A 57,671-nucleotide genomic window follows, 5' to 3' on the forward strand; every position below is an offset into this window, starting at 1 on the left:
TTGATCAGTTTCATTCGCGATATGTTCAAAAGAAGCATTTACACTTTGACTATGCTGGATGCCGATTTCCGCTCGCTCCATTAATTTTGCAGACATATCCTTTAGGTCTTCTACTACCTGCTTCATTGTGTTTTCTCTCTCCGTAATATCTGTTGCCACTTTGACGACAGCCACTACATTCCCCTCTTCATCGAGCACTGGTGTATAAGTCGCTTCAAGCCATAAGGTGTCACCGTACTTCGTGATCCGCTGCACCTTTTCTTGAAACACTTGACCATTCTTCAAACGCTTCCAAAACATTTGATAACTTGCGTCTTCTGCAATATGCGGAGGACAAAACTGTCTATGCTTTAAACCAATCATTTCTTCCTTTGAATATTTCATGGCTTTTGCAAAAATATCATTGACCCATAGGACCTTACCTGTGACATCAAATTCAATCATCGCCAGTGAGTGCTCTAGCGCACGAAGCACAGCTGATTGCTCTAATACTTGTGTTGATAAAGTATTTGTTGTTTGAATCATTGCTTTCATTCCCCCAATTTGCCTCTCTCTAATAGTACATACTTACCCATACTTTCGTACTATCTAAACGTATCATTTGCGCAAATGGATCACTAGTGGAGAATTTTTTTCCATAAGAAAAAAGCCAGCAACCTCAATAGATGAGATCACTGACTGTTTCGTTCGCCTTCATTATTTTTTTGCTTCTGCGACTGCATGTTTCACAAAAGCTTCGAGGTCCATTGTTTCTGAATCTTGTTCCCCATATTTTCTTACATTGACCGCGCCATTTTCTGCTTCTTGATCACCGACAACCAGCATGTACGGGATCTTTTGCATTTGCGCTTCTCTAATTTTGTATCCTATTTTTTCATCACGACTGTCTAGTTCTACACGCAGTCCTTCAAGCTGCAAACGTTCTTGCACTTTTTTCGCGTAATCTAGATGGACAGATGGTGAAACCGGGATGACTTGGAATTGTACAGGTGCCAGCCATGTTGGAAGAGCTCCTTTGTATTCTTCAATTAAGAAGGCAACGAAGCGTTCCATTGTGGACACAACTCCTCTATGAATGACAACTGGACGATGGTGTTTTCCATCTTCTCCGATATATGTGAGATCGAAACGCTCTGGAAGTAAGAAGTCTAGCTGTACAGTAGACAAAGTCTCTTCTTTTCCAAGAGCTGTCTTTACTTGGACGTCAAGCTTCGGACCATAAAATGCCGCTTCGCCTTCTGCTTCATAGTAGTCATGTCCAAGCTCGTCCATTGCATCTTTCAGCATAGACTGTGCTTTATTCCACATTGCATCATCGTCAAAATACTTCTCAGTATCTTCTGGATCACGATAAGATAAGCGGAATGTGTAGTCATTCAAGCCAAAGTCTTGATACACTTCTTCAATTAGGCGAACTGTCCGGATGAATTCGTCTTTGATTTGATCTGGACGAACAAAGATATGGGCATCGTTTAATGTCATCCCGCGAACACGCTGAAGGCCGGATAAAGCACCTGACATTTCATAACGGTGCATTGTACCAAGCTCTGCAATCCGAATTGGTAGTTCACGATAGCTATGCGGCTCATTTTTATAAATCATCATATGGTGCGGGCAGTTCATTGGACGGAGAACAAGATCTTCATTGTCCATTTCCATCACAGGGAACATGTCTTCTTGATAATGCGCCCAGTGGCCTGATGTTTTATACAATTCTACACTCGCAAGAACGGGTGTATACACATGCTCATAACCAAGGCGTACTTCTTTATCAACAATATAACGCTCAATGACGCGGCGAATTGTGGCCCCTTTTGGCAGCCAGAGCGGAAGACCTTGGCCCACCTTTTGAGAGTTCGCAAACAGTTTCAATTCTTTGCCTAGTTTACGGTGATCACGCTCTTTTGCTTCTTCAAGCAGACGTAAATGCTCGTTTAATTCTTCTTTGCTGAAGAAAGCTGTTCCGTAAATACGCTGTAGCATTTGGTTGTTACTGTCGCCTCTCCAGTAAGCACCTGCAAGGCTTAATAGCTTGAATTCTTTGATTTTCCCTGTAGATGGCAAGTGAATACCGCGGCATAGATCGAAGAATTCACCTTGCTCATAAATTGTGACGGCTTCGCCTTCTGGGATTGCTTCTAACAGCTCTAGCTTCAATTCATCGCCAATTGCTTCAAAGCGTGCTTTCGCTTCTTCTCTTGAAACTTCAATGCGCTCAATCGGCAAATTGCTGTTAATGATTTTTTTCATTTCTTTTTCAATCTTTGGTAAATCTTCAGGTGTAATCGCTACATCGATGTCGACATCATAGTAAAAGCCATTTTCGATGACAGGGCCTACGCCAAACTGGACGTGATGCTCTTTTCCATAAATGCGTTTGATTGCCTGTGCAAGCAAATGCGCTGTGCTGTGGCGCATAATATCGAGCGCTTCTTCACTCTTATCTGTGATGATCTCGATTGTTCCACTTTCTAACAGCGGCGTACGCAGATCTATTTCTTTGCCGTTCAATTTACCGGCAAGCGCTTTTTTCTTTAGGCCTGGGCTAATTGATGCCGCGATGTCTTCTGTTGTAGCTGTTTTGTCAAACTCCTTGACTGCTCCATCTGGAAATGTAAGTTGAATTTGTTCTGACATCTCTAGTCACTCCTTTTTTTGGCAATATAAAAACCCCGCCCCCTGGAAAGGGACGAGGTTGAATAAACGGAATCGTGGTTCCACCCTTTTTCCCGTATTTGCAGCTTGCTTTGTCAAAAGCAAATACGGCTTGTGGTTCAATAACGGGAATTCCCGTCAGCTATTACTAAACAGTTCACAGCTGATGTTCAAAGGTGGTAAAGCAAATGGTCCTCTGCTAGGAAGCTTTCAGCCACGGCTTCCCTCTCTTTAAGCGGGTGTTCATTTGTTCATGTCCTTATCAATACGGTCTCTGTATGAAGTTACACCGTATTATAAAACGTTTTTTCGTGAAAATCAAGAAAGCTTTTCACTTTTCTTTTCCAAATGACTAGGAACAAATTGAACATGCTGTTCCTGAAACGAATGAAGAGGGAATACCTCAACTCTTTCTTGAAAAATATTTTGAATGGTTTGCACCATCGAGTGACCTGTATCATCTGTAAATAGGTCAATCTTTTGTGGCGCAATGGATACAAGCGGTGCAATCAACTGCGAATCAATATACATTGGATGCTCTCTTACAAACTGTCTGTCTATGTATTGTTTTTGATCACGCTCAGAAGCGTACCGAAATTCCCAAATCATCAGGCGGTCCTGATGCACAACATGTACTTTTTCAAGCTTAGGTTCTCTTGACATCACATAGTCTCGAAGGGATTGAATAAAGTTTTGATATTCTTGTTCCATTTTATATTCTTCGATGGATACTTCAACATAGTTCTTCAGCCTTCTGTCATACGCTGAGAGCCTAAATGTCATAAATGAACCAATGGAAAAAACACCTTTCTGTAAAGAAATCGTCTCAAGCTCTTTTTTTAACAGATCCTCCCTCGATGGGTCTTGATGAATTCCTGGGATATCATCTAGATCCCCTTTCATGATACTATGGGCGATTGAAAGAATTTGGTGTTGCTCTTCTGGATCTTTAAATAAGTATGTGTTTTCAAGGATGCTGCGCATGCGTTCATTTTCTTTGCATTCCAAAAAAAAGTGAATCAGCAATGTCCGCACAATGTGCTCTATGGCTTCTCCTGATTTCTTCGCTTCTATGAGAAGCCGGTCTTTCCCTTGTTGAATCGAAATGTGATGCCGACTGTCCAAGTGTTCAGCAAGATGTAAAAAAGCGGCGGTATCATATTCATCTTCAAAGATTATTTCAAGCATGTTTGTCCCCCCTAACGACATCTGTTACATATATATGGGGAGAACATAAAAAATAGACGCCTAAAATAAATCAGGCATCTTTCTTTTTAAAATCAGTGGCACTGAGATAAAGATCAAATAAATCAAACAAACAATCGCTAAGGCGGCATAATTTCCGCTCACAAAGCTTGATCCAAGGACATTTAACGCCACAGTACCAGGTATTAATCCTAAAAAAGTCGCTGCCGTAAATGCACGATAATTCGCACGTGAAGCTGCTGCGGCATAACTGACAAAATCAAAGTGAATGGGCGCAATGCGTAATAAGAGGATATAAAGAAATCCATGCTCTTGAATACGGGACGTCACCGCTTTTAGCTTCCGATTGCTTGATTCGGTTTCCTGCTTGTTTGAACGGAAGGTTGAGGCAAGCAGGAAAGATCCTGTTGCACCTGCTGTCGCGCCAGCTAAGGCATAAATGGTCCCAAGGACACTGCCGAATGCCAAACCTGCTGCTAGCGAAAAGACGGTGAGAGGGACAAGCACAAATGGACGAAAAAGTGATAAGAAAAGAAAGACAAAGGGAGCTAGCATCCCAAATTGAAGAATCCAATTCTTCACATCTTTCGGCGACAGTTGAAGATGCTGTTTGTTGAGCCACCATAGCACAGCAGCTAGGACGCCAATCACGAGGAAAAGCAGCCATTTTCTTTTATTCATTTTATCCGCTCCCCTTCACGTGACCTATCTTTTTATAAATGACGGCGATTTTCCCCTTCAAGCAGAACTGGTTCAGCTAGGTAGAGAATACGTTCCATTAATCGAGCTGCCTTCACCTCTTCTTTTTCCCCGCGCTGTGAGTACGTAAAGTGATGCTTTAACTCATTCGGTGAGAAATTAGAAGAGAAAAAAGTCGGCAGCTGCTCTGCCATGCGGTATTGCAAGATTGTTCCTAAAAGTTCATCTCGTACCCAGCTTGTCATCGACTCTGCTCCAATATCATCAAGCATTAAAATCGGTGTTGACTTGACCATATTCAGCTTCTCTTCGAGTGTATGATCGGCTAACGAATTTTTTAACTCTCTCACAAATTCAGGCACGTATACAAGGAGAGATGGATACTCTTTTACCGCTAGCTGCTGCGCAATCGCTGCCAGAATAAATGTTTTTCCGACCCCAAACTTTCCATGTAAATAGAGGCCTTTGCCCTTACCTGTTTCATCATAACTTTGCAAGAATTGACCTACTTTTTGAATGACTTCTTGTCTTCCAACCACATTTAAATCAGCAAACGTCGCTTGAAGAACATTCTGCGGAATATACATACTTTTCATAAGTTCTTGCTGTTTTTTCTGTCTATCAAGCCGCAGTTTGACAGGACAAGGGGAATATTCAATATCAATGCTCTGACCTTTGATCACAAGCTTCGGGTGATACCCGTCTAAAATGACATTTACATTCTCTTCCTCTAAGCAGTAAGAACAGCCCTTTGATTGTTGTACATATTCAAAGAGCCTGTTCAAGCTGCGATTGATCATGTCTTCTTGGATGTCCTCTTGATGCTCCTTTAAAAAAGCTTTTACATCTTCATCAGCTAGGACACTTTCTTTAATCTGATTGTATCTCACGCGAAAATCTACCCGCCCTTTTAGCTGATCAAATGAACGACCGATCGGTTTCATCTCCATCTCACCTCACATTAATGTGCATTGTACTTTTTCATATTATTAAACTGATCTAACAATTTTTCTTTTTCTCGTTCGAGGTCCTCTGTAGACAAGTTATCTGTCTGTTCCTTTGGCTGTTCTTTCGTTTCAGCTTCCTTCATCCAGTCAGGCAGTTTCTCCTCGCGGATCACTTTTCCTGCCCCATATGATTGACGCTTATTTTTTTGCTGCGCCCATTCTGTCATTTGCCTATTCTCTTCTTTGGCAATTTTCATAGCAGCTGCCACTGTTTTGATTTTCTTTCGCACCCAGTGGGCGGCGATTTTCTGCATATATGTTTTGGACAGTTTCATATCGGTTTTTAGCAGTGTATAGTAGATCAGGACATTCATGACCCCAGGCTCTAGCTGCTGCTCAAGCATAATATCTTCAACAATTCTTAAGTCTGCATACGTCGGCTCAATGCCATCTGCCATATCTTTTAGAAGCTCTCTAGGCGAAATATGATCAAGCTTTTCAATCAATTTCGCATCAGGCGCATCTGCACCTGAATTTTGCGTGACATTGTGACGTAAATGCCTTGGCTGTTTTTGATCAATCAGCTTCGGCTGTTCACCTCTGTATTCAATTTGATACCAGTCTCTCGCTGCTTTTCGCAGATCCTCAGTTGATATCATCTGATCTGAACCACAGGCACCTGCGACAATATTTTGCATTTGCAGCGGGGTGATGCCATAGACGACCGCTAACTTCTTAATTGTCTCTTTCACTTGCTTTGTCAAAGCTTTTCTCGGAATCATCATATCCGACATGCCTGCTAACAATAGATCAAAATCAAAAGATTCATCTGAAAGCGGTGCAGGCTGACTTGAGCCAACTGTCACATATTCGTAGCCCTCGTCAAGCGATGACGCCTGATTGATTTCCTCTGTCATCTTGCGCTCTCCTGGCTGCAAGACGTGAAACACTTCTTCAAACGATCGGGAGATGTTCTTTGCATCAGCAGGAACTCCTGGATAAGAAAAATAATCACGAAGCTGCATATATTTTGCTTTCTCTACCCGATGATACAAAAGGACATTCAGCATACCGTCTTGGAAAAATTCATCCGGTCTCAGCGGCGGCACGAGCTCATATGTAAACAGTCTGCCTTCTTCCGTTTCCTGTTCATATGTGCGGAGTAATCCGATCGCTTCAAGCTTTAAGCGCTCCTCAAAAATATCATTTAAGTTCGTTTGCAGCATCACCATCAGCTGACGGTGAGGTGCGGGTTTCCCCCACATTCGATTTTGTTCCAGCTCTCCCCACAGCGTCATGTATAAACTGAAAGCGGACATGCCAATAAGCGGCTGATATAAAAGAGTAATAAGCTGTCTATCGATGTCACCGAGCAATGAAGCGCTTTTGACGACATACGGATCGACGGCTAGCACTTCCTTCCAATGCTCTGTCATATGCTGATCCTCCCTTAATACGGTTGTCTTCATTGTACACTCTTTTTGCGTTTTACGCTTTACGCAGGAAAAAGAGCATGAAGAATCTTCAGCTCTTTTTTAGCGTTCTTTCTTTAATAAATCTTTTAATTCATCAATAAATACATTGATATCTTTAAATTGACGGTATACCGAGGCAAACCTGACGTAAGACACTTCATCAATTTTCGCCAGCTCGTCCATCACCATTTCCCCTACAAGCTCGCTTTTCACCTCTGACATGCCTTGGTTACGCAATTCCTTCTCGATGTTAAAGCAGACATCCTCGAGCTGTTTTAAAGCGACAGGACGTTTTTCACATGCTTTGATGAGGCCTCTCAGCATCTTTTCCCGGCTGAATTCTTCTCGAATTCCTTCTTTTTTCACCACAATCAATGGCAATTCTTCTAATTTTTCAAACGTCGTGAAGCGATATTGACAGCTTTCACACTCTCTTCTCCGACGGATGGACTTCCCTTCATCTACTGGTCTTGAATCAAGCACCCTTGTGCCAAGGTGCTGACATGTGGGACATTTCATTTCATCAGCTCCGATCTCTTCTTGGAAGTTGTTTGTCTAGTTCTTTATAGAGGGACAAAACAGCCTTTTGACTGTAGCCAAAGTCTGTTGGCAGTGCTGTTTCTGTTGTCACATTAAAATCGACAGCTGTTTCAAAAGGACGAATTGAAATGACAGTCGCCACGAGAAAAGCTTTTTTCGGCGTTCGTATGTTTGCGCTGATTTCACCTCGTTCTGCTGAAACAGATGTCACTTGATAGGAATCGTTTCTTGAAAGAACGGCTTCTACCGCTTGGAAAACTTGAGTTTGTGTCGATTTGTAGTAATGGCTTTTCAGCTCTGACACTGGATGATGGTCAGATGTTTCTGTATGATTTGAAATGAATCGTTTTAGCTTTTGTCCTAAAGTCATACACGTATCCCCTTTGTCATAAACCCTCTTCTTTATTTTATAAAAAAAACCTTTGTTTTCCTAGAACAAAAGTATAGACAGGTTGGATCATGCTGGATGCCCGTGTATGGAACAAATATAAAAAGGAGCATAACACAAAGGCATTTAATGCTTTTGGCCAGCTCCCATTGCAATCTTTTTTATGTTTACAGTGCTTTGGCTTGCGCCTGTTTCACTTGTACAGGTCCCATGCCTCGAGGAATTTCGATGTTTTCTCTTGTTTCAGCACCTAGTTCATCTCCGATATGATCTGCTGCAATATTCGGATCTAGATCGCCGCAAGTATAAACATCTATGCTCGCATAACCATGTTCAGGAAAGCTGTGAATTGTCAGATGAGATTCAGAAATGATGACAACTCCACTTACTCCTTGAGGTGCAAATTTGTGAAAAGCAACCTCTCTTACTTCAGCTCCTGATTTCAAAGCTGCATTTACAAACGTTTTTTCAATAAAATCCATGTCGTTCAGTTTATCACAGTCGCATCCCCATAACTCGGAGATAACGTGACGTCCGATTGTTTCCATCATGGACCCCCCTTAAACAAGAATGAAAGAGTGAAGTTCTAAGCAGCCGGACCGGACATATACCACGGGGGAAAGTTAGTCCAAAGAGGTCCTAACCCTTTAAGTATACCCGAATGAGTCTGCGAACAAGAAGTTCACGAAAAATAGTATACTTTGTTTAGACCCATTTTGCAAGCTGTGTTTTTAGTGGGATTTTCTCTCATTTCTTGAAAAGGGACGTTCAGTCTTCTTCATTTCAAACAGCTGAAAGCTCTTTCATCTGGGAACCAACAAACTTTACAAGATCAACCACTCTGCAAGAATAGCCCCATTCATTGTCATACCATGCAAGAACTTTTACTTTTCTGCCTTCCATCACCATCGTTGTAAGTCCATCAACGACAGCAGAATAAGGGTTTGTGTTAAAGTCTGTGGAGACAAGTGGTTCATCGGTGTAGTCTAATATGCCAGCAAGAGATGTTTTTGAAGCCGTTGCAAAGGCAGCATTGACTTCTTCTGCTGTGACATCTTTTTTCAAGTCGACCACAAGATCAACCATCGATACATTAGAAACTGGCACTCGAAGTGCAAGTCCATGTAATTTCCCTTTCATGTGCGGCAACACTAAAGAAAGCGCTTTAGCGGCACCCGTCGTCGTTGGAATGATGGACTGGGCACATGCTCTTGCCCGGCGCAAATCCTTGTGGGGGTTGTCGATATTTTTTTGATCATTTGTATAAGCATGAACCGTTGTCATTAAGCCGTTGTCGATGCCAAATTCATCATCTAACAATTTGACAACTGGTGCTAAACAGTTTGTTGTACATGATGCGTTTGAAATAACGACGTGCTTTTCAGGATCAAGATCATCCTCATTGACACCCATTACAATTGTAACGTCTTCATTTTTACCTGGAGCTGTAAGTACGACCTTTTTCGCTCCGGCATCTATATGGCCCATCGCTTGATCTTTTGAATTAAATTTCCCTGTTGCTTCGATCACGATATCAATCCCAAGCTCTCCCCATGGAAGCTGCTTTGGGTCTCTATTATTGAGCAAAAGCACTCTTTTGCCATTGACAATCAACGCGTCATCTTCTGCTGTCACATCGCATTCGTAACGTCCATGATTTGTGTCATATTTAATTAAATGTGCTAGCGTTTCGGCAGGATAGCTTGCGTTCACCGCTACAATTTGAATTTGATCATCAAGCATTGCTTTTCTGAAGACCATGCGTCCAATTCTGCCAAACCCATTGATCGCTGCTTTTACCTTCATGAACAGGTCACTCCTCTATTATGTGTTATACTCAATAAATTTATTTATGAAATTAGTATATCACATTAGAATGTAATTGCCAGTATATAAACGTATATTTTCAAAAAAGGGCTGTTCTTTGCAATGAAATTGACGAAAAAAGCATAAAAAAAGAAGAGTACTGTATGTACTCTTACTTATCTGTATGTTCCCATTCGTTTAATATGTTCTCTAATTGCTTTCTAATAAAAGCAAGATCTTTTGTGTTTTCTATCACGCGGTCTGCTTTTTGGCATTTTTCCTCAAGAGGCTGCTGGGAGTGAATGCGATTCAGTGCTTCTTCCTCGCTCAGGTCGTTTCGATTCATGAGCCGCGACAGCTGCAATTCAGGCGTCGTGTACACAACGATGATGCGGTCGACTAGACCTTCCAGCTTGCTCTCGAATAGGAGCGGGATATCAAGCACAACAAATGTTTCATTGTTGCTCACCCCTTCATCACGCTGCTCGAGCATTTCCTTTCTGACTTCAGGATGAACGATGGCATTGAGCTTTTTTCTTTTCTCTTCATCAGAAAAAATGATCGCTCCAAGCTGCTGCCGGTTCAGTTCACCATTTGACAGAAGAACCTCTTCACCAAAAGTTTGAACGATTTGATGAAGGGCAGCCGATCCTTTAGAAACCGCTTCTTTTGCAATGATATCAGCATCCACCACCCGAATGCCTTTCTCTTTTATCATCTGCGAGACTGTGCTTTTTCCGCTAGCAATCCCGCCTGTTAATCCAATGACGAGCGTCAATTCGTTTCCTCCTTTACAGCTTCCACATCCCAATTAAAATGAGCAACAGCCCTGGTAAGCATGCGAGTTTATCGATCCAGCGCCAATTGGCCAAATAATGACCTGCACGCAGTCCGATGCATACAAAAAGAGAACTCATCACAGCGACCGTGATGCTCATGACAATTGGAGAAAAACCAAGAATCGCTGCACCAATCCCTGCACCAAATGCATCGATGGATAAAGCAATTCCAAGAAGCACCGCTTCCATTCCATTAATGGTGCCAGAGCGGTCAATATCTGCACTTGTAGGCTTTCGTAAAATATGAATCACAAGCCCAAGAGACTGCACTTCTATATTGAGAAGTGTTTTTTCATGAAGGAGCAAATCACGCTCTTTCGCGGGTTTATAAAATTGATACAGAACCCAAAGTCCGATGGCAATTAAGATGCCTCCACCCAGTTTATCTGTCACTGAGACAGGGAGGAATGTCGTGAGCAGGCTGCCAATCAGCATGGAAATGAGCAACACAATTCCTGAACAGCAAGCAATAATAACGATGGCTTTAAATGGAATCCTCATCTTGCGAAGACCATACGTAAAACCTACAGAAAAGCTGTCAATGCTGACGGCAATAGCTAAAAACAGAAGCGAAAACGAAATCATACCTGTACTCTTCCTTTCTGTTCATGCAACGATGATCAAGAGTCTCTAGGCGTCCTTAGACTCTTCTTCACTATATGAAGAGCAGGTGGGCTGTGTGTCAGTCTACACCTTGCTGAAAAAAGAATGTTTTTTATCGTATGCATGGCAAAAAGGAAGCATGCTGACGGCTTACCTTTATGAAGGGCGTTTTTGGCAGGTCACACAAAAATGAGTGCCACGCCCTCCCACCACTGTTTTCTCTATGATACTGCCGCACGTCTGACAAGGTTCTCCCCGCCGGTCATATACAAGAAGCTGTAATTGAAAAGTCCCAATATCACCTTGTGAATTGATGTAGGAGCGAATCGTGCTGCCTCCTGCATCAACAGCCACTTGAAGCGTGTCAATAATATGTTTGTGGAGCACCTTGCAAGATGCAAGACTTAGCTGATTCGCTTTTGTTTCTGGATGAATGCCTGATTTAAACAGCACTTCATCTACATAAATATTACCGAGGCCAACCACGATTTTTTGATCAAGTAAAGCCGTTTTGACTACGCGGGAGGTTTTCTTTAATTGCTCCCATAAATAGTCTGGTGTAAATGAATCTGAAAAAGGTTCATACCCCAGCTGTGATAGCGGAAGTTCTTTTTCTTCTTCGCCTGGCTGAAATAGATGCATCGTCCCAAATTTACGGACATCCTGGTACCGAAGTTCGGTACCATCTGTGAACGTAAAGACGACGTGTACATGTTTATCATAAGGCTCACCAGTTTCATGTACACGGTATTTCCCTTCCATTCTTAAATGGGAGACCATCACATAGTGGTCTAAATGAAAGAGTAGAAACTTCCCTCTTCTTTCAATGGTTTGAATGGTTTCTCCTACCATCCTTCTAGCGAACTCTTCCGGTTCCCCAGGACGTTTGATGATATTTGGCCATTTGATATCGACCGTTTCAATCGTTTTTCCTTTGACTAACCGCTGAAGAGTGCGCCGGACGGTCTCAACCTCTGGTAATTCCGGCATGCTCCTCGCTCCTTTTTCTCTCTCTTTATTTTGCGTCGTACCAAGATGGGCCTGAAGCGAAATCGACTTTTAGCGGCACATCAAGCTGAAGTGCGCTTTCCATGACTTCAGGGACGATTTTTTCTAATATGGCGATTTCTTCTTTTGGCGCTTCAAAGATCAGTTCATCGTGCACTTGCAATAACAGATTTGCCTGCAGATTCTCTTCTTTTAACTTTCGTGCCATATCAATCATCGCTTTTTTGATGATATCGGCGGCACTGCCTTGGATCGGTGTGTTCATTGCCGTTCTTTCAGCAAAGCTTTTCACATTAAAATTACGGCTTGTGATATCTGGGATATATCGTCTGCGTTTAAGAAGCGTGGTCACATATCCTTTTTGTTTTGCTTCCTGCACGATGTCCTCCATATAGGTTTTCACGCCTTTAAAGCTTGTTAAATAACGGTCAATGAAGGCCGCTGCTTCTTTTCTTGTAATCCCAAGGTTTTGAGACAGTCCATAATCACTAATTCCATATACGATTCCGAAGTTGACAGCTTTGGCCTGTCTTCTCATAGAGGAAGTCACTTCTTCTTCTGAGACATGGAACACATCCATGGCAGTCTTCGTGTGAATATCCATATCTTGCGTAAAGGCTTCAATCAAGTTCTCATCTTGAGAAATGTGCGCGAGTACACGCAGCTCAATTTGAGAATAGTCAGCTGCAAACATGAGCCAGCCTTCTTTTGACGGAACGAACGCTTGACGAATTTTTCGGCCTTCTTCTAAACGAATCGGGATGTTTTGAAGGTTTGGGTCTGTTGAGCTTAGTCTTCCTGTTTGTGTAAGTGCCTGATTAAATCTTGTGTGCACTTTATGCGTATCTTTGCGCGTCACTTTCATTAAGCCTTCCACATAAGTGGATTGCAGCTTTCCTATTTGACGGTAATGCAGAATGGACCGAATAATTTCGTGCTTGTCTTCAAGCTTTTCAAGGACATCCGCAGACGTAGAGTAGCCTGTTTTGGTCTTTTTGATAACCGGCAGTCCTAATTTTTCAAATAAAATCACACCAAGTTGCTTCGGTGAATTGATGTTAAATGTTTCTCCTGCTAACCGATGAATGGTTTCTTCATATTCCTTCAGCTTCTTCGTGAGTTCTTCACCCATTTTCTGAAGGCGTTCAACATCCACTTTTACCCCAAGAGATTCCATTTCACCTAAGATGAGGGCAAGTGGCAGCTCTAAATCTTCATACAGCTCATGCTGATCATTTTTTTCTAACGCTTCACGGGTCAAATCATGCAGCGCAGAGATCGCTGCTGCTTTTCTTCCAAGATGGTCTTTTAGCTCTTCTTCCGGTGGAATCGCCTGTTTCGCTCCTTTTCCGTATACTTTTTCATCGGAAAGGGCTATGTTCAGGCCATATTCCTTCGCCACACTTGCAACGTCCTCATAGGATTTCTGCGGATTGACCACATAGGAAGCGAGCAGGACATCGTTATCGACACCTTTAAGATCAACATCATGCCATCTGAGCGCAACAACCGCTCTTTTGGAATCAAAGACCCATTTCTTCTTCGTTTCATCCTGTACCCATTGTTTAAACGCTTCAGATTGCAGAGCATCTTCTTTTGTCATAAAAAATGCACCGTTCTCATTATGGATCGCAAACCCTATCAAATCGGCTTCGTGATAATTGTCTCCTAGCTGTTCTACCACAAGTGCAGCGTGATCTGTCAGCATGTCCTCCGTGACATCTGTCATTTTCTTCACGTCTAGTTCGTCTATTTCTACTGGTTCATCTGATTCTGGCGCTTCTCCTAAACGCTCTAGCAGCGTTTGAAAGCCCAGTTCTTTATAAAGCGAGATGACCTGCTCCATGTGAGGACCTTCATAGGCGAGCTCTTTGCTTGACACATCTATTGGTGCTTCTACGAGAATCGTCGCCAGCTTTTTACTCATCACCGCTTGTTCTTTATATTCTTCAAGCTTTTCTTTTAGCTTTTTCCCGCTGACTTCGTCAATATGATCAAGCAGATTTTCAACCGTTTCAAACTGCTTTAGTAATTTGATCGCTGTTTTTTCACCGACACCAGGCACGCCAGGGATATTGTCTGATGAGTCTCCCATCAGCCCTTTCATGTCGATGATTTGATCTGGTCTGAGGCCGTATTTCTCTTCAATATGGGCCGGCGTGTAATATTCTACTTCTGTGATCCCTTTTTTCGTAATGGCTACTGTTGTATGGTCTGTTGAAAGCTGCGTTAAGTCTTTATCTCCTGAGAAGATTTTGACCTCAAAGCCGTCCTTTTCTGCCTCTACAGCCAGTGTGCCGATAATGTCATCTGCCTCGTATTGCGGAAGCTCGTACCTTTTCACTTGATAAGCATCTAATAGCTCACGGATGAACGGCATTTGTTCTGATAGTTCTGGCGGAGTTTTTTGTCTTCCGCCTTTATATTCCTTAAAGGTCTCGTGACGGAAGGTGGTTTTACCCGCATCAAATGCTACGAGCATATGAGTCGGCTTCTCGTCTTCCAGCATCTTCATTAAGATCATCGCAAAGCCATAAATGGCATTTGTATGTACGCCTTTATCATTGGATAATAGCGGCAAAGCAAAAAAGGCTCGATAAGCGAGACTGTTTCCATCCACAAGTACTAATTTCTTTTGATCTGTCATCTTTTAATCCTCCATCGACTGAGCCGGCTCAGCCGTCTCTTTCGCACATTGTATGTTCATTTTATCAAAGTTTATTTTGAAAAGAAAATAGACGAGCCTGCATAAAAAAGGGACGAAAACAACAAGTGTTTTCGTCCTTCCAAAATTGGCTCCTTGGATGAAGGGGTTCCTATTCATCCTACCAATGATTGATTAACAAAACATGAATTCATTGTAAAGATCATGTAAATTTTAACGCCACTTTCCATTCTTCTCTATTTTGACTTTAAACTCACGGTAAACGTCGTCCCTTTGCCTTGTTTGCTATGAACAGAAATCGTTCCTTCATGTGCTTCGACAAGGTGTTTGACAATGGCAAGACCAAGCCCTGTACCGCCTGAGTTTCTACTTCGATCTTTATCAATTCGATAAAATCTCTCGAATATTCTTGGAATCTCACTCTTTTTCATACCGATCCCTGTATCTGCTACATCAAATTCATAGCTGTCTTTCCTCTGTCTTGCTGTGATCGTGACACTTCCTCCCTCTGGTGTATAGGTGAGGGCATTATTGATCAGGTTGAGGAAAATTTGTTTTAATCTCAGCGGATCTGCCATGACATAGACCGGCTCTTTCGGGACACGCACTTGTAGGTCAATGCCTTTTTCAGCAGCCTTTTGTTTTAGCAGCACTTCAATCTCTTGAATGATTTCTGTCGCATTGGCTTCTTGAATATTCAGCTTAAAATGCTGCTGTTCAATTTTCGAGAGATCAAGTAAGTCTTGGATGAGCGTTTCTAAACGAATACTCTCTTTTAGGATGATGGACAAAAATTGTGTCAGCGCTTCTTTGTCGTCAATGGCACCATCCAGAAGTGTTTCAGAAAAGCCTTTAATTGACGTGATCGGTGTCTTTAATTCATGTGACACGTTAGCGACAAAGTCTTTTCGCATCTGTTCTAGCTGCTTTGTTTCTGTCACATCATGAAAGACAAGAACAATCCCTTTCCATTCATCGTCTGTACTTAAGATCGGGACACCATCGACTTGGAAATAACGGCGCTCGATGTCAACAGCGAGACGTAAAAACTTTCGGACCTTGGTTTCTGTCATGAAAATTTCGTCTATTAACTCAATAATCTCTTCATGGGTAATGGCTTCATGATACAGCTTGTGCATGTAAATATGTTTTTGCACTTTGAATTGCTTGCGGAATGTTCGATTGACTAAGTGAATATAGCCCATTTTATCAATCAAAATAATCCCCGCTCCAATGTTTTCAATGACTGTTTGCAGACGATCTCGCTGCATTTCGCCAGCGCTTGTCATGTCTTGAAGACTTTCTGCCAGACGCTTCATTGATGTATTGAGTTCACTTGTTTCAATGATCAGCTCTTCATAGTTATTTGTATCATAGTTCCCTCGTTCAAGCTGTTTGGCCACCTTTGTGGCATAATCAATCGGCTTTACATACTTCATCGACATGCGATAGCCAAAAAAGACGATGATAATAATGGCTGAACCAAGACAAAAGGCTAATGCAAGCCAGAGCTGACCATCAATCTCATTCAAAGGCTGGAATGAAGCATGAAGAAATAAATATCCCGCCGGTTCGTTTTGTTTCATCATTGGGACTGCATAATGAAACAGCGAATCCTTCTCATCCTCAATGAACGTTCCTTTTGTTTGGAGCTGCTCACTTTTCAGTGTGTTTAAAATGACAGCCCTTTGTTCTGCTTGACCCGTTGTATGTATGATATTCCCCTTCACGTCCACAATCGACGCATTCATATCGAGATGTTGCTTTGCTTGATTGAGAATCTTCTTGTTTTGCTCCGCATTCAAATCTTCAACATTCATAGAAGAAAGGAGAAAACTCGATTCCTTTTCCATTCGTTCGGTTAATTTTGTTTCATAGAAAATATGAAACATATGATCCAAGAAAAGACCAAGCGCAACAAACACAATAAACAGGAGAAAAATGAGCCCAGAAAAAAGGCGGGTTCTCACTTTACTCATTTGGCTTTGGCTCCTCCAATTTGTAGCCTAAGCCTCGAATGGTTTTAATATATGTTGGTTTTTTCGTGTTCTTTTCAATTTTGTCCCGCAAGTGGCTGATATGCACATCCACAATACGAGTATCACCTGCAAAGTCATAATTCCAAACCGCACTTAACAATAGATCACGCGTCAGGACACGGCCTTTATGCTTAGCCAAATAAAGAAGCAGTTCAAATTCCTTTGGCGTGAGCTCTAGACGTTCTTCTTGGAAATAGACTTCGTAATGTTCAGGTAAAATGCGCAGGTCTCCAATTTTAATTTGGTCTGCAATGATCTCTTCCTTCTCTTCTTGCACGGGAGCCGGCTGAGATTGCTGTGCTCTTCTCAAAATGGCTTTTACCCGAGCACCCACTTCTCTAGGACTGAAAGGTTTTGTCATGTAATCATCGGCTCCAAGTTCAAGACCGAGCACCTTATCAAATTCATCGTCCTTTGCTGTCAGCATTAAAATAGGGAACATCATTTTTTGAATTCTCAGTTGTTTGCACACTTCAATGCCGTCCATTTTCGGAAGCATTAAATCAAGCACAATCAGATCAGGCTGTTCACTTGCTGCTTTTTCAAGCGCTTCTTCTCCGTCTCTTGCTGTGACGACATCGTAGCCCGCCCTTTCAAGGTTATAGCTTAGAAGTGTTACAATTGATTCTTCATCATCCACAACTAATATTTTTTTATTCATGTTGTGCCTCCAATTAGTGATTTCCCCTGCATCCGGTTTTTTGTATCTTATGTGAAAAGCGAGAAGTCATGCTTTCTCTTTCATTTTAACGAAAGCTTAACAAGAGAACAATTTAAAATTTCGACAAGATTGGCTTTGTAAACAAAAAGAAGACTCCTCATACGAGAAGCCTTCTTTTTTATTCATATTAAGACAATACTTTCATGACGTTCTTTACAGATTCAACAGAACGGTCAAGCTGACTTCTTTCTTCTTCTGTCAGCTCAAGCTCGATGATCTGCTCAAGGCCGTTTCCACCTACGATTGTTGGAACTCCAAGGTAAATGCCTTCGTAGCCATATTCACCTTCAAGGTATGCAATCGTCGGCATGACGCGGCGTTGATCTTTTAAGATCGCCTCAACCATTTCAACGAGTGAAGCAGCAGGTGCATAATACGCACTACCGTTACCTAATAGGTTGACGATTTCACCGCCGCCTTTTCTTGTTCTTTCAACAATTGCATCAATTCGCTCTTTAGGAATTAATGTTTCCAGCGGGATACCGCCTGCATAAGAGTAACGTACAAGAGGAACCATGTCGTCCCCATGTCCGCCAAGAACAAAGCCCGTCACATCTTTCACAGATAGGTTTAATTCTTGAGCAACGAACGTACGGAAACGTGCTGTATCAAGAATTCCTGATTGTCCGATGACTTTTTCTTTTGGTAATCCTGATTCTTTATAAACTGCATATGTCATTGCATCAACAGGGTTTGTTAACACAACAATGATCGCTTCTGGAGAATATTTAACGATTTCACGTGTCACACTGCGCATGATTTTTTCATTTGTTGACACGAGGTCGTCACGGCTCATTCCCGGCTTTCTTGCAATTCCTGCCGTAATGACCACGACATCAGAACCGGCTGTATCTTCGTAGTTAGAAGTTCCTGTAATATTCGCATCGAAGCCTTGAACAGGGCTTGCTTCCAGCATGTCAAGTGCTTTCCCTTTTGTCGGGTTCTCAAGCTGAGGGATATCCACTAATACGACATCCGCTAATTCTTTTTGAGCTGTTAGAAATGCTGTAGTTGCTCCAGTAAAGCCTGCTCCGATGACAGATACTTTTTTACGCTTGTTTGCCATTTCCTTTTTCCCCTTTAACTTTAAAGTTTAAGAATCAAGACAAGTTTTTGATGAGCTCGTCAGCAAACTCAGAACATTTCACTTCTGTTGCACCGTCCATTAATCTAGCAAAATCGTACGTGACGACTTTAGATGCAATTGTTTTTTCAACAGATTGAATCACTAAATCAGCAGCTTCTTGCCATCCAAGGTGCTCAAGTAAAAGCACGCCTGATAGAAGAACAGAAGATGGATTCACTTTATCAAGACCAGCATATTTCGGTGCTGTTCCGTGAGTCGCTTCAAAAATAGCGTGTCCTGTTTCGTAGTTGATATTTGCACCAGGTGCGATACCAATTCCACCAACTTGTGCTGCAAGTGCATCAGAGATGTAGTCTCCGTTTAAGTTCATTGTTGCGACAACATCGAACTCAGCTGGACGAGTTAAAATTTGTTGAAGGAAAATATCTGCAATGCTGTCTTTGACAATGATTTTGCCAGCAGCTTCTGCTTCACTTTGCGCTTTGTTTGCCGCATCTTTTCCATCTTGTTCTACAATACGATCATATTGTGCCCATGTAAAGACTTTGTCGCCAAACTCTTTTTCAGCCACTTCGTAGCCCCAGTTTTTGAAGGCTCCCTCTGTAAATTTCATGATGTTTCCTTTGTGAACAAGTGTCACAGATTTACGGCCTTGGTCAATCGCATATTGGATCGCTGCTCTGACAAGACGAGATGTTCCTTCTTCAGAAACTGGTTTGATTCCGATACCTGATGTTTCTGGGAAACGGATTTTATTCACACCTAATTCGTTTTTCAAGAAGTCGATTAACTTCTTCACTTCGTCTGATCCTTTTGCATACTCGATTCCTGCATAGATATCTTCAGTGTTTTCACGGAAGATGACCATGTCTGTGTCTTCTGGACGTTTCACAGGAGATGGTACACCTTTGAACCAGCGAACTGGACGTAAGCATGTGAATAAATCAAGCTCTTGTCTTAGTGCCACGTTCAATGAACGGATTCCTCCGCCAATTGGTGTTGTCAGTGGTCCTTTGATCGCGATTAAATATTCACGAATGTCTTCAAGTGTTTGCTCTGGAAGCCACTCGCCAGTTTTATTGTAAGCTTTTTCACCTGCATATACTTCTTTCCAAGTGATTTGCTTTTCACCTTTATATGCTTTTTCTACAGCTGCTTCAAGAACTCTTGATGCTGCTTTCCAAATGTCAGGACCGATTCCGTCCCCTTCGATAAACGGGATAATTGGATTATTTGGTACATTCAATACGCCGCCAGTAACTGTAATTTTTTCGCCTTGTGACAATGATATTACCTCCCAGGTTATGTAGTGAATATTTGAAACTTCCAAGCTTGATGTCTGCAAGCCAAGAAGTTTTTCACGTGATTCGTGTTTTGTTGATATGGAGGCTGATTGGTTTAGATGGATCAGCCTCCGCTATTCTATAAACATTAGTCTCTTTCACTGATCGGAACAAACGTTTGAAGATCAGGTCCAATATAGTCAGCTCTTGGACGGATCAGACGGTTGTTGTCATATTGCTCTAAAATGTGAGCAATCCATCCAGAGAATCGGCTGATCACGAAAATTGGTGTAAACAAGTCATGATCAATCCCAAGACTGTGATAGACAGAAGCAGAATAAAAATCAACATTTGGTGGAAGATTTTTCTCTGATGTCACGATTTCCTCTGCGCGTACAGACATTTCATACCATTTTGGCTCGCCTGTGAGATTTGTTAAGCGCTGGCTCATTTCTTTTAAATGTTTTGCACGCGGGTCACCTTGGCGGTAAACGCGGTGGCCAAAGCCCATAATTTTCTCTTTCTTCTCTAGCTTACCATGAATATAGGAATCTACGTTTTCAACTTCGCCAATTTCTGACAGCATCTTCATTACGCCTTCATTCGCGCCGCCATGAAGTGGTCCTTTCAATGCGCCGATAGCCGCTGTTACACCAGAGTAGATATCTGATAGTGTAGCAACACATACGCGTGCTGTAAATGTCGATGCGTTTAATTCGTGATCCGCATGTAGAATGAGCGCTTTATCAATCGCTTCAATTTCTACTGGTGAAGGCTCTTCGCCGTTCAGCATATATAAGAAGTTTGCAGCATAGCTGTATTCTTCTTTTGGCTGTACAGGCTCAAGTCCCTTTCGAATACGTGAGAATGCAGCGACAAGTCCAGAAATTTTCGCTTGTAAGCGAATGGCTTTTCTGTAATTCGCTTCTTTGTCCATAATCTCTGATTCGTCATCAAGTAAACCTAATAAGGATACCGCTGTACGAATCGCAGACATTGGATGAACCCCATCCAGCGAATAAGATTTAAAGTGCTCAATAATCTCTTGCGGAATATGAGCATTTTCATTGAGCTGCTGCTTTAACTCGCTTAGCTCCTGCTCATTCGGCAGCTTTAAGTGCCATAACAGGTAGACAATTTCTTCGAAAGTCGCTTTTTCAGTTAAATCATCGATATTGTACCCTACATAAGTAAGAGTATCATCAATAATTGAGCTTACGGATGAAGTTGTTGCCACGATACCTTCAAGACCTCTTGTTGCTGTCATGTTCAATCTCCCCTTTTTAAAAAGATTCCCCTTCGTTGCAAAATTCTCGCTTTTTGAAAGCGCTATCCAACCAAAATAGGCTGGCAGGTTTAGAAAAGAAAATGCTTACATTTACCTATACGGTTAGAGCGCTTTTAGCCTCATATCTCTTGTTTGATCAATGAGTTCAAAATTAAGCCTATTCCCATTATAAACAATAATCAGACATTTGTTAAATGTTTAACTATAATTTTTTTTGATATTTTTTTTTCCAGCCTTCCGGTTCGGGCATGGAATAAAGGGATTTTGCTTCTTTTAATATATTTAATTATGTTTTTTTGCAAAAGCTCACGTCAGAAAAAATATCAAAAGAAAGTGGCATGAGCCACTCTCTTTTTAACCGCTGAAAAATTTCACTGCTTGCATCGCTAAATAGGCAATTCCAGCACCAATCAGCGGGCCAACAGCCACACCTTTGAATAAACTGACTGCCAAAATCGTACCGAATACAAGCGCTGCTGTGATATGCGGATCGTTTTCGAGTAGCACAATGCCGTTTTTTGCAATTAATGCTACTAATATACCCGCTCCGAGTGCAATCCAAGCATAAGAGGATTTCATTGCTTCTCCAAGCTGTTTAAATCCAATGTCCCCTGTTGCGATCGGTACAAGCACAGCGATCGTGATGACCGTCACACCCCAATTGATACCTTTTGATTGCAGAACCGGGAATATTTTTTGATCCAGGCCAATCAGCTTAATGGCAATCAGCACAGAGACCGCTAAAATTAACGAATTGTTTTTTGCAATAAGTGCAATAACGAGTAAAAGAACCAAAAACAAATTAGCTTGAGTAAACATACGCCGCTCCTTTCTTTCTTTTTATTGCGACCTTTTCATATTACTAATCTTTTTGAATAAAATGAAGTATCGGACATGCTTGTTTTTTGGAGGGGATTGTGTGAATCACACTTATGTGGGCATTTTTTTGCGAAGTTTGATGATTTTCAGCATCGCCGTTTGTGCGGTTGTTTTTTTATATCAGTCTTTTCCGTTTTTATATCCATTTTGGATTGCATTTGCCGTGTCGTGTTTGATTCATCCAGCCGTATGCAAAATCGAAAACATGACCGGGATGCCAAGAGGTTTTGTTGTCATCATTGTGCTATTACTCTTTTTAATGGTAGCCGCCGGATTCATGACACTTTTAGTGGCGGAAATCATTTCAGGAAGTGCTTATTTAGCAAAGGTACTGCCAGGTCATCTTGATCAAATGATTGGGATTGTGGAACGTTTTTTCACGGATCAGATTTTGCCTTTATATCATGATTTGACTGCTCAATTTAATACACTTCAAGCAGGTCAAAAGGAATCGATTTTAGGACAAATCCAAGCACTTGGTGACGAAGCAGCGGCAAAAATCGGGACTTTCCTTTCAAAAACTCTTGAATTCATTCCAGCTTTTTTAGGTCTTTTGCCTGATGCAGCAGCGACGCTTTTATTTTCCGCACTAGCGACTTTTTTTATCACAAAAGATTGGTTTACGTTAAAAAAATATGGTTCTCGTATCTTTCCCGCCAAATGGATGCTTCATACACGTGCCATTTTATCTGAAATCAAAAAAGCCATTTCTGGCTTTATGAAAGCCCAGCTTCTCCTTGTTGCCATGACCATTGGGATCGTGCTGATTGGACTTTTCATCTTAAAGGTCGAGCATGCGATTGTGATTGCTCTATGTATTGGTCTAGTTGATTTACTTCCTTACATCGGGAGTGGCACGGTTTTTCTTCCGTGGATCATTTACTCCGCCATGACAGGAAATCTTTCACTCGCCATTGGACTGGGCATTTTGTATATTGTGGTGCTCATTCAAAGACAAATATCAGAGCCAAAAGTCTTAAGTAAATCAATCGGTCTTAATCCTTTAGCAACACTTGTGGCACTGTTTGTCGGGTTAAAATGCTTTGGTTTTCTTGGACTTGCACTCGGTCCCGCTTCTCTTGTCGTTTGGCAGGCGTTTCGTAATGCAGGGGTTTTCAGAGACCTTTATCAGTACATTCGGTATGGTGCGCAAAAGTAAAAGAGACCTGATGCGAAGGTCTCTTTATCGTATAATCGTATAGCGTTTGCGATTGGACATGTTTCTAAGCCAGCGCTCAAAGAGCGGCTTGATCCGTTTTCTTGTCATGGGAATGAGCAGCACAGCCCCAATCAGATCAGAAAGGAATCCAGGTATGAGCAGCAGCAACCCGCCAATCAGAATGCAGAAGCCATCGACAATGGTGGCCCCTGGCATTTTGCCATATTGTAAATCTCGCTGCACTTTCTGAAATGCTTCTATTCCTTGTTTTCTTGCAAAGTAAGCACCTAATGCGCTTGTTAGCACAATGACTAGCATCGTTGGTAAAATACCAATGATGTTACTTGAGATTAAAAATAAACTAATTTCCACTGCTGGGAACAGAATCAATAATAGTAGAAAATATTTTTTCAACCATATCACCTCATGGGGTCTCTTTCATCGAAAGCTGTTTACTTTTTTTAGTGTAACATAAAAAAAGAGAGGAGTCAGATAACTCCCCTCGTGTGTGATTTAAAGGACGCTTGCACGGCCTTTGTAGATCGCTCCGCGTGCTGGATCTACTGTAATCTCTTCGCCTTCTTTTAGAAGTGTTGTGGCACTGTCAAGACCGACAATGACTGGAATTCCAAGACTAAGCCCAACGACTGCTGCATGGCTTGTTAAACCGCCTTCTTCCGTGATAAGGGCAGACGCTTTTTCTAAAGCACCCATCATATCACGATCTGTGCAGTTTGCGACAAGTATCGCACCATCATACATTTTTTCCTCTGCTTCTTTTCCGCTTTGTGCAATAACAACCGGTCCAAATGCAGATTTGCGGCCAATTCCTTGACCCTTCGCAATGATGTCACCGACAACATACACTTTCATTAAGTTCGTTGTACCTGTTTCACCAACTGGCACACCAGCTGTAATCACGATTAAATCACCATGTCTTACATAGCCTGTTTCAATTGACTTTTCTACTGCATTCTCAAGCATTTCATCAGTAGATGTCGTTTTTGAACCGCTCTTTGCAAATACACCGAATACGAGTGAAAGTTTTCTTGCCACTGATTCGTTTGCTGTGACTGCTACGATTGGTGCTTTTGGTCTATATTTTGAAATCATTCTCGCTGTATGACCGCTCTCAGTAGGTGTCACAATTGCCGCCACATCAAGCTTCATAGCTGTGTGCGCAACAGATTGACCGATCGCATCTGTAATGCTGACTTCTACTTCTTCGCTTCTGCGAGAAAGGATCGCTTTATAGTTAAGTGCTTCCTCTGAACGTGAGGCAATGTTGTGCATCGTTTGCACAGCTTCAACTGGATATGTTCCTGCTGCTGTTTCACCAGATAGCATGATCGCATCTGTACCATCAAAAATAGCATTTGCCACATCACTTGCTTCTGCACGAGTTGGACGCGGGTTACGCTGCATGCTATCCAGCATTTGAGTTGCTGTGATGACAGGCTTGCCTAAACGGTTGCATTTTTTGATCAGCATTTTTTGAACAAGTGGTACTTCTTCTGCCGGAATCTCTACACCAAGATCTCCACGCGCGACCATCAGTCCATCTGATACCTCAAGGATTTCATCGATGTTATCAACGCCCTCTTGGTTTTCAATCTTCGGAATGATTTGAATGTCAGCTGCGTTGTTCTTTTCAAGCAGCTCACGAATCTCAAGAACATCAGAAGCTCGTCTTACAAAAGAAGCTGCGATGAAATCGACACCTTGTTCAATTCCAAACAGAATATCATTGGCATCCTTTTCTGTAATACCCGGCAAGTTCACACTCACACCTGGTACGTTGACACCTTTTTTGTTTTTCAGTGTACCTGTATTCATCACTTTTGTGACGATTTCTTTTCGGTCCTTATTTAATTCTTTTACTTCTAGACCAATCAGACCATCATCTAATAAAATGGTTGAGCCCACTTCTACATCATGAATTAAATCTTCGTACGTCACACTGATTTTTTCAGTGTTTCCCACAATGTCTTCCATACTCACGATAAGATCAGCACCAGCAACTAACTCAATTGAGCCGTTTTCAACTGTACGTGTACGGATCTCTGGACCTTTTGTATCAAGAAGGATCGCAATGTCCTTGCCTAAAGTTTTACCTGCTTTGCGAATGTTTTCAATACGTGCACCATGCTCTTCAAAATCTCCATGAGAGAAGTTTAGTCTGGCTACATTCATTCCTGCTTCAATCAATTCAGTCAGCTTTTCAATGCTTTCACTTGCTGGACCGATTGTACAAACGATTTTTGTCTTTCTCATTACTGTTCCTCCTAAGGTCTTCTCGTTTTATATAGAGAGCTCTTGTGAAAGTCGGTACATATTTTGATCGACTGTATGCTTTTTATCTAAGATGTCTAAAATATCGTGATGAACGAGTTCGTTGCTTTGAATGCCTACACAGCGTCCGCCTCTTCCTTCAAGAAGAAGTTCTACTGCATACGCTCCTAAGCGACTTGCGAGCACTCGGTCAAACGCACTTGGAGAACCTCCACGCTGAATATGTCCTAAGACAGATACACGCGTTTCAAGGCTTGTCTCCTCTTCAATTCTCTTACCAAATTCGACACCGCTGCCTACGCCTTCTGCGACGATGATGATACTGTGCTTCTTGCCGCGCTCATGTCCTCTTCTCAATCTGGCAATAATTTCGTCCATGTCATAGTCTGCTTCAGGAATCAAAATCGATTCAGCTCCGCCTGCAAGACCTGACCAAAGGGCAATATCCCCTGCATGTCTTCCCATTACTTCCACTACGTATGTACGTTCATGAGATGTGGCTGTATCACGAATTTTATCAATGGCATCAATGACTGTATTTAGTGCTGTATCAAAGCCAATAGTGAAATCAGTACCAGGAATGTCATTGTCAATCGTGCCAGGGACACCTACACATGGAAAACCGAGCTCTGTTAATTTCTTCGCTCCCATGAATGAGCCATCTCCACCGATGACAACAAGTCCTTCAATACCGAATTTTTTTAAGTTCTCAATCCCTTTTTCACGACCTTCAACTGTCTTGAATTCAGGACATCTTGCCGTGTAAAGTTTTGTTCCCCCACGATGAATGATATCGCCTACTGAACCTATTTCGAGTTTCTCAATTTTACCGTTAATTAGACCTGAATATCCATTATAAATACCGTAAACTTCTACATTATGGTAAATTGCTTTCCTTACAACTGCGCGCACAGCTGCATTCATTCCTGGGGAATCCCCACCGCTCGTTAAAACTCCTATACGCTTCATCTTTTTCACCTCAGAGACCATATATGAATTAAACATACCATTTCCACTGCTTGAAAACAATCATGAGCAAAACCGGATGTTTTCAATACGAATTTCTAAAACCGTACTTATTATACAATTAAATAAAATGTTTTTAAACAAAAGTTAAGAAAGTCATGAAAGCACTTTGTTCAAAAAACAGTTGATTCAAGTGCTCTAAACCTTGTGAAATCAACGTTTTCAGACGTTTCAAATTTTATGAAAACAAAAGAAAATTATTTTCAAATAGCGCTTACATCAGATCGTTTTGATGAAAAAAGACGAAAAAAATAAACGCCAGCCAAAAGGCTGTACGTTTATTTAGTTTACCCCAATATATTGATTTTCAATCGATACTTTGCCGATTGCTTTGTATTTTTGATATCTTTGTTCGACTAATTCTTCAGGCGATTGTTTGAGCAAAGATGTAAGTGACTGTTTTAATGTTTTTTCAATGTAGGCTGCTTGTTGTTTCACGTCTCGGTGTGCTCCACCTTGCACTTCTTTAATAACATCATCTATAATATCTAATTCTTTTAGGTCTGGAGCGGTAATTTTCATTGATTCTGCAGCTTTTTTCGCAAGTGATGAGTCCTTCCAGAGCAGTGCTGCTGCACCTTCAGGTGAAATCACTGAATATGTTGAGTTCTCTAGCATAAATAGGTGGTTTCCTACGCCTAAGCCTAGTGCTCCGCCACTTCCGCCTTCTCCAATGACAATACAGACAACCGGTACACGAAGTCCTGCCATTTCGAAAAGGTTTTTCGCAATTGCTTCACTTTGCCCGCGTTCTTCAGCTGCTTTACCAGGATAAGCTCCTTTTGTATCAATAAAGCAAATGATTGGACGATTAAATTTATCTGCTTGTTTCATCAAGCGCAATGCTTTACGGTAACCTTCTGGATGCGGCATCCCGAAATTACGGCGCAAGTTTTCTTTTGTGTCTTTTCCGCGCTGATGACCAATGACTGTGACAGGAAGTCCTTTAAACGTAGCAATTCCTCCAACGATGGCTTCATCGTCGCCATAAAAACGGTCACCGTGACATTCGAAAAAGTTATCAAACAGCTCTTGAATGTAATCGAGAGTTGTTGGGCGCATCGCATGACGAGCAATTTGTACTCTGTCCCACGGCTTTAAATTTGTATAAATGTCTGTTTCAAGCTTACTCAGACGCGTTTCAAGGCGCTCAATTTCCGCACTTAAATCCATCTCTGAGTTTTGTGTGAACTTTTTCAATTCATCAATTTTCGCTCGAAGTTCAATGACAGGTTTTTCAAATTCTAGTTCTCCAGCCACTCTCGTTCACCTCCTGTGCTGTGTAATGCTAAGATTTGGCCTAATGTTTCTTTCATTTCTGCACGGTGAATCACAGCATCTAGCTGACCATGCTTCATTAAAAATTCAGCCGTTTGGAAGTCCTCAGGTAGGTCTTCACGAATGGTTTGTTCAATGATTCTTCGACCAGCAAAACCAATTAATGCACCAGGCTCTGCAAAGTTGTAATCACCGAGAGACGCGAAACTAGCTGATACACCGCCAGTTGTCGGATTGGTCATCACAGAGATAATCAGACCTTGATCCTCGCTGAACAGCTTTAATGCTGAACTTGTTTTTGCCATCTGCATCAGACTAAGAATCCCCTCTTGCATTCTTGCTCCTCCAGATGCAGTGAAGATGATAAATGGCACCTTGTCCGCTTTTGCTTTCTCAATAGCTAATGCAATCTTTTCACCAACAACTGAGCCCATGCTGCCCATACGGAACGTGGCATCCATGACAGCAATGACAGCACTTTGACCTTTAATTTCACCTTTTCCTGTTACGATGGCTTCATTCAAAGATGTTTTTTCTCTGTCTTTCTGAAGCTTTTCTTCGTAGCCTGGGAAACCGAGCGGGTTCTCAGAAATGAGGTGACCGTTAAATTCTTCAAATGTGCCTTCGTCTACAAGGCTTTCAATACGTTGTTTTGCATTCATTTGCAAATGTCTGCCGCAATTCATGCAAACACGTAAATTTTTATCTAGTTCTTTGGTGAGCATTATTTTTTTACATTGCGGACATTTGGTCATGATGCCTTCAGGCACATCTTGACTTGCCTGTTCAGAGGGTACAGATGCATATTTTTTCTTTTTACTGAAAATATTCTTGATTGACAAATGACTACCTCCCTTTTTGAAGGGTTTTTTCTTTACACGCACATCCACTATTATAGGACATGTCATAACTGTACCGAAACTATTGTACTTTTTTTGTCAAACGCTGTCATCCTTCATTCAATTTTTTCAGGGGGAATTGATGAGAAATGAGTATAGGTTTGGGGCGCTGAGTAGTTGGTATATGTGAATTGTGAACGTCTACAAAAAAATCTCATTTAGGATGAAAAAAATTTCGTGTAAGAGAGGAAATGGTGCACGTTTTTCCTCCAAATTCAGAAAGAACGTGCACACTTTTCCAATTCGATTACTCGCCGATAATCGTTAATTTTCTTGTTTTTTCTGCAACAGCTTCTGGGTCTACTTTGATTCTTGAAACGCCCGTTTCCATTGCTGCTTTTGCCACTGCTTTGGCTACCGCTGGCGCTACTCGTGCATCAAATGGTGCAGGGATAACGTATTCCGCTGACAATTCTTCATCTGATACAAGGGAAGCAATCGCTTCAACAGCTGCAATTTTCATTTCTTCGTTAATGTGTGTCGCACGTACATCAAGCGCTCCACGGAAAATACCAGGGAATGCAAGGACGTTGTTCACTTGGTTCGGGAAGTCAGAACGGCCAGTTCCTACAACACTTGCACCTGCTGCATGTGCGTCTTCTGGCATGATCTCTGGGTTTGGATTAGCCATTGCGAAGATGACAGGATCTTTTGCCATTTTTCCAACCATTTCTTTAGTTAAAGCACCTGCTACTGAAACGCCGATAAAGACATCTGCGCCTTCAATCACTTCTTCTAAAGAACCTTCTTTACGATCTTGGTTCGTGAATTTAGCTACTTCATTTTTCACTGCATTCATACCATTCGGACGGCCTTCATAAATAGCGCCTTTTGTATCACACATGATGATATCACGTACACCGAAATGATAAAGAAGTTTGATAATCGCAATTCCTGCTGCTCCAGCGCCGTTTGCAACCACTTTAATTGAAGACATTGATTTTCCAGACAGCTTCAGTGCATTCACAAGTCCTGCCACTGTTACAATCGCTGTCCCGTGCTGATCATCGTGGAAAACAGGAATGTTTGTCTCTTTTTTCAAACGCTCTTCAATGATAAAACAGTTTGGTGCTGCAATATCTTCAAGGTTCACGCCGCCAAACGTCGGCTCAAGAAGCTTCACTGTTTCAACGATTTTGTCTACATCGTTTGTTGCAAGTGCGATTGGGAATGCATCAACACCTGCAAAGCTTTTGAATAAGACAGCTTTTCCTTCCATTACTGGAAGAGATGCTTCTGCCCCAATGTTTCCAAGCCCTAACACAGCACTTCCGTCTGTGACAACAGCGACCATATTGCCTTTCATTGTATAATCATACACTTTGCTTGTGTCGTCATAAATATCTTTACATGGCTCTGCCACACCTGGTGAGTAAGCCAAGCTCAAGTCTTTCGCATTTTTCACTTGTACCTTTGATTTTGATTCGAGTTTGCCTTGATTCTCTTTGTGCATATGTAATGCTTCTTCTCTTAATGACATGTGATGAACACTCCTTCAAGTGGAAAATGATTTAATGAATTGCTAAGTTGATAAGCACATACTTGGCAGTTTAAATACACAGAATCTTTAAAATGATAACACAATAGGTGAAATTGTAAAACATATTCAGACGATTTGTCATCATTTAATCACAACGTTTTGTTCACCTAGCAGCTCTTTTAACTGGAAAATGACCGCATGATCTGCATGAACTTTGTATGCATCTGGAAGTCTCATCGTCTTTTTTTGCTTTTCATAATACAAATAGACATCTGCTTCTCCCCTGTGCATGGAGATTACTCGCTTCACTTGTTCTAGCAGCTCCTGCGTATGGTTCTCTTCTTTGACTCGAATGTAGACAGATTCTTTTCTTTTAGAGCCCATCTCTTCCAGTAGAACAGCTTCTTGCACGATGATTTGACTGCTCTCATTTCTGACATCTATTCTGCCTTCAACATAAAGCATTGCGCCCTCCTCAAGTAAGGGGGACAGCTTTCTAAATTGCTCTGGAAAGACGACACCTTCCATTTCTCCCGTTTCATCCCCGAATGTGACAAATGCCATCGATTGTCCATTTTTTGTCCGAATCGATTTCACCTTTGTCAAAAGACCACCCATTGAGATCTTTCGCTTTATATAGGAAGAAAGTCTGATGATTTCCACCGCACCATTCTCTCTTAAGCGATCTCGATACGCTTGTACAGGGTGATTTGATAAATATAACCCGAGTGCCTCTTTTTCAAATTGCAGGAGATCAACAAGCGGCAGTTCGTCTATCTCCGCATATTTTGGCTTAATGGAGAACGTTGTATCCCCAAGAAAGTCCAGTTGATCCTCAGGTGTTAAAAATGACACATGGTCTAACGCAATATCTATCGATGCTAATAACGAAGCACGATTTGGATGAAGTTCATCCATTGCCCCTGAGAAAATGAGGGCTTCAATCGTTTTTCGGTTGACACTCTTTGTTGATACCCTTGCGCAAAAATCAAATAAATCTTCAAATGGCTTTTCCTGTCTTGCTCTGTATATATCCTTTACAGCTGACACTCCGACATTTTTAATCGCTCTTAAGCTGTAGCGGATCTCCCCTTTTTCAACCGTGAATGGAAATTCGCTCTTATTAATAGAAGGCTTCAACACAGATATCCCTTTTTCCTTTGCCTCATAGAAATATTGAGCCACTTTGTCTTCATTTCCAATCACACTCGTTAAAAGACCGCACATAAAATATAACGGATAATGCGCTTTTAAATAAGCAAGCTGAAAGCCGATCATGCTATATGCAACAGCATGGCTTCTATTAAAACCATAGTTTGCAAATTTGACGATTAGGTCATAAACGTCATTTGCAATGTTAACAGGATACTCCTTTTTTAGGCATCCTTCAACAAAATGGCTTCGCTCTTCATCAAGCACCTTTTTATCTTTCTTTGAAACGGCTCTTCTTAGTAGATCAGCCTCGCCCAGCTTAAAGCCTGCCATCTTTGCTGCAATCAACATGATTTGCTCCTGATAGACGATGACCCCATATGTATCCTTTAAGATGTCATACAAATCTGGATGCGGGTAGGAGACTTTCACTCTGCCATGCTTTCGGTCGATAAAGAGCGGGATATTCTCCATCGGCCCCGGGCGGTATAAGGCATTGACAGCCACGATATCTTCTAGACTAGAAGGTTTCAGTCGTCTCAGCACCTGACGCATACCTTGTGACTCCAGCTGGAAAATCCCCGTTGTATCTCCTGCTGATAACAAATCAAACGTTTTCTGATCTTCATATGAAATGTCACTAAAGTTAATGTGGACGTTTTCCTGTCTTTCAATCTGGTTTTTAATGGATTCAATTAATGTTAAGTTTCTCAAACCTAAAAAATCCATTTTCAAAAGACCGAGATCTTCTAAATAATTCATCGCATATTGCGTCAAATACACTCCATCATGGCCTTCTTGGATAGGCACGACTTGTGTGAGCGGCTCCTCACTTAGGACAACGCCGGCTGCATGTGTTGACGTATGTCTTGGTAATCCTTCTACCTTTAAAGCGGTTTGAAACACTCTTTGCAGCTCTTCAGATTGCTGGAGCAGTGTTTTTAATTCTGAGGAGACTGTCACCGCTTCTTTCAGTGTCGTCCCTGGCTTTGATGGGATGAGCTTTGCAAGGCGGTCTGCTGCTTTTGAATCAATTCCCATCACACGTCCGACATCTCTTAAAGCTGCCTTTGCGGCAAGTGTTCCAAACGTGACAATTTGCGCCACATGCATATCCCCATATTTGTCTTTTACATATGAAATGATTTCATCTCTTCTCGTGTCAGGAAAATCGATATCTATATCTGGCATGCTGATTCGTTCAGGATTTAAAAAACGCTCAAATAAAAGCCCGTGACGGATCGGATCGACATCTGTAATAAACAGAACATACGCAACTAAAGAGCCTGCTGCTGATCCCCGGCCAGGACCTGTGACAATGCCATGATCATGAGCATACTTCATAAAATCCCACACAATGAGGAAATAATCACTGAAATTCATTTTTTGAATGATGCTCAGCTCATACTCAAGCCTTTTGATATATGTGTCATTTGAAGCAATCTGTCTTCGTTTCATGCCTTCTTGGCACACTCTTCGTAAAAATTGATCAGCGGTTGATTGATCAGGCGTCGGATAGGTTGGCAGTTTCGTCTGGCCAAGATTTAAATCGACCTCGCAGCGGTTTGCAATCTCAACCGTTCTTGCCAGCAATTCTGGATTATCACCATACCACTTCATCATTTCTTCGATCGATCTGAAATGCTTGTCTCCTTGGTCTTCCTCAATTTCTGATAACTGCTGGCCTGCTTTAATGGCTTTTAAACATGTATATGCGGTTTTGTCCTCTTGATGGATATAGTGGACGTCACCTGTTGCCACAAGCGGGATGTTCGCTCTTTTTGAGAGTTCCCTGAGCTTATGAGACAGCTCTTCGTCCTGCTGAAACGGCTGAACGGCTAAATACACATGTTCCTCACCAAAAAGATCTTTTAAATGGCTGGCCGCATCCCTTGCTTCATCTAGCTGATCATGTTGCAGCAGCGTTTCAATATAGCCGGATACGCCTGGTGTGATGGCAATAAGGCCATGATGATAGGCTTTCAGCCATTTCTCTTTCAGGCCGGTTTTTGACTTTGATTTCAAGACACTGCTAATTTTGATCAAGTTTTGATAGCCTTCATTGTTTTTGGCAAGGAGAATCAAAGGATAAGCCTCTGTCTCTTGTTCATCTATGAAGACAGAAGCTGTTAAACCGATAATCGGCTTGATGCCATGTGTTTTACATTCCTTATAAAATTCAACCGTTCCATACATCACATGGTCATCGGTAAGAGCGAGCGCTTGATAGCCAAGTTCTTTCGCCTTTAATACGAGCTCCTTGACCTTCGCTGCACTGCTCAACAAGCTGTATCCACTGTGGACCTGAAGATGAACATAGGACATGCTTAATCCACTCCTTTCGTCTAAATTCATTCTTTCATTATAAAACGCGATGCGGTGAGAAACAAATGTTCTTTCTTTTCCGCTCGTTCATACTTGTCCAGCATTCGCCATATATTGAATAGAGTGAGGTGGGAAAAATGGATGTGAAGGAAGCCTTTATTCCAAACTTTATTAGCTGTTATTTTATCGCACTAGGGGTTATTTTGGGCGGTGCCATTATAGGCGGGGTAGGTGCATATTTATCTGGTCAGCCGCCGCTATCAATTATTTCAAGTCTTGCCAACCGCTTAAAAATTTGGGCACTTGTTGCGGCAATCGGTGGAACCTTTGATGCGGTTTATAGTTTTGAAAGAGGGATTTTCGAAGGGAACACACGTGATATTTTCAAGCAGATCTTGCTCATTATCTCTGCTATGGGCGGTGCGCAAACGGGGTATCTCCTGATTACGTGGCTCACTCAGGAGCATGTATCATCATGAGGGTGCCTGAGCTGTATAAACGTCCAGGCTGGCAGCGTTTTTTTGCTGGGATGATGTTCGGCGCAATTATCAGCTGGCTGATTTTTCTCTTTACGTATGGCACCTTTCAGGAGAAGCAGGTGACACTGCTCAGAAGCCAGCAGCACCATATGGACAGTCTGAAAGAACAAATCACACTCTATCGGGAAGATTTGCATAAATTAAATGAAGACAATAAGCAGCGTCTGCTTATTCAGAGCGTAGACGTTCACCTCGTCAACCGTGAGCAGTACAAAATCCCGGAGCCAGATACCTTGAAATTTGAAGATCAGGTGAAAGAAGATATCTCTGAGGTGATCACAAAGGATATTGAAAGTGTCTATAAAACAAAAGAGCTCTTAAAACGGACCGTGGAAAATAAAGAATATACGATTAGAGAAAAGGCATACCGCGCCAAAGTCACCGAACTGACCATCTATACAAAACTTTCGCTTGAAGTACGTATTTCCTTTGCTGAATAATAGATGATGTGGAATTTTTATGAATTTCTGCACTCAATGATCGCTTTTCACTTGTTATTTTTATACACTAAAAGAAGAACGAGATGATCATAAGAAAGAGGTGAGAACAATGGAGGTTTACAGCTATCGTCAAATGGCACGAGACAAAGCAAGCCGGATTAAAGACGGCATGTGTGCTTATGCTGAGACAGAAATGATGGCCCATTTAATTAAAAAAGAATTAAAGCATCAAAATCTCCAAGCCTATGAAGATTCAACTGACATCGGCTGCTGGTTTATCCCTGTATCCAAGTAACCCTTTTCTCAAAGCTCAAAAAAAGAGAGGGGGACTTGAAGCCCCTCTCTCACGATGATGATTTACATACTTCTTCTAAATCACGCAAAATCTCATCTGCAACTGCCCAATCATATATGGACGCACCGGCTGCAAGCGGGTGACCTCCGCCATGATATTTTTTAGCAATGGTGTTAATGACGACGCCTTTTGAGCGGAATCTCACACGAATCTGATCGTTCTCTTCCACAAAAAAGACCCATGCCTTAATCCCTGCAATATTTCCAAGTGTCCCAACAAGCTGTGAGGCTTGCTGCGCTGTTGTTTGGAACGACTCCAAAATGTCACGTTTAATAAAAACAGAAGCTACGCCATTCTCTGATAAGGAGATATGTTGAAAAATATAGCCATTTAATTTCACGACATTCAAATCTGTCTCATACAATTGATTGAAAAGGTCTGATGATGAAAACGGATATTCGATGAGTTCACCCGCATATTTGAGTGTCTTTTTCGTTGTGTTTGGGAAAAGGAAACGGCCTGTGTCTCCTACAATGCCGGCATAAATGAGTTCTGCCGCCTTTGTATTCAGCTGATATCCTTCTTCTTTCCCCTCTAAATACAGCTCATAAATCATTTCACTAACAGAGCTTGCTTCTGTATCAACCCAAAGCAAATCACCATACGGATCTTCATTCGGATGATGATCAATTTTCATCAGCTTATCGCCCATTGAATAGCGCTGATCATCAATTCTAGCTTGATTCGCAGTGTCACAGACAATGACAAGGGCACCTTTGTACACTTCATCCGGCACATCATCTAATTCATATAAAAATGAAAGGGATGGCTCAGGGGTTCCTGTCGCATAAATATTTTTTTCTGGATAGGTGGCACGCAAGATTTCCGTAAGGCCGCACTGTGATCCATATGCGTCTGGATCAGGTCTTACATGTCTATGAATGATGATGGTGTCATATAATGATATGGTTCTAATCAGTTCTTTTTTCATAAATACTCCTTCTTATGCGATACTCTTTTTATTATTAAATCATAATCTACCCAGACAGAAAAGTGAGGAATAGACAATTTATTCTAGTAAGCAAGCCTATTTACGTTTAAAATAGGGTTGTAACCACTTACAATGGAGGCTTGGCACATGCTTGTTTTGATTGTGTTTATTATTTGTTCTGCCATGTTTTATTTATACTACAAAGCAAAAAATGTCCGTACGAACCGGCCGGTCGAGAAGAAATTCTGGTCTGCTAAATCAAGTATGGCACTTGGCTGCTTTGTCCTGCTCTTCGGTGTGAATCAATTATTTTTAAACCGCTCGTCACTCGCATTTGTCATTGGGTTTGTTTTTGTTGCAGTTGGTATCGGCAGTACATGGGCCGGATATAAAGCCTATAAGCACTATCTTCCGCTCTTTTTAAAGGAAGGCGAAAAAGACCACGCATAATAGAGAAAGGGCGCATTCATGCCGCCCTTTTTTGCCTATTATCCTCTCTCCATCAGCTGCACCATCAACATCGCTTTGCCTACAATATTTGACTGATGGTAAACTTCCACTTCCAGTTTTCCAAACTTGCGCCCAACTTCTAAAATATTCGGTTTGATCTGTATCGTGGATTCCATTTGAACTGGTTTTAAGAAATAGACAGAAAGACTTTCTACAATTAGTTCACCTTTTTTATGAGACTTTAAGAAGCGGTTGGCTGATTCGATTAAAATTTGTGTAAACACACCATACGAAATATTGCCGAGTTGATTTGTCATTTGTGGTGAGACTTCATATTGGTACACCGCATCTGTTTTTGGTTTTTCTGTATCAGCTTCCTTAAATCCTCTAGACACGACATCATCCAGCTTTTCACCGACCTGCGGCTGCTTTTGAATCATTTGCAGCGCCTTCAGCACGTCCTGACGGCTAATCATCCCAATCAGCTTCGCATGATCATTTACAACTGGCAGCACCTCAATACCTTCCCACACCATCATTTGTGCAGCTGAAGCGACAGATGTTTTGCCAATAACGGTCAGCGGATTTTTTGTCATCACCTTTTCAATCGGTGTAGAACGGTCATGGCCTGCAATATCTTTTGAGGTCAAAATGCCGTGAATTTTCATTTGATCGTCTGCTACCGGGAACCGGCCGTGCCCGGTTTCATAATTCTTTTCATACCATTTCTCAAGTTTGTCTTCTGGCGATAAATAGACGGTCCGTTCAATCGGCGTTAAAATATCCTCCACAAGCACAATTTCTTTTTTAATCAACTGGTCATAAATGGCCCGGTTAATGAGAGCCGCTACGGTAAATGTATCGTAGCTTGTTGATAAAATGGGCAGCTCAAGCTCATCTGCGAGCTGAATAATTTCATCATCTGTTGAGAATCCGCCCGTGACCAACACAGCCGCTCCCGCCTCTAATGCTTGCCGATGAGCATTGATTCGGTTTCCGACGATCAACAGGTTGCCTGCTGCTGTGTAACGCATCATCGCATCCAGTTCCATTGCACCGATGACAAATTTATTTAACGTTTTATGTAAGCCGGCTCGTCCGCCAAGCACCTGACCATCAATGACATTGACTACTTCCGCATATGTCAGCTTTTCAATATTTTCTTTTTTCTTCTGTTCAATTCGAATGGTACCGACTCGTTCAATGGTGCTCACGAACCCTTTATTTTCAGCATCCTTAATAGCCCGGTAAGCCGTGCCTTCACTGACTTTCATTTCTTTCGCTATACGCCGGACAGAAATTTTCTCTCCGACATCTAATGAATCAATATACGATAAAATTTGCTCATGCTTTGTCGCCAATCCCGTTCACCCTTTTTGTTTTCAGCGTTTTCATCTATATTTCATTATAAAGGCAGGAGGCTTTTAATAGCAATTTGTCTTTTACACGAGCACGATACAGGCAAATAAAAAAGCCGGTTGGATGCCGGCTTTTCTTCTTATTATTAAATATCGATGGATTCTCCACTGTTTAATACGTGACCCACGCCGCCATGCAAGCTGTCTGCAAAGGCATGAGGATCTTGCTCAATCGGCGGGAATGTACTGTAATGAATCGGTACGACTTGTTTCGCACGAAGCCACTCTGCTGCGATTCTCGCATCGTCTGGTCCCATTGTGAAGTTATCACCTATTGGCAGGAAGGCGAGCTCAATATGATTCAGCTCCCCAATGAGTTTCATATCCGAGAAGAGAGCCGTGTCTCCAGCATGATAAATTGTTTTGCCTTCAGCAGTAAATAAAATACCGGATGGCATCCCTGTATACGTAATCGTTTTGGATTCTTCATCAATGACTGCTGAGCCATGGAACGCTTGCGTCAGCTTGACTTTACCAAATTCAAATTCACGTCCGCCGCCTATAGAAAGCGGGTGCGTTTTCACCCCTTGCCAGCCTAAATAAGTGGCAAGTTCGAATGGCGCAATCACGAGTGCGTCATTGTTTTTAGCGATTTCAATCGTGTCTCCGATGTGATCTCCATGCCCGTGCGTGAGCAAAATCACATCTGCTTTGACATCTTGCGGTTTGATATCCGTGTGCTTATTTCCATTTAAAAATGGATCAATCCAAATATGGTATCCGTTTGTTTCAATGTGTACGACTGAATGTCCATGATATGTAGCTTTCATGTAAATATATCCACCTTTCGAATTTGATCTCATTTTTTTCTATTCCCTCTATAAAAAGCTGAAAAACTTAGTGCCTATGAATGACATTAAGACCACCTGTTGCTTCAATGACGGTTCCTGTAATGAGGTCTGAACGGTCATCACATAGAAATGAAATGATACGCCCTATATCCTCTCCAGTACCAGACCTGCCTATTGGCGTTTCAACGTCTTTGATTTGGCGGGCTTCCTCTATTGTCGATTCTTTCATGTCTCCAACGATTTTGCCTGGACACACCATATTAGCGGTGATGCCGTTTTCGGCTTCTTCAATCGCAATGGTTTTCGTCAATGACGCAAGGCCCACTTTTGCCGCTCCAAAGGCTGATCTGTGCATCCAGCCTGGCGCATGGTCTGCTCCTTGGAAGCCATATGTGATAATCCGGCCAAAGCCTTGTTTTCTCATCATAGGGATCACCATTCGGAACAAATGGAACACTGCGGATAGGTTGCCTTCCATCATTTGATACCATTCGTCTTCAGAGTAATCCGCGAGTTTTTTTCGTTCAAAAATATAAGGTCCAGCATTATTGATCAAGGCATCAATCCGCCCAAATCGTTCTACTGCCAGCTCGACCATGTTTTTTAAATCTTCTCTGTTTGTCACATCGCCTTGGACAAATTGAAGCTTTTCTTCGTATTCTTGCAGTTCTTCTTTCATCTGCCGGACAGCTTCATCATCACTTCGATAATTCACTGTCACAGAATACCCCATATTCAGTAAAGACTCGGTGACTTTCCTGCCAAGTCCTTTAGAACCCGCTGTTATTAATGCGTGTCGCACACAATCTCCTCCTAAAGCAAAGGTTGCAAGTTCATGTGTTTCTTTTATTATCTTTACTTTACTATAAACCGGCTCCCTTCGCACTTTTGAACCCTTTAACAGTGAGGGGAAAACCGTATAGGGTGATTCATCCACTTTTTCATATCCCATGAACCATGGATATCGAGAAGCAGCGAAACAAACCGATAGCATTCTCTCACCTCATGAAGCTGGCGAGGAAGCGGGCAAATCTCTTCATACCCTAATTGAACCGCTTGTGCAGCTTCTTTCGTCAAAAGGTATTCGAGTGCAATCAAATCAAACGCAGCTGGTCCAAATACGACATATTCCGTATCAACTAGACTTGTCACTTGATCATCGTCTTCAATATATTGCGATGGGTCTAAATCAATTAAAATGAGACTGGCTGCATCAGGAGGACTTAGCGTTTCAAGCTTTTGCTGCACCTTTTCTGCATAATCCTGAAATTCAGGCTGATTAGTGTAATAGCGGCTGATGAGTTTGGAGACTGCCTTTTTTAACAGCGCATGGAATTCTCTCAAATGTCTCTTTTCTCCCCCGTATACTGCTCCGAAAAAGTTTGTTTGATATGAATGAAGATGCGCTAGTCTCCTCCCGTAATCCCTATAGAATTGTGCTGAACGGCCCTCAAAAGATGTTAAAGGGATTCCTTCTACTTTTTCCATGACATAAAAGTGTTTCCCCGCCTTCTTCACTTTACGAACAACTTTCGGAATATGGAAGGAATTCGTATGAGCCAGCTTTTCATTGATTTCATCAAGATGCTCTTGTACAGTACGGGCATCTACTCCATAAATCATGTTGATCCCATACACAAATTCACTTTCTTCTCTTGCAGTTTTTGGAGATTTCACTACATATTCCGTCTGATCTTGCAAGGAAATCAGCCACACATTATTAGCCCTACCGTCGTATGGTTCTCCTAACGTTTTCACTGATACGATAGGCTGATCAAACAAAGCCTGAAGCGTTTTCTTCATGAACTGTTGTCACTCCTTATTCAGCTTGACACTGGTATGCTTTCATTTTCTCCAGTGAAGATCAATCTCCTTTTTCCCATGAAAAAAACCATCCGTATAAACGAATGGTTTTGGCGAATTATGCTAGGCAGGCTTTTGCTTTTTCTAAAGCGAGCTGAATTTGTTTAAATCCAGTTCCACCTGCACTTGTTCTTTTTTCAACAGCAACATACGGATCAAGAACAGTGTAAATGTCTTTTTCAAAGAGGCCGCTTGCTTCTGTAAATGTTTCAAATGGAAGGTCACTTAAATAGATGCCTTTTTGAATGCATGTATACACAAGCTTCCCAACGATTTCGTGTGCTTCACGGAATGGCATGCCTTTTTTCGCAAGGTAGTCTGCCACTTCGGTCGCATTTGAGAAATCTTCTTTTGTTGCTTTTTTCATGATGTCTTCGTTCACTGTCATTGTTTGAATCATGCCTGTGAAGATTTGCAGGCTGCCAGCGATTGTTTTCACCGTATCAAACATGCCTTCTTTATCTTCTTGCAAGTCTTTGTTATACGTAAGCGGCAAGCCTTTCATAATCGTGAGCAGCCCCATCAGGTTGCCATATACCCGCCCTGTTTTTCCGCGGATCAATTCAGCCATATCCGGGTTTTTCTTTTGCGGCATCATGCTGCTGCCTGTTGCGTACGTGTCATCAAGCTCAATGAATTTGAATTCTTGAGAGCACCATAAAATGATTTCTTCACAAAGACGTGAGAGGTGCATCATCACAAGACTGCTATTAGACAAGAACTCTAAAATGAAATCACGATCACTCACGCCATCAAGGCTGTTCTCGTAAATATGGTCAAAGCCAAGAAGCTCTGCTGTATATTCACGATCAATTGGGAATGTCGTTCCTGCTAACGCCCCGCATCCAAGTGGTGACACATTAATCCGCTTCAATGAATCTTGAAAACGCGCTTTGTCCCGCTCAAGCATCCAAAAGTAGGCGAGCATATGATGGGCAAAGGAAATAGGCTGTGCACGCTGTAAGTGCGTATATCCTGGAAAAATCGTTTCAACGTGCTGTTCAGCTTTTTCTACAAGCACTGTTTGAAAAGAAGAGATCAGCTCAATGATATGCTCTACTTGGTTATTCAAATATAAATGCATATCGGTTGCGACCTGATCATTCCGGCTTCTCGCTGTGTGCAATTTGCCGCCAAGCGGACCAATCTCATCAATGAGCATTTTTTCAAGGTTTAAATGAATGTCCTCATAATCTACTGAGAAATCGAGTTCATCCGCCTCTGCCTTTTTCATGAGCGTATTCAGTCCGTCTTTGATTGCAGCGGCCTCCTCATCGCCGATGATACCGCATTTATTCAGCATACTTGCATGGGCAAGGGAGCCGGTCAGATCTTCTTTGACTAATTGTTTGTCGAAATGAATGGATGCACCAAACTCATCGACCCATTTTTCTGGTGTTTTTTGAAATCGGCCTCCCCAAAGCTTTTTCATGCTTTAACCTGCTCCTTTTTGTTCACGATGCTGTTTACTTTTGTTGGTAAACCCCAAAGGTTAATAAATCCTACAGCTGCATCATGATCGAATTCATCTGCTTTTGTGTAAGTTGCTAGATTTTCATCATAAAGTGAATATGGTGATTTACGTCCTTCTACAATGGCATGGCCTTTAAATAGTTTCACACGTACAACACCTGTTACGTTCTTTTGCGTTTCTTGTAAGAATGCATCTAGTGCTGATTTAAGTGGTGAGAACCATAAGCCGTTGTATATTAATTCAGCCATTTTTTGTTCAACGATTGGCTTAAAGTGTGCTACTTCTTTAACAAGCGTTAAGTCTTCAAGTTCTTTGTGTGCTTTTAATAGGGTAACTGCACCTGGGCACTCATACACTTCACGAGATTTGATTCCAACAAGACGGTTTTCAACATGATCGATTCTGCCTACACCATGCTGGCCAGCAACTTCATTTAAATGAAGGATCAGATCAGATAATGAATACTGGATTCCGTCAATCGCTGTTGGTTTTCCTTTTTCAAACGTGATTTCAATGATTTCAGGTGTGTCAGGTGTTTTTTCAAGTGGATTTGTCAGATCATAAGCACCTTCTGGCGGCGCTGCCCAAGGATCTTCTAAAATACCACATTCGTTACTTCTGCCCCAAAGGTTTTGGTCAATTGAATATGGGCTGTCTAAGTTAATCGGAATTGGAATACCGTGCTTTTGTGCATAGTCGATTTCTTCATCACGAGACCATTTCCATTCACGCACTGGTGCAAGAACTTCTAGGTCTGGATTCAATGCTTTGATTGATACTTCAAAACGAACTTGGTCGTTTCCTTTCCCTGTACATCCGTGTGCAACGGCTACGGCATTTTCTTTCTCTGCGACTTCCACTAATTTTTTAGCAATGAGCGGACGAGATAGTGCAGACACGAGTGGGTATTTCCCTTCATACATCGTGTGTGCTTGCAGTGCAGCAAGTGCAAATTCTTCAGCAAACTCTTCTTTTGCGTCGATCATGTAAGATTGAACAGCTCCGACTTGAAGTGCTTTTTGTTGAACGAATGCTAAATCTTTTCCTTCACCTACGTCCAGGCAGCAAGCAACAACTTCGTAACCTTGCTCCTGTAACCATTTAACTGCAACAGAGGTATCAAGACCTCCGGAATATGCTAATACGACTTTTTTATTTTGTGACATGTTTGAAAAGCTCCTCTCGCTTGTTTTGATTCTGTGAATGTTTTTTGCATAAAAATAAGTTTTAATTTATAAACATGCATTTAGTATGTATACACTGTAACAAGGAAAAATTGTTTTTTCAACCCCTTTATGAAAAAAACTCTGCCAAATTTTCTTGGCAGAGTCATTTTGGGCTATTTTTGATCTTTTTCAAGCTCTCGCAACACATGAGGAAGCTCTGGAATAATGAGTTTGGTCATGGCTAACCGAACTGCTCCGGTAGAGCCTGGTGTGGCAAAAACGGCTTTTTGGTTAATCACCCCTGCCGTCGCTCTAGATAAGATAGCGGCTGATCCAATATCTTCTGTATAGCTCAGCATGCGAAAAATTTCTCCAAAGCCCGGCAGCTCTTTTGAGAAAAGAGGTGTAATGGATTCAATCGTGACGTCCCTTGCTGCAATACCAGTTCCCCCGTTTAACAAGACGGCATCAATCTTCGCTTCGCTTATTCCTTCTAAAACGGCGTCTTGAATCGCTCCAATGTGATCTTTCACAATATCGTATGCAAGAATAAGATGCCCTTGTTCTTTGAGCAAATCAATCATCAGACGGCCGCTTTTATCTGTTTCTTTTGTCCTTGTATCACTGACGGTAATGACTTTTACATGAAGCCTCGTTTTCGCTTCGCGTTTATGTTCTTGGGCGCTCATATCTTCACACCGCTCCTTTCATATTGCCTCACATTATAGCATGCTGATTTCAATAGAAAAAAGCCCTTTTCCGCTGAGGAAAAGAGCTTCAAAAGGATGTTACGCTAAACGCATAACGTCTCTTGCAATCATAACTTCTTCGTTCGTTGGAATCACGATGACTTTTACAGGAGAGTGAGGGTAGCTGATGAATGCTTCTTCGCCTCTCATGTTGTTAAGAGATGGATCCCAGTATACGCCCATGAATTCTAGACCACGAAGTACACGTGCTCTCACTTCTGAGCTGTTTTCACCGATTCCAGCTGTGAAGATGATGGCATCTACACCATTCATTCTCGCTGCATAAGAACCGATGTATTTATGAATACGGCTTGCAAAAATATCTAGTGCTACTTCTGCACGGTCGTTTCCTTCTTCTGTCGCTTCTTCGATATCACGAAGATCACTTGAAAGACCAGACACACCTAAAAGACCACTCTTCTTATTCAAAGTAGAAAGTACTTCTTCCGCTGTATGTCCTGTTTTCTCCATAATAAATGGAATAAGGGCAGGGTCAATGTTACCTGAACGTGTTCCCATTGCAACACCCGCAAGTGGTGTGAAGCCCATTGACGTATCGATTGATTTTCCGCCTTCAACTGCTGCGATACTTGCACCATTTCCAAGGTGGCAAGAAATCAAACGAAGCTCTTCAAGAGGACGGCCTAATAGCTCTGCTGCACGCTCTGTTACGAACTTATGGCTTGTCCCGTGGAATCCGTATTTACGAATACCAAAGTTTTTGTAGTAGTCGTACGGAAGGCTGTATAGGTAAGACTGCTCTGGCATTGTTTGGTGGAACGCTGTATCGAACACAGCAATCGCTGGTACGTCAGGCAGAATTTGTTTAAATGCTTTGATTCCTACAACGTTTGCAGGGTTGTGAAGTGGTGCAAGCTCTGAAAGCTGATCAATGTCATTGATGACTTCATCTGTTAATACAACAGAATCGCTGAATTTTTCTCCGCCGTGAACGACGCGGTGTCCTACGCCATCAATTTCATTAAAGTCTTTGATGATGTTAAATTCAATTAGTTTTTCAAGCAGCATTTTAACCGCTACTGCATGATCTGGAATATCTGTGACTTCTGTTTTCTTTTCTCCATCTACAGAAATCGTGAAGATACTGTTGTCCATTCCGATTCTTTCAACAAGACCTTTTGTTAAAACGGTTTCTTCTGGCATGTCGAACAATTGGAATTTAAGAGATGAGCTTCCTGCGTTGATTGCAATAATTTTGGACATTACTGTCGCTCCTTTTACTCAGTTGTTATATAAGGTTTCACGTTTTTTCGGTGCTATATTCAACCTGTTTGAACGGGTCTTTTATAGTTTAACGATAAGTCCGAAAAATATCTGACTTTTTCATTTAAACATTGAAAACTTTGCATTTCAAGTACACCTTCGAACTGTTACCGCTTACATCAATAAGTCGTTATTTTCTGAATAATAAAATAGCCAGACATCACTCTGGCTATTCTTTCGTTTCTTTTTCTTCTATAAACCATTGGTCTAATTTTCTCATGACGCCAACCATTGCTTCCTTCTGTGAGAAAGATGGCAGATTGGCAAATAGCATACGTTTCGGTGCTTCGAGCCCCTCTTTTTTCTTTTGCATCACAAATAAGCTTTTGGCGTGCTTTTTGTCTTTGAACATAGAGACTGGTAGCTGAATTAACGCATTCATATATGCATGTTCTTTGATGAAATCCTTTAATTGTACGCTTTCTTTTCCTTCAAACAAATCGTTTGGAATGATGAAGAATAAGAAGCCGCCTTCTTTCGTGTAACGAAGACTTTGCTCAATGAATAAATAATGCGCAAAGGAATGACCTTCTTTTGCCTTTAATTCATAGTCTTTAGCGCGCTCATCATTTGGATAATACCCGACAGGAAGACTACATACAGCAACATCTGCAGGTGAGATAAGAAGCGGCTCAAGGCTGTCCTGGTGGAAAAGCTCTACTTCTTTTTCTTCTAAGTTCGCTTGTGCCCACGCAATTTTAATGAGCACGTCATCAATTTCAGAGGCAAAACCGCGTGTTGTTTCTGTTGTTACATTGTTGAGGACCGCAAGCAGTAAATTCCCTGTTCCTGCTGCTGGATCAAAGACAACCAGCTCTTTTTGTCCTTCTAAAAATTTATTGACCAAATAGCTGACAAACAGACCAATTGTATCAGGTGTCATCTGACGGTTTGGATGTGAAATATCCTTTTGTCCTTTTAATACGGCGAGCTGAAACGCTTTACGAATCTGCTCATGATCATAAGAGGCGAAATCTGCTTTCTCTATTAAATCTTTTAGTAAACCATTTCGATCATTTGCCTGGAAAAAGGCTTCTCCTGCTTCTGCCAATGCTTCAATATAGGAAATGTTCTGTTCCTTTTTTAAACGAATTGAAGCTGTATCGAGCAGCTCAAAAATCGTACTCACTTGATCTTTCTGCAATGCTTTTCTCTCCTCGCTTTGTTAAAAGCTATATGTTCTCATTGAAAAGAGCCCCAGTATGAAGCCGGAGCTCTTGTCGATGCTGCTTTTATAACAGTGATTTCGCAGCCTCAATGGCTTTTTCATAATTTGGATGATTGGTTGCTTCGCTTACGTACTCAGTGTAAACCACTTTTCCGCTTGGGTCTAATACGAAGACCGCACGCGCCAATAAACGCAATTCTTTCATATATAAACCAAACGCTTCACCAAATGACATATCTCTATGATCAGATAATGTTTCGACATTTTCAATTCCGTTTGCTCCGCACCAGCGTGCTTGTGCAAATGGTAGGTCTGCACTAATGGTATAGATATTGACCGGACCTAAACCGGCTGCCTCTTCATTGAAACGTCTTGTTTGTGCGTCACACACACCTGTATCAATAGAAGGAATCACTGAGATAATCGTCACTTTTCCTGTTAAATCAGAAAGTGAAACTTCCCCTAGTGAGTTCGTTAATACCGTGAAATCTGGAGCCTGCTCGCCTACTTTCACTTCATTTCCTACAAGCGTTACTGGGCTCCCTTTAAATGTGATCGATGCCAAAACAATTCCTCCCTTATCAAATGTATGGTTCTATCATAGTAGAGAAAGCAAAAAACTGCAAAGCCTAATCGTCCATTTTGAAAAAAAAGTTAACTGCAGGGCAGCTAACTTTTTAAAGGTCTATGTCATCTAGTTTTCGTTCTTTGTGACGATGCTCCCGTTCATCCTTCTTAAACATGTGCTGAAGACGTTCAATTGCTTGAGGAGCAGAATCCAATATTTTATCGAGCAGATGTGTGTGTTCATCCAAATGAAGCATTCGTACGCCATTTGTTCCCACAATTAAAAAGGCGATTGGTGTAATCGATACTCCCCCACCGCTTCCGCCTCCAAATGGGAGTCTCGGTTCTTTTCGTTCTTGTTCATCAGACCGTTTTTCTTTCTTTTGGTTACCGTTGAATTCACTGCCGCCGGCTGCAAATCCAAAACCAACCTTTGACACAGTGAGAATGACACTGCCGTCAGGGGTTTCGACTGGATCGCCGATGATCGTGTTCACATCAATCATTTCTTTTAAGTTTTCCATCGCTGTCTTCATCAGACCTTGGATTGGATGATCTGCCATTTTCGGGTTCCTCCTTAAACAGATGATTCATTCTTCGTTGCTTGAAGAGAGGCATTTTTTCTCGCCTTTCTCCCTTTTAACCAATGGACAAGTAATCGAATGGCTGCAAGCATAGCATGTCCAATCCGAAAATAAGCTATACATGCAAAGTGTGTCTGTGACACATTGTGCTGAAAAGCGGGAATCACTTCATAGACGGGTTTGTGCTTAAAGGTGAGGTGCTCCTGCATAAAGGCAAGAAGTGCTCCTTTGACTGACCACACACCACCGGCTGCTACACCTGTTAAAGCTGCGTCATGAAAACCAATCCATGTGGACCAGTGAAATGAGACGATTTTTATATGAATGAAGAACTTTCGCATGATCCGGTTTAGATCGACAATCTCTTTTGTAATACGCTCCATTTGATGAAGGATTTCCTTTACATTACGTTTTCCCACTTTTTTATGCATGGTTTCTTTTTCTTGATTAGGCGTTTTGGTGCTGGCCATTTTCTTTTCACGAATATCAATCGTTTGATCTTCCGTATTCACTTTCACCATCGGAATGTCTTTCTTCAGTCTGACAATTCCATATAAGGTGATGATCTTCACCGCAATATGGTCATTGTCATTTGCATGTGAATAGTCCAGTGAAATGGTCACTTTCATAAAGATCAATAAGATCACAAGGAACAAAAAAGCGGCAATCCAAACGTACAGCACTGTGCTCACTTCCTCCATAACAAATGATGCTTCCTCTACGATTATGGCTCTCCTTCTGGATTTTATACCCAATCACCCAAAAAAAGAGTTTGACCGGTACCCGGCCAAACTCTCTTTGATTATGCGTTTGATTCTGTTTTTTCATATAAATGTTCATGAACAACCACCGTATCTGCAAAGTAGTCATGAACCCCTTGCTTTTTCGGCGTGAACCCAACCACAGCATAGAGAACAAAAAGCGTATTAATATATCGCCCCACAATTTCTCTAAAGAAAATGACATCCCATGACAGCTTCTTCTCCGGCTGAAGTGAGACGACTTTGATTCCAAACACCATCTTTCCAAGTGTTTGTTGGAAAATCTTCGTCATGATCGCAAAATAAAGCAGAAAGACAATTGTGGTTGTGACGGAAAATGGGGAAAACCAGCCTCCCCCTTTTGACCAGCCAAAGAGACTAAAGATTGGAGAAACTGTCAAATGGTTAACACCCCATACGACGAGCCAATCTAGGATAAATGCCCAAAATCTAATCCAGAAACCTGCAAAGGCTTGCGCTTCAATTGAAGTGCGCTTCGCAAGAGTCGGCCTTGATTCTCCCTCTTGGCTGCGACTTTCCGTTACTTCATCGAATGTAGAATCCATCTATGATCCCTCCTTTATTTTGAATAGAGATACATCGGTTTAGACCCATTTGAGCCAGCCAGTGTTTCTTTTAAGTTCAGAAAATCAATTTCGCTTTTAAAGAGCTTGCTTGCACTCATATTGAAAAGAGAGTTCCAGCCAAAGCTTTGTGAATAGCTGATTACTGTTGCTCCTTTTAAGCCTTTTTCATTTTTCTTCATTGCTTTTAGTGCATCTTCATAGTACCCAAGCTCATCCACTAATCCGTTCGATTTCGCCTGTGTTCCGTCATATACTCGGCCGTCAGCAATTTTCTTGACGTCCTGCTTAGACATGCCGCGTCCTTCTGAGATGACTTTCACAAAGCCTTCATAAGAGTTGTCAACCATGCTTTGCATGATGTCGCGCTCATCTTTTGTCATATCACGATTTGGGGACATGATGTCTTTGAATTTTCCACTTTTAATGGTTTCATATTTGATGCCTAAATTATCTGCCAGCTTTGCATAATTCAAGCTTTGCATGATGACCCCTAGAGACCCTGTTAACGTTTCAGGTGAAGCAAAGATTTTTTTCGCTGGAGTGGATACATAATAGCCGCCAGAAGCCGCCATTGAACCCATAGAAACATAAATTGGTTTCTTCGCTTTCTTTACTTCTTCTAATTTTTTATGTATTTCAGCACTTTCATAGACACCGCCGCCAGGAGAGTTGACGCGCAGCAAGACACCTTTCACAGACGCATCGTCTTTTGCTTTATCTAATTCTTTTAAGAACGCACGATGATCATATGCTTCCCCGCCTAGAAGGCTGGATGCACCGCCGTTATCTTGAATCGTGCCATTAATCTCAAGTACAGCAATTTTACTCGCTCCGCTGCCATCCTCTAGTACCTTTTCTTCGATTTCGTCCCCGAATTGATAGCTCATCTTATTATCATTGAAGCTTTCATACAAGGCCGTCGTGATACTAATCACAATCGAAAAGCCAAAAACACCAAGTGCAATGATTAAGGCTACCCATCTTTTCGCATTCATTTCTTTCTCCTCCTTTTTGTCTCACTTCGTTCATACGAATACACACATGAAATGTTTCACAGGGTCTGTGGTTTTTTTACATTTCATTTCAACATATGATAGCACCGATGTGAAATGACGATCAACTTTACATCTTCTATCATTTGCTCATCATGACGAAAAATTGGTTATTTTATCCTCTCCCTATATCTAATAGCTCAGACCATCTTCACAACGAAACGCCCAGACCTCTCTTTCTTCCAAAATGAGCTATTAAATTATGCTCAAAGTCAGCGTCGTCTAATCACTTACAATGACTCATTTCTTAAATGGAAGCCTCTATCATGATGAAGCGTCTTTCTAATATTTTTACTTTCATATGAAAAAAGTGTAAAATGTGAACAAGGGTTTTTATGTAAGCCCTTTACTACTCGAAATCTATTTTTGACAACAAAGGGGAGAACGTCAATGACAGACAATCGTCGCAATGTATTTTTCTTTTACAAAAAAGATCATGAATTGGATGGACACATTTCTTCTCTGGAGAAGCTCGCTACCGATCAAGGCTTTCACGTCGTAAAGCGTGCAGAAGATGCCCATATCATTGCTTCAATTGGTGGAGATGGTACATTTCTTCAAGCGGTTCGCAAAACGAACTTCCGGGATGACTGCTTGTATGTAGGGGTATCAAAAACAGAGAATTCGCACCTATACTGCGATTTTTCGTTAGAACATTTTGATCAAATGATTGATGCCATGAACACTGAACAGATTGAAGTGAGAAAATATCCGATCATCGATGTAAGCGTTGACAGTACAAACCAGTTCCATTGCTTAAACGAACTGTCGATCCGCTCTAGCGTCATTAAAACATTTGTCATCGATGTGTATATAGATGATTTCCATTTTGAAACCTTTAGAGGCGACGGGATGATTATTTCCACTCCAACCGGTTCAACGGCCTACAATAAATCTGTCAACGGCGCCGTGGTGGATCCGATGCTTCCGTGTATGCAAGTAACCGAGCTGGCATCGCTGAATAACAACTCATACCGTACACTTGGAGCTCCTTTCATTTTAAGCAGTGACCGCAAGCTGACACTAAAGGTTGTTCAGGACGGTAACGACCATCCGATTATCGGTCTTGATAACGAAGCGCTAGGTACAAAACATGTCAAACAAATTGATATTGGCCTTTCTGGTAAAGTGATCAAAACGGTCAAATTAAAAGATAACTCCTATTGGGAAAAAGTAAAACGCAGATTCCTTTAATCAAAAAGCTCCTTTACGGGGCTTTTGTTTTCTTTTCAGCGTGATAGAAAACCTTTGAAGTCTAGGAAGAGTGAGCACCGGAACGGAGCGAATTTGACATTCGTGAGTACCGGAGCACAAATCTAACACCGAATGCGAGGGTTGTCTACACGCTGAAAGCTCCTTTATGGGGCTTTTTTTCATGTCTTTTCATTCACGGTCATGATTATGGTATGATGTCACAAGTATGAATGTACGAAAAGGAGAACACAATGACATTACAACAATTTGATCAATATCCATTAAGCGATGAATTGAAACAAGCGCTAGAAGCGCTTCATTTCCATACACCTACACCCGTCCAGCACGAGACATTATCCGTTGCTTTTTCAAGGCAGGACCTTATTGTCAAATCTCAGACAGGTAGTGGCAAAACAGCAGCCTACGGTCTGCCAATTTGTGAAATGGTGGATTGGGCTGAGAATAAACCTCAAGCCCTCATCCTCGTCCCAACAAGAGAACTTGCCATGCAGGTCAAACAGGATCTGACCAGCCTCGGACGATTTAAACGAATCAAAGCGGCCGCCATTTATGGAAAAGCTCCATTTCAAGCACAAAAAATAGAGCTTGCACAAAAGAACCACATTGTGTGCGGAACGCCGGGACGAGTCTTGGATCACCTTGAGAAAGGTACTCTTTCCTTAGAAAACCTTAAATTTTTTGTATTAGATGAAGCGGATGAAATGCTGAACATGGGTTTTATTGATCAAGTCTCTTCTATTATTCAGTATCTGCCGCCAAAGCGCATGTCAATGCTGTTTTCAGCGACCATGTCTGATGAGATGAAGAAATTAAGTGAACAGTTTTTACATTCACCAAAAGTAATTGAAATTGCACGGGAAGAAACGTCTGTACCACAAATCACTCACACCGTGATTGAAACGGAGGAAGAAGCGAAATTCTCTCTTCTTCAGCGTACGATCGTGATTGAAAACCCAGATAGCTGCATTATTTTCTGTAATACACAGGACCGAGTGAACGAACTCACAATGAAGCTGGATGAATGGGATGTGCCTTGTGACAAAATTCACGGAGGCATGAGGCAGGAAGACCGCTTTGCTGTCATGGATGAATTCAAAAACGGGGAATTCCGTTATTTGATCGCAACCGATATAGCAGCCCGAGGAATTGATGTCAGTGATATGACACATGTCATTCATTACGACTTGCCATATGAAAAAGAACGCTATATTCATCGGACCGGAAGAACTGGCAGAGCGGGTAAAAGCGGGAAAACGATTGCGTTTATGACAAGGCACGGGCAGCAGCTCATTGAAGAATTAAAGCAGGAAGCTGGCATTCATTTTCAGACTCAGCCTTATCCTACAAAAGAAGACGCAGAACAGCATGTAGAAAGCTTTGAAGAAAAGATTGAAACGCCGATTCAAAAGGAAAATAAACAAGCTGGCGTTGAAAAGGATATTATGAAGCTTTATTTTAACGGCGGGAAGAAAAAGAAGCTGCGGGCTGTTGATTTCGTTGGGACCATTGCCAAAATAGAAGGCGTTGCCTTTGATGACATTGGGATTATTACCATTCAAGATACGAAAACATACGTCGATATTTTAAACGGCAAAGGCCCTCTTGTGCTGAACGCCATGCGCCACACAACCATTAAAGGCAAGCAGTTAAAAGTTCATGAAGCACGTGCATAAAAAGTGAAGGCTAAGCGCCTTTACTTTTTTATTTAAAATAAAATAAGCTTACAACCCTTGAACCATCAGCCTTTCCTGCGTCCAACATGACAAATGTCATATTGAATACATGATGGGTGCTACTATGAACATGACACCTTTCCTTCTATACTTTGAAGTAGAAAGAAACGGAAAGGACTTGAACGTTCATGACGACTTCAACAAACACACAGCAGCAAGCCACTTTAAGAAAACAAGTTGGCCAATTCTCTGGTGCTAATTCGAAAAAAAGTATCATTCAACTCTTTAATACATTCATTCCATTTTTGGGGCTTTGGTTTCTTGCCTATTATAGCCTGAACATCTCCTACCTTTTAACCCTCTTCTTTGCGGTTATTGCAGCTGGTTTTTTAGTACGTGTCTTTATTATTTTTCACGACTGCTGCCATCAATCCTTTTTTAAACAGAAGCCGCTGAATCACCTGTTCGGTTTTGTAACGGGCGTACTCACCCTTTTCCCTTATCTTCAATGGCAAAGAGATCATTCAATTCACCATGCCACAAGCAGTAATCTAGACAAACGAGGTACTGGCGACATTTGGCTCCTGACAGTCAAAGAATATCAAGAAGCATCAGCTTGGACGAAGTTTCGCTACAGATTTTACCGTAATCCTTTTGTGATGTTTATTTTAGGACCGATCTTTGTTTTTCTCTTAAAAAACCGTTTCAACGTCAAAAATGCTCGTAAAAAAGAGCGCTGGAACACGTATTTTACAAACGTGAGCATCATTGCGCTAGCAACTGCAACGTGTCTTCTTTTTGGCTGGCAGGAGTTCCTGCTTGTCCAAGGTCCAATCTTCCTGATCTCAGGATCAATCGGTGTATGGCTGTTTTACGTGCAGCATACATTTGAAGATTCTTACTTTGAAGCAGATGAACATTGGAATTATGTGCAGGCAGCTGTAGAAGGCAGTTCTTTTTACAAATTGCCAAAGCTTCTTCAATGGTTAACAGGCAATATCGGCTATCACCATGTTCATCATTTAAGTCCGAGGGTACCGAATTATCATTTAGAACATGCCCATGAGCACAGTGAGCCGCTTCAAAATGTTCCAACCATCACGTTAAAAACAAGTATCGAATCAATGAAATTTAGACTTTGGGATGAAGAAACGAAAGCATTCGTTACCTTTAAAGAAGCACGGCAATCTAAGAAGATGCCCGCACCTGTCATAAAAGGAGACATTCTGAAGAAGAATGCATAATTGGCGCAAGCTCTTTCTTACAATAGAAGGAGCTTGTTGTATTTGCAGGATGCGCTCACCTGTTCAATTTGATAAAGTAGTGAAAAAGACTGAAAAAATGAAAAAGGTGAATCACGGATGAAAAAACAACTGAAAATTCAAAAACTGCATGGGATTTCCCCATATATTTGGGCGATTTTTTTCATCCTGCCCTTTTATTTTATCTTTAAGACCCCTTCGACTTTAGGCATTGTGATCGGCATTATTTTAAACGTCGTCTTTTTTGCGGTCTACCGTTTTGCCTTTGTCTCAAAAGGCTGGTCGTTATATGTATTCGGCCTTCTATTAATCGCCATTTCGACTGGTTATGTGATGCTCTACAGCTACATTTATTTTGCTTTTTGTATCGCCTATTTCAACGGGCATATCAAAAGAAAAGTCCCTTTCTATATCTTATACTATATCCATCTAGCGAGCGCTGCCGTAGCGGTGAACTTTAGCCTGATCTTAAAAAAGGGCTGGTTTCTCACGCAAATTCCGTTTGTCGTGATTACACTGATCAGCGCCATTCTCCTCCCTCTTAGCATTAGAAGCAGGAAGGAACGTGAACGGCTAGAAGAGAAATTAGAATATGCCAATGAACGGATCGCCGATCTTGTCAAACTTGAAGAAAGACAGCGAATTGCTCGCGATCTGCATGACACACTTGGACAAAAACTCTCTCTCATTGGATTAAAGAGTGACCTTGCCCGTAAGCTCGTGTATAAAGATCCTGAACAGGCTCGTGCCGAACTAAAAAGCGTCCAGCAGACAGCTAGAACGTCTCTAAATGAAGTGCGGAAAATTGTTTCTTCCATGAAAGGCATTCGGATCAAAGATGAGATATTGAACATCAAGCAAATCCTTGAAGCCGCCGATATTGACATGATTTATGATGAAAAGGAAGCGCCGAAACACATCTCTCTTCTGAACGAAAACATTGTGAGCATGTGCATCAAAGAGGCCGTGACGAATGTCGTCAAACATAGCGATGCCACTGTCTGTCAAATCACCATTCATCAAAAGTCAAAGGAAGCTGTCATTACAGTTGAGGATAACGGCACATTTAAAGGCAGTGATCCCTCCTCTCAAACGAAGGGACATGGCCTTTTAGGGATTAGAGAAAGATTGGAATTTGCAAATGGACGCCTGCACATTGAAACAAAAGACGGGACGAAGCTGATCATGAGTATTCCAAATGATTCAGCAGCGAAAGATAAGGAGGAAATAAAATGATTAACATCTTTATCGCAGAGGATCAGCAAATGCTGCTCGGTGCTCTTGGATCGCTTCTCGATTTAGAAGACGATATGACGGTTGTTGGAAAAGGTACAAACGGCCAGGACGCCATTGATTTTGCTCAAAAACATCCTGTCGACATTTGTTTAATGGATATTGAAATGCCAGGAAAATCTGGGCTCGATGCCGCTGAAGAACTTAAAAAGTCTGATGTGAAGATCATCATTTTAACAACCTTTGCTCGTTCTGGCTATTTTCAAAGAGCACTGAAAGCTGGCGTTAGCGGCTACATGTTGAAAGACAGCCCAAGCGAGGATTTGGCAAGTGCCATCCGCAGCGTGATGAAAGGGAAAAAGGTGTACGCCCCTGAATTAATGGAAGACTTGTATAGCGACGAAAATCCTTTAACTGAACGAGAAAAGTCGGTTCTAGAACTCGTCGCAGACGGAAAGAACACAAAAGAAATCGCCAAGGAACTCAGCATTAAAAGCGGCACTGTCCGAAACTACATATCCGTTATTTTAGATAAACTAGAAGTCAAAAACCGAATTGAGGCCATTACTCGTTCCAAAGAAAAAGGCTGGTTTAAATAAGAAAAAAGATCAGGTCATACCACTGCCTTGATCTTTTTTTCTTTTTATCAGAATTCCTCTATCCACTGCTAAAATATCATTGACAACAAACCTCACTTCTATGGTATGATATCTGAGTGATAATAATTATCATTATCACTCATACAACCAAATACACGGCTTATGTGCCGATTTCAAAGGAGTCTACATTCATGAAGAAAATATTGTTCCCTCTGATGCTCATCTTCGTACTTGCGTTGAGCGCATGTGGCAATAGCAACAACTCTTCCTCAAATAAAGGAAAAAATCAATCACCGTCATCAGACACGATTACATATCAATCTGAAAATGGACCTGTGAAGCTGCCAGCAAATCCAAAACGTGTTGTTGTTCTCGGATCTTACTCAGGAAATGTCATGTCACTTGGTGTGAACCTTGTGGGTGTTGACTCTTGGTCAAAAAAGAATCCACGTTTCCAAAAGAAATTAAAAAATGTGGAAGAAGTATCAGATGAAAATGTTGAAAAAATCATGAAGCTAAAGCCTGATGTCATCATCGGTTTAAGCAGTGCAAAAAATGTAGAAAAACTAAAAAAAATCGCCCCAACTGTTTTATTCACGTATAACAAAGTCGATTACCTTCAGCAGCATATTGAAATTGGAAAAGTCTTAAACAAAGAAAAAGAAGCAAAAGCATGGGTCAAGGATTTCAAACAGCGTGCAGCTGAAGCTGGCAAAGAAATCAAAGCAAAAATTGGTGAAGATGCAACCGTATCTGTCTTTGAGAGCGGCACAAAAGATCTTTACGTCTTTGGAGATGCGTGGGGACGCGGAACAGAAATCCTCTACCAAGCAATGAAACTAAAAATGCCGGAAAAAGTAAAAGAAAAAGCATTAAAAGCTGGTTACTATGCGGTATCACAAGAGGTCATCCCTGAATTTGCCGGAGACTATATGATCATTAGCAAAAACAGCGAGATGGACAATTCCTATCAAAACAGTGAAATCTATAAGTCCATTCCTGCTGTGAAAAAACATCGTGTGTATGAAGCAAATGCGGAAGAGTTTTACTTTAATGACCCACTCACACTTGAATATCAATTATCATTCTTTAAAAAGCACTTTTTAGGTAAATAAACCGAAGCAAGGGATCTCTTCCCTTGCTTTTTTGCCGTCTGCTTCTAGCGGGAGTACCTGTTTTCCGCTACAATGATGTACAAGTAATTCAAAAAGTGTGGTGCTCGTTTTGTTTAAAATTTTGCTGATTGAGGATGATACAACCCTCTTCCAAGAAATCAAAGAACGTTTAGTCAACTGGTCTTATGATGTGTATGGGATCAACAATTTTCAACAGGTCATGCAGGAGTTCACTTCCATCCAGCCTGATTTAGTCATTATTGATATTCAGCTGCCAAAGTACGATGGCTTTCATTGGTGCCGGATGATTCGGCATAATTCTAATGTGCCCATCATCTTTCTTTCCTCTCGTGATCATCCTGCTGATATGGTCATGTCGATGCAGCTTGGAGCTGATGATTTTGTACAAAAGCCCTTTCACTTTGACGTTCTCATCGCCAAAGTAAGTGCTGTTCTTCGCCGAGTCCATGATTATAATGCGGAACCAGCCAACTTAAAAGTCTGGTGCGGCGCTACCCTTGACCTCGAAAATAATACAGTGACAAATGAAAACGGTGAGATTGAATTAACAAAAAATGAGTTTTTTATTCTAAAAGAATTAATTCAGCATAAAAACCATATCGTCAAAAGGGAATCACTCATCCAAGCTTTATGGG

At 41.6% G+C, this 57,671-nt stretch carries 54 protein-coding genes and 1 other annotated feature (2 of these 55 cut by a window edge); of the genes, 12 read left to right on the forward strand and 42 right to left on the reverse strand.

From position 1 onward, the window contains the following. From ACTJJD_RS03685 to ACTJJD_RS03780, 20 genes are all read right to left on the reverse strand, one after another. A protein-coding gene (locus tag ACTJJD_RS03685) for a methyl-accepting chemotaxis protein (protein WP_135009385.1) crosses the window boundary here: on the reverse strand, nucleotides 1-525 show its 5' portion. The gene continues 396 nt to the left of window position 1, outside the view; 525 of the gene's 921 nt are visible here — the first part of the coding sequence; it begins with the start codon at nucleotides 523-525; the stop codon falls past the left edge of the window. Nucleotides 526-696: 171 nt separating this feature from the next. After that, entirely contained in the window at nucleotides 697-2,637 is a 1,941-nt protein-coding gene (gene thrS / locus ACTJJD_RS03690; RefSeq protein WP_007501674.1) for a threonine--tRNA ligase, read from the reverse strand. Between the two features lie 45 nt (nucleotides 2,638-2,682). Next, nucleotides 2,683-2,930 (reverse strand) — a binding site (T-box leader). Between the two features lie 43 nt (nucleotides 2,931-2,973). Beyond that, nucleotides 2,974-3,843 (reverse strand): putative sporulation protein YtxC, encoded by an 870-nt coding sequence (gene ytxC / locus ACTJJD_RS03695; RefSeq protein ID WP_440608115.1) that lies wholly within the window; start codon nucleotides 3,841-3,843, stop codon nucleotides 2,974-2,976. 60 nt (nucleotides 3,844-3,903) lie between these two features. After that, nucleotides 3,904-4,542 carry a TVP38/TMEM64 family protein gene (locus ACTJJD_RS03700; RefSeq protein ID WP_284725569.1) on the reverse strand — a complete coding sequence of 213 codons (639 nt, stop codon included), beginning with the start codon at nucleotides 4,540-4,542 and terminating at the stop codon, nucleotides 3,904-3,906. 32 nt (nucleotides 4,543-4,574) lie between these two features. Further along, the gene (gene dnaI / locus ACTJJD_RS03705) at nucleotides 4,575-5,504 is read right to left on the reverse strand and encodes a primosomal protein DnaI (RefSeq protein WP_008346034.1); all 930 of its coding nucleotides are present in this window, start codon (nucleotides 5,502-5,504) and stop codon (nucleotides 4,575-4,577) included. A gap of 17 nt (nucleotides 5,505-5,521) precedes the next feature. Then, nucleotides 5,522-6,943, reverse strand: a complete 1,422-nt coding sequence (locus ACTJJD_RS03710) for a replication initiation and membrane attachment family protein (protein WP_236798161.1) — start codon at nucleotides 6,941-6,943, stop codon at nucleotides 5,522-5,524. Nucleotides 6,944-7,042: 99 nt separating this feature from the next. Then, complete coding sequence (gene nrdR, locus ACTJJD_RS03715; protein WP_003216720.1) at nucleotides 7,043-7,501, reverse strand: transcriptional regulator NrdR; 459 nt, start codon at nucleotides 7,499-7,501, stop codon at nucleotides 7,043-7,045. Between the two features lie 4 nt (nucleotides 7,502-7,505). Next, on the reverse strand, nucleotides 7,506-7,892 hold the full coding sequence (locus ACTJJD_RS03720) for a hypothetical protein (protein ID WP_017358264.1): 387 nt from the start codon (nucleotides 7,890-7,892) through the stop codon (nucleotides 7,506-7,508). Between the two features lie 185 nt (nucleotides 7,893-8,077). Beyond that, nucleotides 8,078-8,458, reverse strand: a complete 381-nt coding sequence (gene speD, locus ACTJJD_RS03725) for an adenosylmethionine decarboxylase (RefSeq protein ID WP_003216492.1) — start codon at nucleotides 8,456-8,458, stop codon at nucleotides 8,078-8,080. Between the two features lie 235 nt (nucleotides 8,459-8,693). Next, nucleotides 8,694-9,716: a glyceraldehyde-3-phosphate dehydrogenase gene (locus ACTJJD_RS03730; protein ID WP_008346043.1), complete on the reverse strand. Its 1,023-nt coding sequence runs from the start codon at nucleotides 9,714-9,716 to the stop codon at nucleotides 8,694-8,696. A gap of 172 nt (nucleotides 9,717-9,888) precedes the next feature. After that, complete coding sequence (gene coaE, locus ACTJJD_RS03735) at nucleotides 9,889-10,494, reverse strand: dephospho-CoA kinase (RefSeq protein ID WP_440608116.1); 606 nt, start codon at nucleotides 10,492-10,494, stop codon at nucleotides 9,889-9,891. A 13-nt stretch (nucleotides 10,495-10,507) separates the two neighbouring features. Beyond that, entirely contained in the window at nucleotides 10,508-11,140 is a 633-nt protein-coding gene (ytaF, locus tag ACTJJD_RS03740) for a sporulation membrane protein YtaF (protein ID WP_440608117.1), read from the reverse strand. Nucleotides 11,141-11,314: 174 nt separating this feature from the next. Continuing rightward, nucleotides 11,315-12,148: a DNA-formamidopyrimidine glycosylase gene (mutM, locus tag ACTJJD_RS03745; RefSeq protein WP_281201226.1), complete on the reverse strand. Its 834-nt coding sequence runs from the start codon at nucleotides 12,146-12,148 to the stop codon at nucleotides 11,315-11,317. A 25-nt stretch (nucleotides 12,149-12,173) separates the two neighbouring features. Then, the gene (gene polA, locus ACTJJD_RS03750; protein WP_057079215.1) at nucleotides 12,174-14,813 is read right to left on the reverse strand and encodes a DNA polymerase I; all 2,640 of its coding nucleotides are present in this window, start codon (nucleotides 14,811-14,813) and stop codon (nucleotides 12,174-12,176) included. 254 nt (nucleotides 14,814-15,067) lie between these two features. After that, complete coding sequence (pnpS, locus tag ACTJJD_RS03755; protein WP_440608118.1) at nucleotides 15,068-16,810, reverse strand: two-component system histidine kinase PnpS; 1,743 nt, start codon at nucleotides 16,808-16,810, stop codon at nucleotides 15,068-15,070. Continuing rightward, nucleotides 16,803-17,531, reverse strand: a complete 729-nt coding sequence (locus ACTJJD_RS03760; RefSeq protein WP_007501691.1) for a response regulator transcription factor — start codon at nucleotides 17,529-17,531, stop codon at nucleotides 16,803-16,805. Before ACTJJD_RS03760 ends, pnpS begins: the two co-directional genes overlap by 8 nt. A gap of 187 nt (nucleotides 17,532-17,718) precedes the next feature. Next, nucleotides 17,719-18,657, reverse strand: coding sequence for a malate dehydrogenase (gene mdh, locus ACTJJD_RS03765; RefSeq protein ID WP_007501693.1), 939 nt, complete (start codon nucleotides 18,655-18,657; stop codon nucleotides 17,719-17,721). A gap of 34 nt (nucleotides 18,658-18,691) precedes the next feature. Continuing rightward, on the reverse strand, nucleotides 18,692-19,963 hold the full coding sequence (icd, locus tag ACTJJD_RS03770) for an NADP-dependent isocitrate dehydrogenase (protein WP_024424789.1): 1,272 nt from the start codon (nucleotides 19,961-19,963) through the stop codon (nucleotides 18,692-18,694). A 146-nt stretch (nucleotides 19,964-20,109) separates the two neighbouring features. After that, on the reverse strand, nucleotides 20,110-21,228 hold the full coding sequence (gene citZ / locus ACTJJD_RS03775; RefSeq protein WP_008346063.1) for a citrate synthase: 1,119 nt from the start codon (nucleotides 21,226-21,228) through the stop codon (nucleotides 20,110-20,112). A gap of 375 nt (nucleotides 21,229-21,603) precedes the next feature. Next, a complete protein-coding gene (locus ACTJJD_RS03780; RefSeq protein ID WP_007501699.1) occupies nucleotides 21,604-22,068 on the reverse strand; it encodes a DUF441 domain-containing protein in 465 nt (154 codons plus the stop codon). Nucleotides 22,069-22,168: 100 nt separating this feature from the next. Here ACTJJD_RS03780 and ytvI point away from each other — a divergent pair, with 100 nt between their 5' ends. Continuing rightward, complete coding sequence (gene ytvI, locus ACTJJD_RS03785) at nucleotides 22,169-23,287, forward strand: sporulation integral membrane protein YtvI (protein ID WP_440608119.1); 1,119 nt, start codon at nucleotides 22,169-22,171, stop codon at nucleotides 23,285-23,287. 24 nt (nucleotides 23,288-23,311) lie between these two features. Here the strand turns inward: ytvI and ACTJJD_RS03790 are convergent, their stop codons facing one another. The 7 genes from ACTJJD_RS03790 to dnaE form a co-directional block, all read right to left on the reverse strand. Further along, on the reverse strand, nucleotides 23,312-23,701 hold the full coding sequence (locus ACTJJD_RS03790; protein ID WP_007501703.1) for an FxsA family protein: 390 nt from the start codon (nucleotides 23,699-23,701) through the stop codon (nucleotides 23,312-23,314). 99 nt (nucleotides 23,702-23,800) lie between these two features. After that, on the reverse strand, nucleotides 23,801-25,561 hold the full coding sequence (gene pyk / locus ACTJJD_RS03795; protein ID WP_008346071.1) for a pyruvate kinase: 1,761 nt from the start codon (nucleotides 25,559-25,561) through the stop codon (nucleotides 23,801-23,803). A gap of 27 nt (nucleotides 25,562-25,588) precedes the next feature. Beyond that, nucleotides 25,589-26,548, reverse strand: coding sequence for a 6-phosphofructokinase (gene pfkA, locus ACTJJD_RS03800; protein WP_017358271.1), 960 nt, complete (start codon nucleotides 26,546-26,548; stop codon nucleotides 25,589-25,591). A 339-nt stretch (nucleotides 26,549-26,887) separates the two neighbouring features. Continuing rightward, the gene (gene accA, locus ACTJJD_RS03805; protein WP_008346075.1) at nucleotides 26,888-27,865 is read right to left on the reverse strand and encodes an acetyl-CoA carboxylase carboxyl transferase subunit alpha; all 978 of its coding nucleotides are present in this window, start codon (nucleotides 27,863-27,865) and stop codon (nucleotides 26,888-26,890) included. Next, nucleotides 27,850-28,725, reverse strand: coding sequence for an acetyl-CoA carboxylase, carboxyltransferase subunit beta (gene accD, locus ACTJJD_RS03810; protein ID WP_440608120.1), 876 nt, complete (start codon nucleotides 28,723-28,725; stop codon nucleotides 27,850-27,852). The genes accA and accD overlap by 16 nt, the downstream gene beginning before the upstream one ends. A gap of 304 nt (nucleotides 28,726-29,029) precedes the next feature. Beyond that, entirely contained in the window at nucleotides 29,030-30,262 is a 1,233-nt protein-coding gene (locus tag ACTJJD_RS03815) for an NAD(P)-dependent malic enzyme (RefSeq protein ID WP_007501712.1), read from the reverse strand. Between the two features lie 141 nt (nucleotides 30,263-30,403). Then, nucleotides 30,404-33,739, reverse strand: a complete 3,336-nt coding sequence (dnaE, locus tag ACTJJD_RS03820; protein WP_440608121.1) for a DNA polymerase III subunit alpha — start codon at nucleotides 33,737-33,739, stop codon at nucleotides 30,404-30,406. Between the two features lie 137 nt (nucleotides 33,740-33,876). Here dnaE and ACTJJD_RS03825 point away from each other — a divergent pair, with 137 nt between their 5' ends. From ACTJJD_RS03825 to ACTJJD_RS03835, 3 genes are all read left to right on the forward strand, one after another. Further along, entirely contained in the window at nucleotides 33,877-34,218 is a 342-nt protein-coding gene (locus ACTJJD_RS03825; protein WP_007501717.1) for a YtrH family sporulation protein, read from the forward strand. Next, on the forward strand, nucleotides 34,215-34,718 hold the full coding sequence (ytrI, locus tag ACTJJD_RS03830; protein WP_007501718.1) for a sporulation membrane protein YtrI: 504 nt from the start codon (nucleotides 34,215-34,217) through the stop codon (nucleotides 34,716-34,718). Before ACTJJD_RS03825 ends, ytrI begins: the two co-directional genes overlap by 4 nt. A 109-nt stretch (nucleotides 34,719-34,827) precedes the next feature. Next, entirely contained in the window at nucleotides 34,828-35,013 is a 186-nt protein-coding gene (locus ACTJJD_RS03835) for a hypothetical protein (RefSeq protein ID WP_008346082.1), read from the forward strand. 49 nt (nucleotides 35,014-35,062) lie between these two features. On the opposite strand, the gene ACTJJD_RS03840 is transcribed toward ACTJJD_RS03835, so the two are convergent. Further along, nucleotides 35,063-36,004 (reverse strand): DHH family phosphoesterase, encoded by a 942-nt coding sequence (locus tag ACTJJD_RS03840; protein ID WP_025207776.1) that lies wholly within the window; start codon nucleotides 36,002-36,004, stop codon nucleotides 35,063-35,065. Nucleotides 36,005-36,151: 147 nt separating this feature from the next. On the opposite strand from ACTJJD_RS03840, the gene ACTJJD_RS03845 reads away from it, so the two are divergent. Beyond that, nucleotides 36,152-36,454, forward strand: coding sequence for a YtpI family protein (locus ACTJJD_RS03845; protein WP_008343164.1), 303 nt, complete (start codon nucleotides 36,152-36,154; stop codon nucleotides 36,452-36,454). A 38-nt stretch (nucleotides 36,455-36,492) separates the two neighbouring features. Here ACTJJD_RS03845 and ACTJJD_RS03850 read toward each other — a convergent pair whose 3' ends face one another. The 14 genes from ACTJJD_RS03850 to sppA form a co-directional block, all read right to left on the reverse strand. Further along, nucleotides 36,493-37,815 (reverse strand): CBS domain-containing protein, encoded by a 1,323-nt coding sequence (locus ACTJJD_RS03850; RefSeq protein ID WP_007501721.1) that lies wholly within the window; start codon nucleotides 37,813-37,815, stop codon nucleotides 36,493-36,495. 143 nt (nucleotides 37,816-37,958) lie between these two features. After that, nucleotides 37,959-38,642, reverse strand: a complete 684-nt coding sequence (locus ACTJJD_RS03855) for a metal-dependent hydrolase (RefSeq protein ID WP_216099445.1) — start codon at nucleotides 38,640-38,642, stop codon at nucleotides 37,959-37,961. Nucleotides 38,643-38,709: 67 nt separating this feature from the next. Further along, nucleotides 38,710-39,465 (reverse strand): SDR family oxidoreductase, encoded by a 756-nt coding sequence (locus tag ACTJJD_RS03860; protein ID WP_079919522.1) that lies wholly within the window; start codon nucleotides 39,463-39,465, stop codon nucleotides 38,710-38,712. Between the two features lie 95 nt (nucleotides 39,466-39,560). Continuing rightward, entirely contained in the window at nucleotides 39,561-40,466 is a 906-nt protein-coding gene (locus ACTJJD_RS03865; RefSeq protein ID WP_440608122.1) for a phosphotransferase, read from the reverse strand. A 118-nt stretch (nucleotides 40,467-40,584) separates the two neighbouring features. Then, a complete protein-coding gene (gene argH, locus ACTJJD_RS03870) occupies nucleotides 40,585-41,958 on the reverse strand; it encodes an argininosuccinate lyase (protein WP_217816493.1) in 1,374 nt (457 codons plus the stop codon). Further along, entirely contained in the window at nucleotides 41,955-43,166 is a 1,212-nt protein-coding gene (locus ACTJJD_RS03875) for an argininosuccinate synthase (protein ID WP_008343148.1), read from the reverse strand. The genes argH and ACTJJD_RS03875 overlap by 4 nt, the downstream gene beginning before the upstream one ends. A gap of 173 nt (nucleotides 43,167-43,339) precedes the next feature. Then, a complete protein-coding gene (locus ACTJJD_RS03880) occupies nucleotides 43,340-43,855 on the reverse strand; it encodes a MogA/MoaB family molybdenum cofactor biosynthesis protein (protein ID WP_440608123.1) in 516 nt (171 codons plus the stop codon). A 99-nt stretch (nucleotides 43,856-43,954) separates the two neighbouring features. Then, nucleotides 43,955-45,139, reverse strand: coding sequence for an acetate kinase (locus ACTJJD_RS03885; protein ID WP_007501728.1), 1,185 nt, complete (start codon nucleotides 45,137-45,139; stop codon nucleotides 43,955-43,957). 229 nt (nucleotides 45,140-45,368) lie between these two features. Continuing rightward, nucleotides 45,369-46,343 (reverse strand): class I SAM-dependent methyltransferase, encoded by a 975-nt coding sequence (locus tag ACTJJD_RS03890; protein WP_440608124.1) that lies wholly within the window; start codon nucleotides 46,341-46,343, stop codon nucleotides 45,369-45,371. A gap of 88 nt (nucleotides 46,344-46,431) precedes the next feature. Continuing rightward, complete coding sequence (gene tpx, locus ACTJJD_RS03895; protein ID WP_007501731.1) at nucleotides 46,432-46,932, reverse strand: thiol peroxidase; 501 nt, start codon at nucleotides 46,930-46,932, stop codon at nucleotides 46,432-46,434. 112 nt (nucleotides 46,933-47,044) lie between these two features. After that, complete coding sequence (ytfJ, locus tag ACTJJD_RS03900) at nucleotides 47,045-47,497, reverse strand: GerW family sporulation protein (protein ID WP_007501733.1); 453 nt, start codon at nucleotides 47,495-47,497, stop codon at nucleotides 47,045-47,047. A gap of 14 nt (nucleotides 47,498-47,511) precedes the next feature. Beyond that, entirely contained in the window at nucleotides 47,512-48,219 is a 708-nt protein-coding gene (locus ACTJJD_RS03905) for a DUF2953 domain-containing protein (RefSeq protein WP_338335335.1), read from the reverse strand. Nucleotides 48,220-48,320: 101 nt separating this feature from the next. Further along, nucleotides 48,321-48,845 (reverse strand): RDD family protein, encoded by a 525-nt coding sequence (locus ACTJJD_RS03910; protein ID WP_007501737.1) that lies wholly within the window; start codon nucleotides 48,843-48,845, stop codon nucleotides 48,321-48,323. A 14-nt stretch (nucleotides 48,846-48,859) separates the two neighbouring features. Beyond that, nucleotides 48,860-49,861: a signal peptide peptidase SppA gene (gene sppA, locus ACTJJD_RS03915; RefSeq protein ID WP_007501739.1), complete on the reverse strand. Its 1,002-nt coding sequence runs from the start codon at nucleotides 49,859-49,861 to the stop codon at nucleotides 48,860-48,862. Between the two features lie 447 nt (nucleotides 49,862-50,308). Here sppA and ACTJJD_RS03920 point away from each other — a divergent pair, with 447 nt between their 5' ends. From ACTJJD_RS03920 to ACTJJD_RS03950, 7 genes are all read left to right on the forward strand, one after another. Beyond that, nucleotides 50,309-51,112: an NAD kinase gene (locus ACTJJD_RS03920; protein ID WP_440608125.1), complete on the forward strand. Its 804-nt coding sequence runs from the start codon at nucleotides 50,309-50,311 to the stop codon at nucleotides 51,110-51,112. 251 nt (nucleotides 51,113-51,363) lie between these two features. Beyond that, nucleotides 51,364-52,806, forward strand: a complete 1,443-nt coding sequence (locus ACTJJD_RS03925; RefSeq protein ID WP_242730903.1) for a DEAD/DEAH box helicase — start codon at nucleotides 51,364-51,366, stop codon at nucleotides 52,804-52,806. A gap of 188 nt (nucleotides 52,807-52,994) precedes the next feature. After that, nucleotides 52,995-54,050: a fatty acid desaturase gene (locus tag ACTJJD_RS03930; RefSeq protein WP_017367843.1), complete on the forward strand. Its 1,056-nt coding sequence runs from the start codon at nucleotides 52,995-52,997 to the stop codon at nucleotides 54,048-54,050. A 117-nt stretch (nucleotides 54,051-54,167) separates the two neighbouring features. Beyond that, nucleotides 54,168-55,304, forward strand: coding sequence for a sensor histidine kinase (locus ACTJJD_RS03935; protein ID WP_242730905.1), 1,137 nt, complete (start codon nucleotides 54,168-54,170; stop codon nucleotides 55,302-55,304). Then, nucleotides 55,301-55,900 (forward strand): response regulator transcription factor, encoded by a 600-nt coding sequence (locus ACTJJD_RS03940; protein WP_007501749.1) that lies wholly within the window; start codon nucleotides 55,301-55,303, stop codon nucleotides 55,898-55,900. Before ACTJJD_RS03935 ends, ACTJJD_RS03940 begins: the two co-directional genes overlap by 4 nt. A 191-nt stretch (nucleotides 55,901-56,091) precedes the next feature. Further along, nucleotides 56,092-57,015, forward strand: coding sequence for an iron-hydroxamate ABC transporter substrate-binding protein (locus ACTJJD_RS03945; RefSeq protein WP_242730907.1), 924 nt, complete (start codon nucleotides 56,092-56,094; stop codon nucleotides 57,013-57,015). Nucleotides 57,016-57,124: 109 nt separating this feature from the next. Next, on the forward strand, nucleotides 57,125-57,671 hold the 5' portion of the coding sequence (locus ACTJJD_RS03950) for a response regulator transcription factor (protein WP_440608126.1). Its footprint extends 143 nt past the window's final position; 547 of the gene's 690 nt are visible here — the first part of the coding sequence; it begins with the start codon at nucleotides 57,125-57,127; its stop codon lies off the right edge, out of view.

It is taken from the genome of Bacillus sp. 22446, assembly GCF_052044955.1.
Taxonomy (GTDB): domain Bacteria; phylum Bacillota; class Bacilli; order Bacillales; family Bacillaceae; genus Bacillus; species Bacillus altitudinis.

What these genes read in the sequence shown, in the direction of transcription:
- thrS (WP_007501674.1), bottom strand. Translation starts at nt 2,637, where the DNA reads ATGTCAGAACAAATTCAACTTACATTTCCAGATGGAGCAGTCAAGGAG.
- ytxC (WP_440608115.1), bottom strand. Translation starts at nt 3,843, where the DNA reads ATGCTTGAAATAATCTTTGAAGATGAATATGATACCGCCGCTTTTTTA.
- ACTJJD_RS03700 (WP_284725569.1), bottom strand. Translation starts at nt 4,542, where the DNA reads ATGAATAAAAGAAAATGGCTGCTTTTCCTCGTGATTGGCGTCCTAGCT.
- dnaI (WP_008346034.1), bottom strand. Translation starts at nt 5,504, where the DNA reads ATGAAACCGATCGGTCGTTCATTTGATCAGCTAAAAGGGCGGGTAGAT.
- ACTJJD_RS03710 (WP_236798161.1), bottom strand. Translation starts at nt 6,943, where the DNA reads ATGACAGAGCATTGGAAGGAAGTGCTAGCCGTCGATCCGTATGTCGTC.
- nrdR (WP_003216720.1), bottom strand. Translation starts at nt 7,501, where the DNA reads ATGAAATGTCCCACATGTCAGCACCTTGGCACAAGGGTGCTTGATTCA.
- ACTJJD_RS03720 (WP_017358264.1), bottom strand. Translation starts at nt 7,892, where the DNA reads ATGACTTTAGGACAAAAGCTAAAACGATTCATTTCAAATCATACAGAA.
- speD (WP_003216492.1), bottom strand. Translation starts at nt 8,458, where the DNA reads ATGGAAACAATCGGACGTCACGTTATCTCCGAGTTATGGGGATGCGAC.
- ACTJJD_RS03730 (WP_008346043.1), bottom strand. Translation starts at nt 9,716, where the DNA reads ATGAAGGTAAAAGCAGCGATCAATGGGTTTGGCAGAATTGGACGCATG.
- ytaF (WP_440608117.1), bottom strand. Translation starts at nt 11,140, where the DNA reads ATGATTTCGTTTTCGCTTCTGTTTTTAGCTATTGCCGTCAGCATTGAC.
- mutM (WP_281201226.1), bottom strand. Translation starts at nt 12,148, where the DNA reads ATGCCGGAATTACCAGAGGTTGAGACCGTCCGGCGCACTCTTCAGCGG.
- polA (WP_057079215.1), bottom strand. Translation starts at nt 14,813, where the DNA reads ATGACAGATCAAAAGAAATTAGTACTTGTGGATGGAAACAGTCTCGCT.
- pnpS (WP_440608118.1), bottom strand. Translation starts at nt 16,810, where the DNA reads ATGAGTAAAGTGAGAACCCGCCTTTTTTCTGGGCTCATTTTTCTCCTG.
- ACTJJD_RS03760 (WP_007501691.1), bottom strand. Translation starts at nt 17,531, where the DNA reads ATGAATAAAAAAATATTAGTTGTGGATGATGAAGAATCAATTGTAACA.
- mdh (WP_007501693.1), bottom strand. Translation starts at nt 18,657, where the DNA reads ATGGCAAACAAGCGTAAAAAAGTATCTGTCATCGGAGCAGGCTTTACT.
- citZ (WP_008346063.1), bottom strand. Translation starts at nt 21,228, where the DNA reads ATGACAGCAACAAGAGGTCTTGAAGGTATCGTGGCAACAACTTCATCC.
- ACTJJD_RS03780 (WP_007501699.1), bottom strand. Translation starts at nt 22,068, where the DNA reads ATGTTTACTCAAGCTAATTTGTTTTTGGTTCTTTTACTCGTTATTGCA.
- pyk (WP_008346071.1), bottom strand. Translation starts at nt 25,561, where the DNA reads ATGAGAAAGACAAAAATCGTTTGTACAATCGGTCCAGCAAGTGAAAGC.
- pfkA (WP_017358271.1), bottom strand. Translation starts at nt 26,548, where the DNA reads ATGAAGCGTATAGGAGTTTTAACGAGCGGTGGGGATTCCCCAGGAATG.
- ACTJJD_RS03815 (WP_007501712.1), bottom strand. Translation starts at nt 30,262, where the DNA reads ATGTCATTAAGAGAAGAAGCATTACATATGCACAAAGAGAATCAAGGC.
- dnaE (WP_440608121.1), bottom strand. Translation starts at nt 33,739, where the DNA reads ATGTCCTATGTTCATCTTCAGGTCCACAGTGGATACAGCTTGTTGAGC.
- ACTJJD_RS03825 (WP_007501717.1), top strand. Translation starts at nt 33,877, where the DNA reads ATGGATGTGAAGGAAGCCTTTATTCCAAACTTTATTAGCTGTTATTTT.
- ytrI (WP_007501718.1), top strand. Translation starts at nt 34,215, where the DNA reads ATGAGGGTGCCTGAGCTGTATAAACGTCCAGGCTGGCAGCGTTTTTTT.
- ACTJJD_RS03835 (WP_008346082.1), top strand. Translation starts at nt 34,828, where the DNA reads ATGGAGGTTTACAGCTATCGTCAAATGGCACGAGACAAAGCAAGCCGG.
- ACTJJD_RS03840 (WP_025207776.1), bottom strand. Translation starts at nt 36,004, where the DNA reads ATGAAAAAAGAACTGATTAGAACCATATCATTATATGACACCATCATC.
- ACTJJD_RS03845 (WP_008343164.1), top strand. Translation starts at nt 36,152, where the DNA reads ATGCTTGTTTTGATTGTGTTTATTATTTGTTCTGCCATGTTTTATTTA.
- ACTJJD_RS03855 (WP_216099445.1), bottom strand. Translation starts at nt 38,642, where the DNA reads ATGAAAGCTACATATCATGGACATTCAGTCGTACACATTGAAACAAAC.
- ACTJJD_RS03865 (WP_440608122.1), bottom strand. Translation starts at nt 40,466, where the DNA reads ATGAAGAAAACGCTTCAGGCTTTGTTTGATCAGCCTATCGTATCAGTG.
- argH (WP_217816493.1), bottom strand. Translation starts at nt 41,958, where the DNA reads ATGAAAAAGCTTTGGGGAGGCCGATTTCAAAAAACACCAGAAAAATGG.
- ACTJJD_RS03875 (WP_008343148.1), bottom strand. Translation starts at nt 43,166, where the DNA reads ATGTCACAAAATAAAAAAGTCGTATTAGCATATTCCGGAGGTCTTGAT.
- ACTJJD_RS03880 (WP_440608123.1), bottom strand. Translation starts at nt 43,855, where the DNA reads ATGAGCGCCCAAGAACATAAACGCGAAGCGAAAACGAGGCTTCATGTA.
- ACTJJD_RS03885 (WP_007501728.1), bottom strand. Translation starts at nt 45,139, where the DNA reads ATGTCCAAAATTATTGCAATCAACGCAGGAAGCTCATCTCTTAAATTC.
- ytfJ (WP_007501733.1), bottom strand. Translation starts at nt 47,497, where the DNA reads ATGGCAGATCATCCAATCCAAGGTCTGATGAAGACAGCGATGGAAAAC.
- ACTJJD_RS03905 (WP_338335335.1), bottom strand. Translation starts at nt 48,219, where the DNA reads ATGGAGGAAGTGAGCACAGTGCTGTACGTTTGGATTGCCGCTTTTTTG.
- ACTJJD_RS03910 (WP_007501737.1), bottom strand. Translation starts at nt 48,845, where the DNA reads ATGGATTCTACATTCGATGAAGTAACGGAAAGTCGCAGCCAAGAGGGA.
- sppA (WP_007501739.1), bottom strand. Translation starts at nt 49,861, where the DNA reads ATGAATGCGAAAAGATGGGTAGCCTTAATCATTGCACTTGGTGTTTTT.
- ACTJJD_RS03920 (WP_440608125.1), top strand. Translation starts at nt 50,309, where the DNA reads ATGACAGACAATCGTCGCAATGTATTTTTCTTTTACAAAAAAGATCAT.
- ACTJJD_RS03925 (WP_242730903.1), top strand. Translation starts at nt 51,364, where the DNA reads ATGACATTACAACAATTTGATCAATATCCATTAAGCGATGAATTGAAA.
- ACTJJD_RS03930 (WP_017367843.1), top strand. Translation starts at nt 52,995, where the DNA reads ATGACGACTTCAACAAACACACAGCAGCAAGCCACTTTAAGAAAACAA.
- ACTJJD_RS03935 (WP_242730905.1), top strand. Translation starts at nt 54,168, where the DNA reads ATGAAAAAACAACTGAAAATTCAAAAACTGCATGGGATTTCCCCATAT.
- ACTJJD_RS03940 (WP_007501749.1), top strand. Translation starts at nt 55,301, where the DNA reads ATGATTAACATCTTTATCGCAGAGGATCAGCAAATGCTGCTCGGTGCT.
- ACTJJD_RS03945 (WP_242730907.1), top strand. Translation starts at nt 56,092, where the DNA reads ATGAAGAAAATATTGTTCCCTCTGATGCTCATCTTCGTACTTGCGTTG.